We start from the raw sequence: 40,382 nt of genomic DNA on the forward strand, positions 1-40,382 counted from the left end.
GGCGCCTTCTACGAAAACCGTATTTAGCAAAGTTTAAAATCCAAGTCTGGAAGCCATCAATATAACTAAACAGTACTGGTACAACTAATAGTGTTAGCAATGTTGACGTTGTAAAACCACCTAATATTGCCACTCCCATCGGTTGACGAACTTCGGCACCTGCTCCTATTCCTAATGCCAGTGGAATGGTGCCTGCGATACTTGCTAAAGATGTCATCATGATAGGACGTAACCGCGATACACCCGCTTCGATTAGTGCTGCACGCTGTGATTTTCCTTCGGACATGTTGATAATTGTGTAGTCAACAAGCAAGATTGAGTTTTTAGTCACGATACCTAGCAGCAATACTATTCCAATTAGCGCGTATATCCCTAATGCTTTTTGCGATATCAATAACCCAACTAAGGCGCCTCCCAAACAAAAGGGTAACGCTGCCATGATGGTGATAGGATGCAGGAAGTTGTTGTATAGTAACACCAAGATTGCGTATATACACGTAACTGCTAACAATACAGCTAGACCAAAGCGGCTAAAAATATCCTGCATGATTTTAGCGTCACCTGAACTACGCTGTCTAACTTCAGGTGGTAAATTTTTTAGCGCTGGTAGCTGGGAAACTTTATCCAAAGCATCACCTAATGAAATTCCTGTTAGGTTAGCTTCTACCGAGACTTGACGCAAACGGTCAAAACGGTTAATTGTTGAAGGTCCACTGCCAAAACGAATATCAGCAACAGAAAGTAGTGGTACTGTTCCCCCATTTTGAGATGGTACACGCAGGTTTCTAAAAGTGTTAATATCTGTCCTGGCTAATGGATCAATTTGTACACGTATCGGAATTTGACGGTCGGGTAGATTGAATTTTGCGAGGTTGGCATCATTATCACCGATTGTTGCTAATGATGCTGTCCGCGCGATAGATTGTACTGTTACTCCTAAATCTGCCGCACGCTGTGGGTTTGGGATAACGAGTATTTCGGGTTTAACTAAAGAAGCCGAAGATGATATCTCTACAACGCCAGGTATTGAACGCATTTGTGATTCTAAAGTACTAGCAGCGGTATTTAATGCTTGAGGATTTTCACTTTGCATTAATATCGTCAAGTCTTTACGCCCACCAACAGCACCTGCTGAAGCAAAACTAACACGGGCGCCAGGTACTTGTAGAAGTGCTGGACGTGTTTGATTTTCGTATTCAGTTTGAGAAATTTTACGTTCTTCTCTAGGTTTTAATCTAACTGTTAGTGTTGCACTATTTATCTGTTCAGTTGAAAGAACACTTTCAACCAAAGGATTTTGGCGAATAATATTAGTCGCTGTTGCGCTCGCTCTTTCAACATCTTTTAATGTCGAACCAGGTGGAAGCTCAATATTTACCGTAGAAATACCAATATCTCCACCATCCACTAATCCTTTGGGAATAAGTGGTATTAACATCAAGCTCGCAATAAAAAAACCAACCGCAACGCCAATTGTGATGACGCGATGACGCAGTGACCATTTTAATAGTGACGCATAAGGTTGAAAACGGCGCCTGTTAATACGATTTATATTCGAGACACGAATCGCATCTCTATCTTCACTACCCTTATGTTTATCTTTAAGTAAATAGGCGCCCATCATTGGAGTAACCATGCGCGCGACTAAGGTGGAAAAGATAGTCGAAACGGCAACAGTCACACCAAAAGGTTGGAAGAATTGACCAGGAACTCCACCCATAAAAGCAACGGGAAGGAATACGGCAATAATTGTGGCACTCGATGCAATAACCGCAAGTCCAACTTCATCGGAAGAGTCGAAGGCCGCTTGCATTGGTGTTTTACCCATCGACATGTGCCGTTCCATATTTTCGATTTCTACCACCGCGTCATCAACTAAGTTACCTACTGCTAGCGCAAGTCCCAATAACGTCATGTTATTGAGGGTGTAACCCAGCGCTTGCTGTACTGCGAAGGTAGGTATCATTGATAAAGGCAAAGCTACGGCAGTAATTAACGTTGCCCGCCAATCGCGAATGAATAATAAAATAACTATTATCGCCAGTACTGACGCTTGGATTAATTCGTCAATAGTACTTTGGTAAGACTGCCTAACAAAAGTTGCGCGCGTAAAGATTAATTCAAGCTTGACATCTTTGGGTAACGTTTTTTGCAAATCTATAACTGCCGCTTTTACCCCTTCTTCCACTGTCACCATCACACTGCCCGTACTTCGTAGCACCTCGAACGCTACAACAGGTTTGTTATTTAATTTCGCTGCTTGACGAACATCACCAAAACTATCGGATACAGTTCCTAAAGAAGATAAAGGGACACTCCCTCCTTCAGGCAAGACAATTTCATATTTTTGTAGTACCGAAACACTTTCAGCACTACCAAGGGTGCGAATACTTTGTTCACTACCGCCAACTTCAGCACGTCCTCCAGGTAAGTTAATATTAAACGTGCGGATTTGGTCATTTACTTGAGTAGCAGTGATATTTAAAGACTGTAATCTTTCGGGGTCAAGGTTTACACGTATTTCTCTATCAACTCCTCCAACCCGGTTTATTTGTGCGACTCCACGAACGCCCAAAAGCGAACGGCTAATTGTTTGGTCTACTAAGTTACTCAAATCTTCGACCGAACGAGATTCTGAAGTCACCGCGTAAGTCATAATTGGACCACCGGAGAATTCTAACCTTTTGACAATTGGGTCATTAACATCTTGGGGTAAGTTTTGCCGTATTTGAGCAACCGCGTTACGAACATCATTTGTCGCGCGGTCAGTATTAGTGCCCAAAACAAAATTAATTGTAGTCACACTCGACCCATCAGTGACAGTCGAGCGCAATTCGTCGATATTACCCAAAGAAGCAACCGCGTCTTCTATTTTTTTAGTGACCTGTGACTCCAGTTCGGCAGGCCCTGCACCTGGTTGTGTAACCGTTACAGATACAGTTGGCACATCAATATTCGGGTTGATATCTATCCCCAAAGTATTGAACGAATACCAACCGATTAAAGTTAGGATTATAAATAAAATTATGGTCGGAACTGGTTTTTTAATCGACCAACCTGAAATGTTAAATGACATGTAATTTAAGAGGTAGGGTGTGTGACACTACAACAATTCTTAAACGAAGCAATCATCAGGTGGTGTCACGCACCTTATGAGTCTTATGAGTCTTATGGGTCTTATGAGTTAGGAGTTAAATTACTGGCGACTCTAACTGTGTCACCATCTTTGATATATCCGGCGCCATCAATGACTACTTTGTCGCCAAGCTGTAAGCCGCTTTTAATTTCAATACGATTGTTATTGAGTATTTCTCCCACTTGTACTTTTTGGGCTTTCACTTTGTCTTCACCCATTAGCATGAATACTATTGCGCTACCGTCAGCTTGTGGTTGAACTGCTTTCTGCGGTACTGAAACTCCAACGGTAGTTGATGTTGTAATGGCGCCACTCGCGAACATTCCAGGTTTGAGTAAGTTTGTCTGTGATAAGTCTATTCTTACGGTTGCTTCACGTCGCTGCTGGTTCACTACAGGCTCAATTTCTCGAACTGTTCCAGTCAAGCGAACTTGGTTATTACTATTAGAAGTCACCTCCACTCCTGCGCCAATTCTAACTTGAGGTAATTCAACCTCTGGAACTTGCGCTTGTAATTCTAATTTGCCGTCTTGAACTATAGAAAATAACTTTTGCGAACCACCAACTACTGTACCTACTTGACTTTGAGGCGCAACTCCTGTTACATCACCTATACGTACTAACTTTTCTGCTACATATCCCGAAACAGGCGCACGTACTACTGTTTGCCCTAATTGCGTTTTGATTTGCTCTAATCTTGCATTATTACTTTTTACACTTGCTTGCGCGCTTGAAGTACCCGCTTCAGCAATGCGAACAGCTGCAGTTGCGCTACCTACGTTTGCCTGTGCAGTATTAACGTTTGCCTGGGCACTACGAATATTTGCTTGCGCTTGACGCACTGCTTCACGCGCGGTCGTTAAGTTTGTTTCGGCAGTATCCAACGTTTGACGACTGATGGCGCCTGCTTGTGATAGGTCTCGGTTGCGCTCATAATTACGTTGTGCATCAACAAGTCTTGCTTGTGCCGTCTTCATGTCTGCTTGACGCTGTTGAACTACTGCTTGCGCTGATTGTACTGCTGCAGTTGCTGCTTCGACTGCGGCTTGCTTAGATATTACATCAGCCTGTTTCGAGGAAACATCAGCTTGCTTTGATTCAACATCTGCTCTTGCCTGACGAATCTGGTCTTGCAATACTGAATTGTCAAGTACTGCCATCACTTGTCCAGCTTTTACATAGTCGCCAATATCTACTAATAGCTGTTTTACTTGTAAACCGTTACTTTGTGGCAATACTGGAGTTAAGTTCCGCGCGGCAATACTTCCTGTCACTGGTAGCGTGCGAGATATGCGGGTTGTTTCTGCTTGTGCAACAGTAACAGTCATGCTTGGCGCCGCACTTTTTGATGCTGCTACTTGCTTGACCTGACTAGGCACACCTGAACTATGACTAAATAATCGTATTCCACCTAGGGCAATAATAATCCCCATTCCTAAACCAAGCATCAGCGGAGTTAACCAGCCTCGTTTCGGTTTTGGCTCCTCTTCCCAACTTTGCTCGTCAACCAACACTGGTTTTTCTTCCAGTTCGGAAAAACTTTCTTCCCCCACAATTATTACCTCCAGTAATTTGCCAAGCCTTGATTCACGCAGTTTTGCTTAAGAAAGTTTCCAAACTATTACTATATCTTAACAATGGTATACAAATTTGGCTTCTACCTGTATAGTCCGTCACTCCACACCATCGCTAAAATCAATGCTTGGATATCACGTCCGTTGCTTATTTGAATCACCGCAATCACACAAACGGATATGAAAAACTTATAAGACTCAAGCTACCAACACCCAGTATGGCTCACAAATCATAAAACTTTGCATCTACCTAAAGGCATAGCATATCCTGTGATCAGGGCGGGAAGAATTTTCTGCTTCGTGCAGTTAGTCTTTCATTATTATCGATGCTTATGGTAGCTACGGGCAAAATTTGGGAAGAATTTGTATAACCCTATCACTAAGCCATGCCTTAATGAAGAGATTTGTAAAAATTGATTAATACATAGTTATCTACAATTCGTACAAGTATGTTTAATACCACGGAAATTTTAATCGACGCATTCGTGAAGCAAATTCGCGACGGATATAGACGCACTTACGGCTGCCTAAAAACAGATTATCAGGATATTATCGCGTGGGCTGGCAATATGGCTTTAGAGAATATCGCCAACAGCGATGCACTCTATCACAACGTTGAACATTCAATCTTGGTAACTTTAGTCGGGCAAGAAATTCTTCGCGGTAAGCATATTCGTGAAGGAGGTGTTTCTAGCGAAGATTGGCTGCACTGTATCATTTCGTTATTATGTCATGATATTGGTTATGTCAAGGGAGTATGCCGTCAAGACAAAGAAACTGAGGGGTTGTACTCAACAGGCAAAGAAGGAAAAATGATTCCTTTGCCACCAGGCGCCTCCGATGCTAGTCTGACTCCATATCACGTAGACCGCGCGAAGCTATTTATCGATGAACGGTTCGGTGGTCATAAGCTTATTGATTCAGAAGTAATCAAAAGCAACATTGAGTTAACTCGCTTCCCCGTACCCGCAAAAGAAGACAGTCAAGGAACCCAGTGCTTTGCAGGGTTAGTACGTGCAGCTGATTTAATCGGACAATTGAGCGACCCTCGTTACCTGAATAAAATTACTTCCTTGTTTTACGAGTTTGAAGAAACAGGAATGAATAAGGTATTAGGATACAAAACACCTGCGGACTTAAGGAAAAACTACGCCAAGTTTTACTGGAACGGTGTATATCCTTATATTCAAGACGGTTTACGTTACTTGTCTCTAACGCAGCAAGGCAAACAAATTATCGCAAATCTGTATTCCAACGTCTTTGTCATCGAACACGAGCGCCAAATCGAAGAAAAGTTATACTTAGTTAGTTAAAAGTAGGGTGTGTGACGCAATAACAATCGCGGAATCAAACAAAAGAACTAGTAGCGTCACGCACCTTATGATTGAATGGCACTTACTTAACGATGTTTATGGTGCGTGAAAGCACTGTATTTGGCGTTACATTGCTTGATAGTAATAGCTTGAAAGCACCCTACCCAATTTATTGGCGCCTCAAAATGCGTGAAATAGCACCATTCCACCTTATGATTTAGGACTTAGGAGTAAAAAACTCAGCACTTTGTAAAGATTGACATTTTGCCTCTCAACATTGACGATTAACTATTAAGTTATAACTAATAGGTCTTGACAATTTACAACTTACAGTTAATCAACTATGAATTGGTGGCAACGTTTAAAGAAAAACCCTTTGGCAAGGTTTGGGGCAATACTATTGATAATTTTCTACGTGTTAGTAATCGGAGCGGATTTTTTTGCTCCTTACAGACCGAATGAACCACAAGCGAACGGTTCACTGCTTCCACCGACTACGATTCACTATAATACGCGCGATGGGAAATTCATTGGACCCCACGTTTACCCAACGACGCAGGGAAAAACCGATATAAATACAGGCAAGCGCGAAATCATTGTAGACGATACAAAACCTTCGCCGATTCGACTATTCACAAATGGCCCTGAATATAGACTATTTCAGGTAGCTCTTCCATTACCGCCAAAATGGGAAGAAGTCGATATTTTGCCAGGTATATCGGTCAACTTGCACTTATTTGGTGCAGACGGTGCAAAGATTAACATCTTGGGAACAGATGACCAAGGTCGTGATCAGTTTAGCCGTCTTTTACACGGTGGTCGCATCAGCTTATTTATCGGTATTGTTGGGGTTGCGATTTCCTTCCCGCTAGGTATGATAGTTGGTGGTATTTCTGGTTACTTCGCTGGTTGGACAGATAGCGTAATTATGCGAGTAGTCGAAGTACTAATGACAATTCCTAGTATTTACTTGTTAATTGCTCTTGCCGCAGTACTGCCACCCGGACTAAGCAGCACAGAACGCTTCCTGCTTATCATTGTAATTACCTCATTCATACGCTGGGCTGGTTTAGCGCGCGTAATTCGTGGACAGGTATTATCAATTAAAGAACGCGAATTTGTACAAGCCGCGCGGGCAATGGGGGGTAAACCTTTATACATTATTTTGCGGCATATTTTACCTCAAACAGCAACTTATATAATAATTGCTGCCACACTATCAATTCCAGGTTTTATCGAAGCAGAATCGGTATTAAGCTTGATTGGTTTGGGTATTCAGCAACCAGACGCATCTTGGGGTAACATGCTATCGCTAGCTACAAATGCTTCAATCTTGGTGTTACAACCTTGGTTAATTGCACCACCCGCAGCGTTAGTTATTTTGACAGTACTCGCGTTTAACTTACTTGGAGACGGTTTGCGCGATGCTCTCGATCCCCGCAGCTTACAGCGATAATTTGATGCATCACGTCGTAGCATAGGCGTCTCGCCTGTGCAATACAAACAATTAAGTTTAGGTTTGCAACGGATATAAACGCGGATAATTTATTAGTTACAAGCAAAATCTACTCACTTGATATTAACTATCCGTTACATCCGTTTATAATCCGTTGCCAATCTTTCTACTCACTAACACACGAATATTCTCTTCTTTGTTAGCTACGTGTACTTATGGTAAAAATAAGTACATACAATGCCTAGGCGAGGACGCCTATGCTACAAATAATCCTCGTCAGTAAAAAACTCTGGGTCATCATCAGAACCCGAACCACCACGACCAGAACCAGTAAGACCCCAAAGCGGTTGCAATAGTGCCATCCCAATAACCCCTACACCAGCACTAAAAGCTAAAACCAAGCCAAAAGGTATTTGAATTGTTTGATAAGACAGAAATCTTAAAGAAACAGGTTCGGCATTTTGGACAGAGATAATTGCAATTGCGATTACCCAAAACCCTATCAGTAGAGATATTACTAGGTTAGCAATAGTTTTCATTTTGTTTAGTTTCTTAGCGTTTTGTTAACGGTTGACATTACGACGGTGGAAGCTATAGGTCTACACATAACCAGCTTTACGACATACTTCAGTTGATATAGAACCAATTAAATACTACAAAATTGGTATACAAGACAGCTTTAACATTTGCCACAATAGTAAGCAGAGTGCTGCTGTGACACAAACACGTAGGTTGGGCTTAATTAGGCTTGAGTATAGCAAATAACCAAAATTAATTTGGCTTAAGTATAGGCTTTATCTAGGTAGCTGTTGAAAACACCAATCTTAACTAAAAGTAACTAGAACCAAATAACACCATACAAAAACAATCATCCGTCATAACTGAGGCGCCGTAACTTTACTTTTATCAAGTTGGTGTCTAATTGTACTTATACGTACTGTTTGATTCTTAACCTGATTTCGTATTTAACTTTTATTTTGTTCTACCAGACTCGAACAATGTCAACCAGTGATCGACCATTTATAAGTTACCATCTTTGGTCATTAGTTGTTCCAGCAGCAGGACAACAACGTTTGCACTGTCAAATGCGACGAGGGTTTATTAAAGCACGTCAACATGAACCACAAGTAAAAGTATTACTAAAGAACGCAACCGCATCACAGCGTATAGGTTTGTTAGCCCAGAAAGGAGTGTATGAGTTTCATAACAACCCGCATCTTCTAAACCGAGATGACGGTGTAGAAAAAGTGGCACAGCTACTGAAATTAGACCATACACCAATAGAAGTTAAACAACGAGTGCTGCAAATCTTAAAGAACTATCATAGTGTACCTTTACTACGGAATAAGCAAATAATTCAGTTAACGCGCGGAGATGAAGGTTTTCCAAAACCAATAGCCGTTGAAAAAGAAGATTACCGTTTTCGATTGTATGCGACAATGGACTGTGTTTTCATTGAGGGAGACATAAATGTTCAACCTCAAGCAACATCACGTTTACGCACTTTACATATTCTTGATTTTAAAACGGGAAAATCTCCATTTGACCGTCGGCAAGCTTTAGTATATTTAGTTGCAGCAAGATATTTATATCCAGAGTATCGAGCAATCGCATCGTTTTATAATTTAGAAATTGGTAAAAAATCAGAGTTGATTGTAATTTCTGACTCGGAATTGGATGAAATTGAGCAAGAAATGGCAAATATTGCAAAAAAGCACCAGCAAGACATATACAGATATCAACAAAAATCACAATTTTTTAATATTATATTTCCGCCAAATCCAGGTTATCATTGTCGTTTTTGCCCATTTAATTCTATTTGCCAATTTTCTACCTTTAAAAGTGAAAAATAAGAAACCCGGTTTCTATTTGAAATAAGACAAGTCTACTTGTCCAAAGTGAATACTATAGGCAATATTTAACTGTTCGAGCGTTTCAACTAACCAAATAATACTGCTCATCGTTGACGACTCATAATGATTAAACAAAATTGCAAGTCTCTTCGTGAGATAAGGCTTAACTTTACGGCAAATCAAAACAATCTTTAATAGCAATCCGGTAGTAATTAGTGTACCTTGGTTAGCGATTAAATCGATAAAGGTAAAATGATGTGGTATTCTTGCACTCTCAACGACTAAAAAATTTAGTAACTGACTACAAGTACGTACTAATAAGAATTCATTGAGTTTTTGGTCGGATGCATCAACCAGAGTATTTTGCAATTGCTTGTATAAACGCTGATTGAATTGTAATTTACCATATTCTTCGTCAATTCCAGAAATTAAGTATTCATATAAGTCATCTTTGAAGGCGCCGAAACGAGATGTTTGAGTATAGCTTAAAAAGCTGCGTGCCAATTCATGATAAGTGTAATCACCTTCGACTTTGCCAATAAATTGTTTGAGAGCAGCATTTAAATTTGCTTCGCTTAACAAAGTTGGATTATTAACTGGTAAAATGAGTCTACTGGCTAGTCTACAGGGACTGCTTGCGTTATCAATCTGCTTTTCAGTAGTTGCACGAACTTTCCAAGTAACATAGCGTGATAAATCAAGCTCAAAACTTTTTTGTACTTCCGTTTTAATTTTATTAACAGTCCACTGATGTTCAACCGTAGAATCTTCTGTTAACAAACAATGCTCGTATAAATATGGATAGCGTCGCATTAATGTTGATAACGGTTGATGAATGTTTCGCTGTGATGTTGGTTGCGACATTACCTGTGTTAAGCGACGCAAAGTTACATATTGGTCACTTTGCGTAAAATTTCTTACCAACTGATGTAGGCGCCGAACAGCTTTTTCGCGAATACTAATAATTCTGTGTCGGGAAGGTGGAGATTGAAATAAAGCTATTAATTCGGGAATAAAACTATGTATTTGTGGTTGCATGTGCCAACGGTTAATCAAAATATGGCAGCAGCGGTTAAGAAAAAACTTAAATTCTTGTTCAGCGCGTTCAGATGCGGTAATTTCATCTAAAGCCAGTAAAATTTCTGATTCTGGATAATCAAAACCATTGATAAAAATAGCTCGAAACCGTACAAGCATTTGACTCGGAGCTTCAACTTGTACGAAATAAAGCAAATGTTGATATATCTTATGCTCTTCGGGAAGAAGGTTTGTATAGTAAGGGTTTATCAAATTGTTCACTTGCTTTCACCGCTTATATATAGTGCTGAGTGCGTAGAGACGCGATTAATCGCGTCTCTACCGAGTGTTTAATAGTAGGTATGAAGTAAGATTTCGTATTTATATTTTTATATCTACTTTTTGGCTTTTAGCCAATGTCAATTACCGCTATTATAAGAAACAATATTCATATAATTTAAATATATTTACTGAATTTCCTTTACTCAGAGTATTTACTAACTATTGATATTATTACTTGATTATGATTAAAGAGTTTTTACTTAATCATCTTTCTGTTGCCGTATAAGTTATATAAAATTTAGCGTTTAATAACTTATAAGTTAATCTATGGATATACTCAAATTCATCAAGCTGGAATAAAGCTTTGCTATCAAACCATGAATTATTTGTAAAAATAATTGTAGAGATGCAATTTTCTTACATCTCTACTCAGCACTCAGCACTCAGCACTCAGCACTCATCACTCATTACTCTATAGGCACCAGTTCATCAAGAATTGTAAAGCGAATATGATTAATCGCTAGCTCACCAATTGAGATGTCTTCTTTTGTAAGCCGCGCGCCCTTACTAACTAAACTTTCAAATGGGATACCTTTGCCGATTTCGATATGATACCAGCACAAACCCATGAAAAAGCGTGTTGGGTGAGCGCTGTAATAACCTAAATCATCAGGGTTGGACTCCATTGGCAACCAACCAAAACCAGGAATGTAAAATTCTAACCAAACATGATTAAAGTCTGGTTGTAAGGGAACGTTTTGGTGTTCTGCAAACGGAGGACATTTATAGCGTCCAACTGTACGGCAAGCTATTCCGTTTAAACGACATAGTGCCAACAAAACCCCAACATACTCACCACACGAACCAACACCGCGTTCTAAGACAACATCAGGTGGGTCAATATAAGGTTTAATACCGTATGAAAGTTGGTCGTACACATAATTACGGATGTTATACATTTTCCGTAAAATATTTGTCTCAGTACCAACAGCATCTTGTGCCGCGCGGATAACTATACCCTTATCCATCGATAAGTCATCATTATCTACGAGATAGCGCGTTTTGAATTCTTCGGGTAGTTCGGGAATATTTTCGACATCGCGCGGGGTAATGCGGTATTTAATTCCACGCACCTCCACAATAGCTTTCCAACCCAAAACATGACGTTCACCTGGGGTGAGAGCATCAAATTTAAAGACTGCAACTCGCTGTCCTTCAATAATTTCTTCGCGAAAAGGTAGTCCAATAGGTTCAACACTAACGACTTTTTGACGGTCGGTGTCACTAGGTAAAGCGATGTGCCATTCTAAATCAGGCAAATAAATTTCTTCAAGGGGAGCTATTTCCTCAGCATAAGACATTTCGATACGATACCCGTTCGATAAAGCAAGACGCTTTTGAGGGTCGTAGTGATATTGTAGGGGATGGATAAAAGTCCGGTCTCGGTACGCCACCTCATAGTTTGGGTCGGCGTTTGGATTATCGCGCACGTAAGGTTCATCTGATGCATAGGCAACATAGATGTTTACTTTGCCGTTGTCTGAATTATGAATAGCGATGCCTGTGGGAGAATCAAACGGGGTGAGGACATTAAATTGAATTTCCCCCGTCGCACGGTCGAGAGCATACACTGTTTGTTCAGTACGGTCGCAAACCCATAGCGTTTCTTCGCATACGGCTAAATTTTCTACCCCTACACCTGGCGCATAGAAATGTGTAATTTGTTTACGTGTATTACGGTCAAAAATAAGGATTCCACCAAGCTTTTGACAGCTTACATAAACCGTTGACTCCCATACAGCTACACCATCAGCAGGGTAAGGTAACGTTACAAAATGCTCTAAACCCAACGAGTTGAGTTTGCATAAATAAATACTATTATCGCGCGCTACCCATAGCGAATCTTCCCATATAGCTATGCCGGTTACACCAGTAAACTCACGCACCTGGTGAGGGTTGAGTACCTTAGTGTTATCTGTGAGCGGGTCAATTTCCAGTAAAAATCCCTTTCTTTGGTCAATCGCAATAAGTGTATCCTTGATAAAGGCGATTCCATAAATCGAGGCTGTACACAGCGGTCTAATTGTTCGTTGCCCTAGCATCTTACTTTTTGCCAAACTTTCAACTGCGTAACTCATACTAAATTGATTCATCCAATGCTTTGATTTGTCTGAAAATGCTCTCGTAGTATCTCAATCTATGACACAATTTCAGACTGTAGTTGCTCTAATGGTTATAACTTATGTACTACAAATTACTTTTGTTTTGTCAATATTACCTAGGGATGAGAAAAAATAGCTTAAAAATAGCTTGGGAGATGTTAATTACATCTATATAGTATTACTTATATAGATGTTTATCTATGACAACTCCAATGTAAGCTTAGTCAATGGTTTCCCAACCATATCTAAATTATTATTGAATTTTGTAACTAAATCCCTAGTAACTTATAAAATGTCTGCTCATTCTCTGCCTGATAATGCCGTTTGGCATAGTTTAGAACCAAATAAAGCACTACAACAACTGTCTACTAGCGCAGACAAGGGCTTAAACCCGGAGGAAGTTCAACAACGGTTACAAAAATATGGACCGAATGAACTAGAAGAGTCTGGTGGCCGCAGTTCCTGGGAAATCTTGGTAGACCAGTTCAAAAACATCATGCTGCTGATGTTAATTGCAGTGGCTTTCATTTCTGGGATTTTAGATTTTTTGTCTTGGCGGGCGGGAGAGCTAAAACCTGGTGAATTACCCTTCAAGGATACAATAGCCATTCTAGCAATCGTAATTTTGAACGGTATTTTAGGCTACGTGCAAGAAAGCCGTGCTGAACAAGCGTTAGCAGCTTTGAAAAAACTATCCTCCCCCAATGTTCGAGTTATTCGTAATGGCAAACAAATAGAGATTGCAGGAAAGGATTTAGTACCTGGTGACCTAATGTTAGTCGAAGCGGGGGTACAGGTAGCAGCAGACGGACGAATAATCGAACAGTCTAACCTGCAAATTCGCGAGTCGGCGCTAACGGGAGAAGCTGAAGCTGTTAATAAGCGGTCAGATTTAGCCTTGCCAGAAGAAACAGCTTTAGGGGATAGAATCAATCTAGTTTTCCAAGGAACTGAAGTAGTACAAGGACGCGGCAAAATTCTCGTTACCAATACGGGGATGAAAACCGAGTTGGGTAAAATTGCCGAAATGTTGCAGTCCGTTCAAAGCGAACCAACTCCACTGCAACAACGGATGACTCAATTGGGTAACGTACTCGTAACTGGTTCTTTGGTACTAGTAGCTATAGTCATTGCAGCGGGAATGTTTCAAGCTATAAGCGCTGGTGTGACTGGAAATAAACTTTTAGACACGTTTAGAGAACTTGTAGAGGTATCACTATCGATGGCTGTGGCTGTGGTACCAGAAGGTTTGCCTGCTGTTATTACCGTCACCTTAGCGTTGGGAACTCAGCGCATGGTTAAGCAAAAAGCTTTAATTCGCAAGTTACCAGCAGTAGAAACTTTGGGTTCTGTGACAACGATTTGCTCGGACAAAACTGGCACCTTAACCCAAAATAAAATGGTGGTGCAGCAAATCTTTACCAACAACCAGTTATTTGGGGTGACAGGAAATGGGTATGCTCCTACAGGTGAGTTTAGTCTTAGTGGTAAAACTGTGACGAGCGAACAAAATCCAGAAATTTCCGCTTTGTTAGTTGCTTGTGCTGCTTGTAACGACTCAGACTTACAAAACGACAAAGGTGACTGGAAAATTTTAGGCGACCCAACTGAAGGCGCCTTGCTGACATTAGCTGCAAAAGGTGGTATTGAAAAAGACCAATGGGACAGCAAATTGCCTCGTGTCGGTGAGTTTCCTTTCTCGTCCGAACGAAAGCGGATGAGTGTTATTACTAAAGTAGAACCAATTGATACAGGGTCACTATCAAGTAATCTTGACCCAATACTTCGCGACCGGGTACGTCAAGAACAGTATTTGATGTTCACCAAAGGTTCCCCAGAACTGATACTCGTGCGCTGTACGCAAATAGACAATGGTACAAAAACACTTGCTCTCACCGAAGATATACGTAAAGTAATTCTTGCTCAAAACGATAATATGGCGAGTAATGGTTTACGTGTATTAGGGTTTGCGTATAAACCATTAGTAGAAAAACCACCCGAAGGTTCTGACGAAACCTCAGAAAAAGACTTAATATGGCTAGGTTTGGTGGGGATGCTCGACGCACCTCGTCCAGAAGTTCGTGCCGCCGTCCAAGAATCTCGTGAAGCTGGTATCCGTCCCGTTATGATTACGGGTGACCATCAATTAACAGCACGCGCAATAGCGAAAGATTTAGGTATTGCTGACGGTAGTAACGACCGAGTTCTTATCGGTCAAGAACTGCAAAAAATGAGCGACCAGGAGCTTGAGCAACAAGTTGACTTAGTAAGTATTTACGCACGGGTGGCGCCAGAACACAAATTGCGAATCGTGCAAGCGCTGCAACGGCGTGGTCGTTTCGTAGCAATGACCGGAGATGGCGTTAACGACGCTCCTGCTCTCAAGCAAGCAGATATCGGTATTGCAATGGGTATAACTGGAACCGACGTCAGTAAAGAAGCCAGTGACATGGTTTTGCTTGATGACAACTTTGCGACTATTGTCGCTGCCACAAAAGAAGGTCGCGTAGTTTACACAAATATTCGTAGATTTATCAAGTACATATTAGGTAGTAACATCGGCGAAGTTATAACCGTAGCAGCAGCGCCGTTGCTTGGTTTAGGGGGTGTACCTTTATCACCGCTACAAATTTTATGGATGAACTTAGTTACAGACGGTTTACCCGCTTTAGCACTAGCAGTTGAACCCCCGGAACCAGATGTTATGAAGCGTCCACCGTTCAGCCCGCGCGAGAGTATATTCGCACGTGGTTTAGGGGCTTACATGATTCGGATTGGAATAGTATTTGCGATTATTACTATTACAATGATGGTATGGGCGTATCGCCATACTCATGCACCTGGATACCAAGGCGACCGAAATTCATGGAAAACAATGGTATTTACAACATTGTGTCTTGCTCAAATGGGTCACGCAATTGCCATTCGTTCTAACAATCGCCTAACTATTGAAGTAAATCCACTTTCAAATCCTTACGTGTTAGCAGCCGTAGTTGTAACCTCAATCTTACAGCTAATGCTAGTTTACGTTGCACCACTACGCGCGTTCTTTGGTACTCACGTTCTAGACCAACTAGAATTGCTAATATGTATAGGATTTAGTGCGCTTATGTTCGTTTGGATCGAAGCGGAGAAAATTTTCTTCCGTCTCGTTGGTAAGAAAAACGTTTAAGTTTGATTTATGTTTCTCCAATCTCTCCAACTTCGGGCATTTCGTAATTACAGGGAGCAGTTTATTGAATTTACTGCTCCTAAAACTATTTTATTAGGTAATAATGCTCAGGGAAAATCAAATTTGTTGGAGGCAGTGGAGTTACTAGCAACTTTACGAAGTCACCGGATGGCACGCGATAAAGAATTAGTGTGCGATGGAAAAGAAATTGCTCAAATTCAGGCTAGTTTAAAGCGGCAAGCTGGTGTTAGCGACCTGACATTAACTTTACGTCGTAACGGGCGCCGCACCGTTAACCTCAACGGAGAAAATATGCGGCGCCAAACCGATTTTCTTGGCGTTCTCAATGCTGTAGAATTTTCGAGCTTGGACTTAGACCTGGTTCGTGGTAGTCCGGAAGGTCGGCGCCATTGGCTTGATACACTATTAGTACAGCTTGAACCAGTTTACGCCCACATCTTGCAGCAATATAACCAAGTATTACGCCAACGTAACGCTTTTCTAAAAAACATAGTCGCAAATACTCGCAAAGACTCAACCACTCAGCACTCAGCACTCAGCACTCAACACTCAGCACTCAGCACTCAATACTCAGAGCAATTGAGTGTTTGGGATGCACAACTTGTCACAACAGGAACTAGAGTAATTAGAAGACGCGAGCGAGCAATACATCGTCTTGCTCCTATTGCTGCGAAATGGCACGCTAGTATTAGCGGTAGTACAGAAGTCTTAGAAATTAAATACGCTCCGAATGTAATGACGCTTGATAATCAATCTGAACAAGTTCAAGAAGCTTTTTTGGATAAAATTCAGCAGCGCGCGATAGCAGAACTACATCAAGCAACTACCCTTGTAGGACCTCATCGTGACGAAGTAGAATTGACGATAAATCAAACACCTGCTCGTCAGTACGGTTCACAAGGTCAACAGCGGACGCTAGTGTTAGCGCTAAAGTTGGCAGAGTTACAATTAATCGAAGAAGTTGTTGGAGAACCACCTCTATTACTACTCGATGATGTTTTAGCAGAACTTGACCCCTATAGGCAAAATCAGTTGCTTGATACAATTCAAGACCGTTTCCAGACCTTAATAACTAGTACTCACTTAGGGTCTTTTGATTCGCAGTGGTTGAAGTCCTCGCAAATTCTCTCAGTTAATGCCGGTGAAATTTCCACCCAATACTCTATTTGAGTTTTGATGAAATTGAACTAAGTATTAATAATTGATCTGAAAAATAGAATAAATAACCTGAAAGTAAGTTATAGCTAAGTTTTAGTATATTACCATTCGTTATTTTTCAAAATACTACTCACTAGGAAAATAGAAAATGCAAAACAGTAATCAAGTATTAAGTCGAAATGAAATAGATTCTCTAGGAGCATCATTACATAAAATTGAACAAAAGCTTCTCAAAAAACAAAGTCAAGATGGTAGAGAGCGGGTTTGGTATCAGGGAGAGGAGCCTTATTTTGATGTTTTCTTTGAGCTTCAAGACTCCGAAATAGTTTGGTTTCAGTTTACACTACGCGCCAAGTCACTTTCTTGGGACAATAAACGTCGAGAGTTACAAACTGGTGTAACTAACGAGTTGAAGGTTGATGATGTCAGCTTTTATGCTGCGACTAAAACAATCGAAGCAGATGAAAAAATGGACAATCTTTTTATAGAACTAGTCAAATCAATTCTCCAAACTCGTACTGACGAAGAAATATTTACAAAAGCACTTTCATTATTTGACTTAAATTCAAGCAGCTAAAGATGCTAACCAACAACAAACTAATTACCTGAGTGGAAAGACTTTATTGGCTAAATCAAATAGAACAGCAAGACCGTCCCCAGGTTGGTGATCAAGCGTTTAACTTGAGTCGCTTACAGCAACTTAGTTACCCAGTGGCACCTGGTTTCGTTGTTTCTGCGGACGTAACACGCGATTTTCTCTCAAATCTTAATACAGAAACTTTGATTTCTGACTTGCCGTATTCAGAGTTACATCTCGATATTTCTAATTGGCGCCAGTTACAGCACGTCGCAACTAGTTTGCGTCAAGAAATCATAATTGCAGCTGTTCCCGAAGCATGGGTAAAAAAAGTATTTGACGCTGCAAGTCAGTGGCAAGCGACTTGTTTAATTTTTCGCCCGACTATTAGCTTACCCTCCACTACGCTCACAGAAGATTTATCAGGACTTTTAGAATCGCAAATTTGCTGGTGTGATGTTAAAGATATTGCTAATGCACTCAAACGTTCATGGAGCCAATTATTTCGCGCGCGTAGCTTATTGTATTGGCAGCGAGTTGGAGTTGACCTGCGGCAAATTAATTTTGGAATATTAGTACAGCCACTATGGGACGCAGTAAAAAGTGGGTTATTCGTTGTAAATTCCCAATCGTTAGAAGTACAAGCAAATTGGGGATTAGAAATAGCAATAGCTTTAGGAGAAGTTACTCCTGACTATTATAAGATTAAGCATGACGGTACAATTACTGAGCAGCTCTTAGGGGATAAGATGTTGGCGTATCAGGTTAAGGATAGTCAGCAGGTATCACTAATTCAAGCAAATACCATAATTGCACCCGAATCAAGTTGTTTAATTGCTGGTTTACTAGACCAAGCGCAACAGCAACAATTTGCACTTTGTCAAGACGAATTGCAACGACTCATCGAACTTACTCGGCAACTAACAAATCAATTAGGCACGAATTTTAGTTACAAGTGGACTATACCGAAAAACACCGAAACGCTATATCTTACACAAGTTACACTTCCTCGTATTTCTAACTCAGTGCTATTTATTAAAGGACTTGGCGCCTCTTCAGGTCAAGTAACAGGAATAGCGCACGTCATTACGAACTCTCAGAGCTTACCCCAAGAATTACCATTAGGCACCATATTAGTTGCTTCAGAAATAACTCTTAATTGGTTGCCATTAATACGAAAATGTACAGGTATTATTACTGAACATGGTGGTTTAACATCCCACGCGGCAATTTTAGCTCGTGAACTAGGAATCGCTTCTGTAGTCAATGCGAATAAAGCTACAGAATTAATCAAAAATGGCGATAATTTAAGTATCAATGGAAACAATGGCGAAATCAAAAATATAAATTCCAGTAGAACTATTAATAAGACTTTACATACACAGGATAATCTGAGACATGAAGCAAAAACCTTTGGAACTTCAGCAAAAATGGAAACGCTATTTGCAACTGCAACCGAACTAATGGTTAATTTAAGCCAAACAAACTCAATCAAGCAAGTGCAAAGCTTACCCATTGATGGAGTCGGATTGTTACGTTCCGAACTTATGGGTGTTTCTTTGGATACACTTTCATTTGATAGGCAAAACCAGGAACAACGTGCCGAGCTTTATACGCAATGGTGCGAGCAAATATTGCAGTTTGCCCAAGCATTTGCACCAAAACCAATTTTTTATCGGTCACTTGATTTAGGCTTTGGTCAGACGCAGCTTAGTGAAAAAAGTCAACAAAGAAGTTCGGTGTCACGGTCTTTGGGAAAGCGAGGAACATTGAGTTATGTACAAAATTCCTCTTTATTTGAGTTTGAGCTAGCAGCTTTAGCGCAAGTTCAACAAACTGGATTTGATAATATTCGTTTGATTCTACCGTTTGTTCGTAGCGTCGAGGAATTTATCTTTTGTCGTCAAAAAGTTGAAATAGCTGGACTCACCCGTATTCCTCAATTTCAGCTTTGGATAATGGCAGAAGTTCCCAGTGTATTATTTATGCTGCCAGAGTACATTAAAGCGGGAGTACAAGGAATAGCAATTGGTACAAATGACCTAACACAGTTACTACTGGGAGTTGATAGAGAGCTTCAACAGTTAAGGCATACTTTAGATGAACGTAACCCTGCTGTGATGCGCGCGATTCGTCAGCTAATTGAAACTGCCCGTTCACATAAAATACCATGTTCCATATGCGGTCAGGCGCCGACATTGTACCCAGAAATAATCGACCAGTTAGTACAATGGGGAATTACATCAATATCCGTCGAACCCGAAGCAATATCAAGAACTTATCATGCAATTGTACGTGCGGAGCAACGAATAATTTTAGAGGCTGCCAGAAAGATCACGGATTGATCCGGATTACACGGATTACACGGATTAATTTTTTTGTACTACAAGAGTTGTAGGTTAGGTGTCTAAATTTGTTTGTAACCAGTAAATCATCCGTTACATCCGTTGTATCCGTTGCCGAATATTCATTCTACGGCTTGATTGCCTGACAAAGCCCAAAGTTACCCGTTTCATTAACCAGTATAAGCCAGTCAAAATTGCGAAAGTGACAGCGATGATTACTAAAGGCTGTTTGCCAAGCAGTTCCTCAACACCGCGCGTTAGTAAGTAATCGGGTTGGGTGATAAAATCCCAACTGTTGAAGCGTAGAAATCTTCCCCAGTATATACCTACAGCGGATACGGCGTGGGTTGCAATTTCAACACCTAAAATCCACTGGCTTTTACCAACTCGGTGTAAGTGAGAACCTAAGTTAATTAGAGAAACTACGTAAGCTTGAAATCCTGCAAAAATGACGAATATGTAAAGGGGAATTATGACTAAAGTAATCATCCATACTGATTGAATTGTCCGAATATCGTCTATAAGATGGATTACATCAGTTAATAAATAAGGCGCGTTTGGCAAAAATGCATAGAATACTACAAAACCAAGCCACCATAGTGCCGAACGTCCGTACTTACTCTTGAATAACCAGGCAGCAAGTGGTACTAACCCAAAGGTTGCAAATAAAGCTAATTTCAGCGTGGAAATGTTTGTGATGTATTGCTTCAGAAAAATTAGAAATGTCTTAATATAATCCTTGTTTGGAGGTATACAGGCAAACAATACAAGAAGTCCAAGCGACCAAGTTCCAATATTGTTACGTCTGTCACGAAACAGCCAAATACTGAGAACTAAGGGTATAAAAGCCAGAAAAAGATTCCAAATCATCCACTGACTATTGATTTGTAAAACCTGCGTGACTCTAGCAGTTAATTCGATTAGTTCTGCTTTCATAAATGATTCCTAAAATATATTAGTAATGCAATTGACTAATGGCACCGTAAGGAAGTATGAGGGCGTTATATTTAAGCCTCAAGCCTAGTATAACTGCAACATTACTGTTGACAATGTGACAAAAGTATGAATATTTGATGACTTTTGCGGGTTTACAGCTTTTATTCTCACTATCTTAATCAACTACACATGGCTTTACTCTAATTCCTGAATCGCAAATGGGAACCAATGGTTCCCATTTTTCGCGCGTTCCCAAAAAACCCAGTCAGTTAACTACCTACTAGTACACGACTGCGAGGACCAATTTTTAATTGATTTGGTTTAGGTTTAACACGGCAGTTTACACTATCGCGCGAGCATACAGCATCTATACGAACTGCACTATCCGAATTTAATGCTACACTACTCCCATTGCTAAATTCAATATTGGGTTGAGTCAAAGGTGATACCGTTGAATTCGTATTTATTGTACTACTAGCAGTATTTCCAGCAGTGCTAGTACCATTTACAGTACCATTTACAGTACCACTTACAGTACCAGTAGAAACAGTTCCTGTACCACTAGCTGTACCGCCCATTGTACTAATCTGAGAAGTCCCTCCATCAACAGGTATATTCACTGGTGTACTAATAGGAGTAGTAGTCACACCACCTGTTGTACCAGGTGTTGTACTGGGTGTTGTACCGATTGTTGTACCAGGTGTTGTACCGGGTGTTGTACCGGATGTTGTACCATTGTTCGGATTTATGGGTTGCATTCCAGATGGTACTACAATTGTTAGTCGTACCAATGGAACGTTGGTCATTTTATAGGAACTTAGAGCTGGTGTAGGTCTGACACCAGATTTCGGGTCGTAGTCTGTTTTAAAATCGAAGACCGTAGGACTATCACCACCATTTCTATCGCTGTAGCGAAGTCCTTGTCCGTTAACTTCAAAGACTCCTTGATACTGCTGTCCGGTTTTGGGGTCAGTAACAATACCTTCATAAAAAGCTTTTTGTAAACCAAGTTCGTCTTGAACAGCCGCTTGAAAATTAACTAGAAATCTTGGGTCTGGTCTACCTTGGTATTTGTAAGGTTGAAGTTTACCTCCTGAAAGTACTGGTGAAGTAATTGACCCATCAGGTGAAATAAATTGCAAACCGAGAAAGTCTACAAAAGATTTTTTGATTGAACCATCTGGATTTGTTTGAATTTGAACGAATTTAGAAGAGTATACGGGAACTAAATTTGGATTATTCTTAGTACCAATATTACGGAAGTAAGTGCCATTTGTATCTGTATCGATACGAGTCACGCGACCGTTGGTTGTTGGACCAAATGGAAATTGTAAAGTTCCGGATATCGTTCCAGTACTTTGAATTGTTAGTTGAGCTGCAGCATGTGAAGCTCCTAATCCTAGAAGTAATAGAGCTAATCCACTACTACTTAAGACAGATAATCCAAACTTGTACAAGTTTGGATTTGTTGGTATTAATTGGGAATTTAAGCTTATATGTGAGTTTGAAAGGCGCATTTATTATCTCCTAAACCGCACACTTAGTCAGTTTAATTACATTTTCATACCTAAAAAATTAAAACCGGAATGTCGCGCGTAAGGCGCCGACAATCAAAGCGTTATTATCAGCGTTATGGTTAGGGTTAAAAATTACAAATAAGCCTGGGGTTAAAGAAATATTGTCACTGAGTTGTGTACGGTAAAACATTTCTAGATGTAATGAAGTGCCATCGCGCCCTCCTTTACCACCACCTGTTTCAAAGTCGGGTACAGCAAAGTTGGGTAGGTTATAACCATCTGGCAGAGTGCTTGATGTGATTTTAGGTGGTTGTCCAAATAAAATACCGCCTAAGTTGCCGGGAGATAGAAGGTTAGGAAGCGCTGCAAATACTGCCCAATTTGTGCTTTCAACGTTCCCTTCAAGATCGACTGGCTTAGAAGTTGTCCAACCACCCCATCCACCTAAGTGCAAATTTTGATTAACACGCCATGCGACAGTGGCGCCGACAGCATGAGTATTAAAGGCTGTTTCTGGTACTAAAGGTGAAGTCAATTGTGTATCACCAATACCAGTGCGAAGATTACCGTTGGGTGAGTGGTTAAAAAGATAATGAATTCCTATATCTATATTATTGCTGGGTGCAAGTGTTAGCTGGGCGCCTGCGGTGTAGTTGCCACCAAATAGACCACCAATATTTATATCACCTGAAAAGCTGGGTATTTGGGAACTATATACACCCTGCAAACTTACCCGGTCACTAATTTGCCAGTCAAAGCCAATACCACTAGTACCACTACCAATTGCCAAAATTGGATTACGTTGAGCAAACAAAGAAATGGCGCCATCACCTGCACCTTCTAACGGGTTGATACCGCGAAAAGTATTGACTGGATTAACTCCTGCTGTACCAACGACAATTCCTAACTTGTCAGATACAGGAAATCGATATGACAACTCGTTGAGATATAAGTTTTCACCTGTATCTGATTCAAAAGCCAACCTGCCCATATTTGTGAATACGGACTCTGTAGAAGGTTTCAAGTTTCCAGCTGATAGTCCAGTTAAAAGTAAATCACGTCCAGTAAACGAAGTCGCGAGGGTGAGTTGACTATTAGCTGCTAAAGTCGTGTTTGTTTTGGCTTTGCGGGGTTGTTGTTCACCACGATACAAAAACATATCGGTTTCGTTCGTTCCCTGGATACTAAAAATAGCTTGTCCATAGAGTTTAGTCGTTGCAGAAAATTGATTTGCTTCTACTTGGGCAGCATGTTGTTCTAAATTGTCTACGCGCGCGGTAACATCTTTAAGTTCAGCTTGAAACTCACTTTGTAAACGTTGCAGTGTCACTAAATCTTCTTTCACAGCAAGGTTTTCTTTACCTGCTGCAATTAACTCGCTGACTTTATCCATACATGAACTTAATCCTGCTGCAAATTCGTAACGAGTTAGCGCGCGATTACCTTTAAAATTCCCATCTGGATATCCTGCAATACAACCGTACCGTTCCACTAAAGATTGCAAAGCTGTAAAAGCCCAATCCGAAGGTTGCACATCATTCAATTGCGATACAGATGTAACTTGCGACATACTCGAAGTTGGTTCTGCATCGAGAGTAGAGACGCGATTAATCGCGTCTCTACGGAGTGGTTTACCCTTCTCCCTAATCTTATTAAGTATGTTTTTTTGCTGTATAGTTAGCTCCGAAGCTGTTTGCTCAGAACTTTCTTCTAGAAAGCTGAATTCGGGTGGAGCAATTGTATCTGAGGAAGAAATTTGCTTATCGTTTTCTTGGTTTTGTTGTTCAGCTTCTTTGTTAGCGTTTTGCTGAGTTACTGGTTCCTCTTGTAACGCTGGTAATGATGGTTGTCCTGTCGTTAATATGCCCGCCATCAGCAGACTGATATCGCTCATTATATTCCTGTTTACTATAATCAACAATCAACTTAACAATCGAAGTCAGTTATACACAGGAATTTTTAAGTATTATTGCGTTATATAAATTACTAATATATGGTATAATAAGTAATATTACGTATATAATTGGAACAATTATCATTTTTTGACTGAGAGAGGAGGCGCCAGGGAAAAACATTTAATGTTACTCGTTTGGTAAATTTTGTATGCTAGTTAATAACAAAGGCAGCAAAAGCAACAACACATGAACGCTGGAAATTTAATCAACAATCGCTATCTCATTGAGAGACTTCTTGGGCAGGGTGGCTTTGGGCGAACGTATCTAGTATATGATACCCAACGTTTCGGTGAAAGTTGTGTTTTGAAGGAGTTTGTACCTGCGAACACAGGAGAAGAAGTTCTTCATAAATCGCGCGAATTATTTGAGCGAGAAGCAAGAATTTTATATAATATAGACCATCCGCAAATTCCGAAGTTTATTGCTTGGTTTACAGATAAACAAAAGTTGTTTATTGTACAAGAATATATTGAGGGTGAAACTTATTCTCAAGTTTTGCGAGAGCGCCTTTCTCAAACAGGCGAGCCATTTTCTGAAGCTGAGGTAATTCAGTGGTTGTGGGATATGTTACCAGTTTTAGACTATATCCACAAGCGTAATTTAATACATCGAGATATTTCTTTAGACAATGTGATGCTTCCAGCAAATCAATCGAAACCAGTACTGATTGATTTTGGCTTGGTTAAAGAAAAAATAAGCCAGATTTGGTCTGTGAATCAGACTGGACTGAGTTCCTTTGGTTCTATTGTTGGTAAATTTGGCTATGCTCCTTTAGAGCAAATTCGTAGAGGTGTGTGTTATCCTTGTAGTGATATTTACACATTAGGTGTTTGTGCTGTTGTGCTTTTAACAGGGAAAACACCAGATATATTGTTGAACAAAAATTTAGATTGGCAATGGCATTCTTTCGTTAAAGCAAGTGATAATTTAATTCGTATACTTGATAAAATGCTTGCTGAAAAACCAAGTGATCGCTATCAGTCTGTGAGTGAAATAATAAATGTATTAGAACTACCAACTTTTCCTGAAGAAGTAACTGCTATTCACTCAACGAAAAAAATAGAAATTAATATTGACCAAGCCAAGAGAGAACTTGAAGTCGCTGAAATTCTAGAATCAGATGAATTTCAACTGTTACAGGAGCGAGTTAATAAGTTAAAGAATCAGACTGAAACATCTACAAATACTCCTTCAAATGTACAAAATTCTATCAATATAGCTGTTAGTCAAAAACTTCCTAATTTTTCTACCTCATCTGAGGGTACTTTCTTTCAAAAACCAATATCTCAGCCACTTAACCCGGAATTTATAAATTATTGTCAGCAGGAACTAAATAGTTTAATTGGCCCTTTTGCTAATTTTGTAGTGAAAGATATTTTGGCTGAAAACCCGAGTATAACGCGCGAAGAATTTGTTGAAGCTCTAGCTGCGGCAATTTCTGATTCCAAAAACGCAGAAGATTTTAAAAAGCGTATCGAGACAGTTGGAAAATCTCAGACTAAGAATCAGAATAATGGTCAAACACAAAGAAATGCTGCTCTTTTGAATACAGAATTTATTGAGCATTGTCGCCATGAATTATTGCTTTGTCTTGGACCTATAGCTAATTTTGTTCTTGATGATATACTGACGGACTCTCCAGGGATTAGTGTTGAGCAGCTTGTAGAAGCTTTGATAACGGCAATTGGTGAACCGAAGCAAATAGAAAAGTTTAAAAAACGGCTACAGCTTCCCAAATAATAATTTAATTTATGAGTTGAATTTATGAGTTGAATCGATTACATATAATCTGAAGTTATTTAGTATGTATCTCACTGCGACAAAAAACCATTACTTTTTCATGCTAAAGATATTACTTTTTCTGCCATTATCTAATGCACGATATACGTAAATTATGTGAAACTACCATTATTAGGATATTGGAACAGTAGTATTCACTACTCAACCCAAAGTCTAATCTCCCCTGGTCTTGATAATACAGAAGAGCGAATCGGGGTTGATAGCCCCTCGTTTTCTACAAATTGGTGGTAGAGACGCGGTCTGCAATGACGCATTCATTACGGCAAGTAAATCGTTGTAGTGAGGGGTGATACCCCGTTTGGGATCAGCAGTATCTTTGAGAAGCAGGGAAAAGAGCGTTTTTAAACTCCTTCCACGCGGGAGTTTAGGGGAATTTCAGGAGGTTAAGCATCCTTTTATAATCTTAAATTCAAACGCGCGTGCATAAATTAGCAAAGTGCAACCCAATTATAGTTTAGACCTTTATAGGAGGCTTGGGCTATTTTTTACCCAGCACCCACCATTTACAAATATTTCAATCAAGTAAATACCAGAGGTAGGGGATTCTATGAATGCGGAAGAAGTACTTAAATTTACTGATGCCTTAGTTTTCGCCAAGGTTGGCGTACATTTAAACGACTTGCAGAGACTTCTAATTGAATCTGCTTGGTCTGGTTCGCGTCAGTGTTACGAACAGATTGCTAAAGCTAGTGGTTATTCACCAAATTACCTGAAGCAAGATGCAGGTCCAAAATTATGGCAGCTACTTTCTGGTGTTTTTGGGGAAAAAGTCAAAAAGAATACTTTTAAAGCTGCGGTTGAAAGACAAGCTGGGCTTGTGTATTGCTTCGCTTCTTCTGGTTCTGGCCTAGCGTTTACTAACACTACAGAAGACAAAGAGGTTTCAACACAACCAACGCTTGCGAGTTTACCAAATCTAACTGTATTACCGCCAAGTATTCATCAACACTCTGTAACTAATCAGTACCATGATTGGTGCGAAGCTCCTGACATCTCTATATTTTATGGACGTAACAAGGAGCAAGCGATTCTTGAAGAATGGATAAAAACCGATAACTGTCGAATTGTCGGGATTCTCGGAATGGGGGGAATTGGAAAAACCTATTTATCTGTAAAGTTAGCTGAAGGGATGCAGAATCAATTTGATTTCCTCATTTGGCGTTCCCTAGAAAATGAGCTTTCCTTAGAAAATTTGTTAAATAGCTTACTGCAATCTTTTGGTAAACAAGAGGAAGTCATACCTGAAAGCGTAGATATCAAAATTTCTCTTTTACTTGATTGCTTACGTAAGTATCGTTGTTTGTTGATATTGGATAATCTCGAAACAATTCTCTGTAACGGAGAAAATATTGGTTGCTACAAATTAGGTTTTGAAGGTTATGCTAACTTCTTCAAACGTTTAGGAGAATGCCGTCATCGTAGTTGCTTGATAATAACTAGTCGCGAAAAACCGAAAGAAGTTGCTTTAATGGAAGGGGAAAGCTTACCAGTGCGCTGTATGCATTTGAGAGGTTTAAGTGCTTCAGCAGGACAACAGCTACTGCAACTTAAAGGTTGCTATTGTCCTAGTGAGCGTGAATATAAATATCTAGTGGAGCAATATTCAGGGAATCCTTTAGCGCTTAAAATAGCAGCGGTCGCAATTAAAGAATTATTTCAAGGAGAGACAAGAGAATTTATTCACCATAAGACCTTAGTACTTGATGAAATTAGCAACCTTTTAGAACAGCAGTTTAACAGATTACCTAATTTAGCAAAAGCAATTTTATACTGGTTAGCAATTCATCGCGAACCAGTCTCTATAGCTGAATTATTATCAGAGATTTATCCCCCAGTTGCACAACAAAAAGTAATGGAGATACTGAAATATTTAATTCAATCTTCGTTGGTAGAGAATAAAGAGAATAAATTTACATTAAAACGAATTCTCATGGATTATATCACAAATTTATTAATTGAAGAAGTTTGTGAAGAAATTGTCACAGGCAAAATCGATTTACTTAACAGCCATGCTTTGCTGAAAATTGAAATTCAAGGTTCGATGAGGAAAACTCAGATTAACTTCATTGTTAAACCAGTAATAGAGAAGCTAGTTGCTATCTTTAAAAATCAAAGTGATTTAGGAATCCATCTGAAAAATATTCACTCAAAAATTGAGGAATATCATGAGGATGAATCTGGATATGCGGCTGAAAATATTTTCAATTTGATTTGTCAAATTCCCAACAATTTAATTGGGTATTCACTGTACACTTACAAATTTTTACAACCACAAAAGACCTAGTACAGATGCCGTATATCGCGTCTCTACAACTTTTACCAAGCCCTGTGTCCTCGTAAAATATTACCAATTAACTGTCCAGGTGTTGGCCAATTGTGTAACCCACCTGCAACAGATTCCAATTCCTCATCGCTTAGTGGTTCATTATTTTGGCTATATTTAAATCTGTTTTGAAGGGTTTCAACTTGTTGCCAAAGTTCATCAGCTGTAAAATCAAAGCCATATTTCGCAGCTAACTCAGTTACTGCTAATCGGTCATTTTCATTAAAATCCATGACTTTAATTAATTCTTGCTGAAGTTTTTCGTCTTGGCTGACTTTTTGCAGAAACTGATTTACTGCTTCTATACTCATGGGCTAAATATTGTTATAGCAGTTTGAATGCAAGAGCGATGATAATGGCTCAAATTTATCATCGCTCTGGACTACCTAATTTGATTTTTGGTACTCAGAAAATTTTGCTATTTACCACTTTTGTTGCTTCGCAATAAAACCAGTAACAGCACCTGTAACACCTATAACTGCTGGACTAGTACCACCTGCAACAGTTTCTAACTCGTCTTCGTTAAGCTCTCCACTATTTTGCTTAGTCTCAAATTCGCTTTGGCGATTTTGAATTTCTTGCCAAAGCTCATCTGGCGAAAATTGGTATCCATGTTTTGCCGCTAATGCTGTTGCTGCTTCTTTTCCCTCTTGCTCAGATTGTAAAGCTTGTGCTAACTCTTGTTGAAGTATTTCATCTTCGCTAACTTTTTGCAAGAATTGGTTTACTGATTGTGAACTCATGATTAGAACCTCTTAATTTTTGTTGTATAATCAACTGTTTTGAAAATACTGAATTTTTTTGGATAAATCCATTAATAAAAACTCATTTTTACTCAGTAAATACTCAGCTATTAGTGATTTTGAGTATATTTAAATTGATTTTGAAGTTTCTCAACATTTTGCCAAAGCTGATAGACTGTAAAATCAAAGCTATATTTTGTAGCTAACTTAGTTACTGGGACTCGGTCGTTTTTATTAAAACCTATGACTTGAATTAATTATTACTGAAGTTTTTTGCCTTGGCTGACTTTTTGCAAAAACTGATTTACTGCGTTTTATACTCATGGGCAAAATATTTTGATAGGAGTTTGAATGCAAGAGCGATGATAAATTTAAGCCATTATCATCGCTCTGGACTAGCTAATTTGATTTTTGGTATTCAGAAAATTTGCTATTTACCATTTACTTCTACCCGCAAGACCACCACCAATAGCGCCTGCAGCACCTATACCTGCTGCAATAAGTGGGCTAGTACCACCTGCAACAGATTCTAACTCTTCTTCGTTAAGTTCTCCACTGCTTTGCTTAGTCTCGAATTCGCTTTGACGATTTTGAATTTCTTGCCAAAGCTCATCTGGCGAAAATTGGTATCCATGTTTTGCTGCTAATTCTGTTGCTGCTACTTTTCCTTCTTCATCTGATTGTAAAGTTTGTGCTAACTCTTGTTGAAGTTTTTCGTCTTCACTAACTTTTTGTAAGAATTGATTTACTGCTTGAACACTCATGTTTAAAACCTCTAAATTTGTCATGTGGAATCAACTGTTTTCAATATACTAAGTCATTGTAGATAAATCCATTAATAAAAACTCAGTTTTACTCAGTAAATACTCAGCTATTAGTGATTTTACTAGAATAATGTGCTGAGATATTTACTATAAAGTATTAGTATCAAACTGGATTTCTCTACATATGTCTTCTATTTTGGCTATAACAAAGGACTTAGCATTAATTGCCGCCAAAGCTACTACCCTAGCTGAACGTCTAAATAATTCTTTGCTGACCAATTCTATTTCCAACGATGATCCACAAGTTCAAACTCGCTTGGAGCAATGGTGTCAAGTTGTGGCTAAGGGTAATTCTGCAAAATTTCACGAACGTCTAGCTTGGGATGGGTTAGACGTAAAAACTCTTATGCCTATATTGACTGATGTTGTCTTGGTGGATGACCAATTTCTACCCTCTTGGGTAAATACATTAGAACAAATACTCCAAACTAGCCAAAAAATTTCACACAAACAACTTTTTTCTCAAGAGCGTTACCTCAGCTCTGAAAATCCTGTTCCTTTTGAGCATTTTTATGTAAGTTGTATACAAACAGCTCGCCAAAAGCTTTGTGCAATAGTCGGTTCTAAAAGCCAATTGTTGAGCGAAACCGCACTTATCACCTTAGAACGTAGTCTTTTAGAGCGTCTTGCGAATATTTGTACGCCCACCTTGTTTAAGGAATTTTCTGATTTTCGCTCACCGTTCAATCCTTTAAAGGTATTTCTATTGCTTCCCATTCAATGGCGTAACAGCCAAGATAAGTACCGCGCGTTTATTTTGAAGTTATATGAAGATGGCTTACTCTCATTTTTTCAAGAATATAGTGTCTTAGCCAGACTGGTTTCGACTGTAGTAGATTTTTGGGTAGAAACAACTGCTGAGTTTATTGATAGGTTAGCAACAGACTGGTATGATATTGAGCAGCGCTTTAATAGGAATGCACCCTTAAAGCAAGTTGAGGATATTAAAGCAAGCCTATCGGACACTCATAATCAGGGAAGGTCGGTCATTGCTTTGAAATTTGACACGGGGTTGAAATTAGTATACAAGCCAAAAGAGCTTGCTTTAGATTTTGCTTTTTATAACTTTCTTTCTTGGTATAACCAGCACAGCACTCAACCTACTGCGAAGGTTGGCGAGGAAATTGATAAAAATGATCTAAATGATAAATTAACCTTCAAGATTATTCAAGTCCTCAACCGTTCCACTCACGGTTGGGTGGAATTTGTGGAGCATCAATCGTGTGAAGATGAAGCAGCAGTTAAACGCTTTTACAAACGGTCAGGGATGTTAATCTGTTTAGTTTATGTTTTAGGAGGAACAGATTGTCACTATGAGAACCTAATTGCTAGTGGAGAACACTTAGTTTTGGTGGATTTAGAAACGCTATTAAATCATCACGTATACACACTGGATTTATTACAAAAAGACGCTTCTGGGTTAACGGAAAAACTAATAGCACAATCTGTTTTATCAACCGCGATGCTACCGCAGAAGGGTTTGTTTTTAAACGATAACTACAATGTAGACATCACAGGTTTGGGGGGAGTTGGGGAGCAATCTTTGTCTGTTCAGAAATTGGACAATATTAATACAGATGCAATGGACTTAGGCTATGAGAAAGTAAGTGTTAAGCAAACTAACGGAGCAACCCTTAACGGAATTTCTCTTTCCCCCAAAGATTATTTACAAGATATTGTGGAGGGATTTGAGCAAATGTATTATTTCTTCATTTCTCATCGGGAGCCTCTTTTAGCTGCGGACTCTCCCCTAATAAGCTTTGCTAATCAAAAAGTTCGGCATGTATTTCGTAACACAAATACCTATGCTCTTATTTTGCAACACTCTTGCGCTCCGCATTTGTTGCGTCACGGTATTGACCGTAGTATAGGTCTTGATGTTTTAAGTAGAGCGTATTTAACAACTGAAGAGAAACCTGTCTTTTGGCAGATGCTATCGGAAGAGTTGCAGGCGATGGAACAGTTAGATATTCCCCTATTAGTTGCAAACTCTTCGAGCGACAGTTTGGCTCTATCTACAGGAGTAGTATCAAAAGTTTTTATTGAACCCAGCTTCAACCTGGTAATAAAACGGATTCAAAATTTAAGTGTAGCCGACTTAACTCAGCAAGTAGATATAATTCTTGGTTGTTTTTATTCACGTTTTGTCGAAGAACCAAAGGCTGTTGTATTTCCTCAGATGAGTAGCTCTACAAAGACACAATTAAGCTTAGATGCAGAGTTGTTGGTGCAAAAAGCAATTAGTATCGCTGAAGAACTACAACAACGCGCGATATATCATGCTAATGACGGTGCTGCATGGCTAGGTACAGTATACAACCTGAATACCCAAAGCTTTAAGTTTTCAGAAGTAAGCTATAGTCTATATGAAGGTGCATCTGGCATTGCCTTATTTTTGGCTGCTTTAGCAAAAATTACAGGCGAAGAGCAATGGCGTAAGTTAGCTTTAAGTGCCTTACAGCCTTTGCGTGATACCCTTCTAAATTCTAGTCCTGAAGATACAACAAGGCTAATTGGAAAGTTAGGAATAAGTGGTAGTAAAGGTTTGAGTTCTATTGTCTATTCTTTAGTACGCATCAGTCAATTACTAGAACCAACGCTTTTACAAGATGCTCAAAAAATTGCTTCTTTTATTACCCCAGAGTTAATTGCAACTGATAACCGCTTTGATGTTATAGGAGGAAGTGCAGGTGTTTTACTTAGTCTTTTAGCGCTATATGATTGTGATACAACAAATAAACAGCAGGCACCAGCACCCTTAGAGTTAGCAATTGCTTGCGGCAAACATCTCCTCAAAAATCGAATTAGTATAAACGATAACCCTAGAGCTTGGAAAACCTGGGAAGGCAAACAGCTTACTGGGTTCTCTCAAGGCGCCGCAGGAATAGCCTATGCATTATTACGGTTATTTAATGTCAGCCAAGACACTCGATTTTTAGATGCTGCAATCGAAGCGATTTCTTACGAACAAAGCGTTTTTTGTACGAACGCTCAAAATTGGTTGGATATAAGGTCAGAAGAACCGATATCTAGAGTAACTTGGGCACATGGTGCCGCAGGTATTGGGTTAGGGCGTTTAGGAGGTTTATCAGTTTTGGATACCCCAGAGATTCATCAACAAATTGCTATTGCTTTGGAAACTACTCAAAAATTCTTAATTTCAGATGTAGATAATCTCTGTTGGGGTAATTTAGGTCGAGTTGAAACGTTGCTAGTAGCAACTCGTAAGTTAGAGCGTCCAGAATTATTAACAGTTGTGCATCAAGCTGTTAGTAAAGTAATTAGCCAAGCCCAAACTCAGGGTACGTTTAACCTATTTCCTAATTTACCTCCTAAAGTTTATAACCCCGGCTTTTTCCACGGTACTGCTGGTATTGGCTATCAATTACTGCGGATTGCTTATCCTGATGTTTTGCCTTCAGTTTTATTATGGGAGTAATACCAATACTACTTGGTTAAGAACTAAAATCCCCCCTAGCCCCCTTAATAAGGGCTACGGTGTACACACATCTTTAAATAAACTGCCTTTTTCCCTATGCAGTGCCCTTTGTGTCTACCCTGCGGGAAATCCTTCGGATTATGTGGTTTATCTCTTTATGGAACCACAAAGGCACAAAGGACACTAAGAAAGATAAGAAAGATAAGAAAAAGAGACTTGTGTGTACACGGTAGCTTAATAAGGGGGGAAAAAGAGGGTTTAAAGCCCCCCTTATCAAGGCTACCGTGTACACATAACTTTTTGGCATCGGGAGCAGGGAGGTATTGGATGCCTTCTGTAATCCCAACTTCTGACAACTGAGACACTAGGTTAAGCGCTTCTTGGGTTGAAAGTTCATTTACGCGAGCATGACCCGCGCGAGAACCACAATGGCTACAAGCTAGATTGCATTTGAGCGTCAATTCCCAAACTGCGTGGCTTATTCGATGATATTGATTGGACATAACTTGAAAGTGGGGAAGTAGGAATAAAGAGTATCAATGACGCTTACCTCAACACACATTAGACTTACCATTTTTGACCACCCCCAACCTTAGTCCAAGGAGATACCCCATAAGCAGCTGTTGCGGTTAATATTGCTGGAATTACACCACCAGCGACAGCATCTAATTCCTCCTCATCAAGTTCATCGCTAGTTTCTGGCTTTGTTGGTAGCACTATGTATAGAGTATTTGGCGGTTCCTGAATAATCTCTACATTTATACCTTCTGGTAGCTTTTCACCCAGTTCTTGTTCCAATATTGCCTTGGGGTTACTTAGTAGCTGCTGCCTAAATGCTTCATCTGTCCAAGCTTTGGCAACTAACTGAACTTCAAAATCTTTGCGAGTCATTTCAGAGTTATTTTCTTGAGGATTTTGTCCAGCCATTCTTTTTACCTCTCTATTTGTGTTCCTATCTGCAAAAAAGTAATTAAATATTGCAGTATGCTTATGCTAACTTTTTTAAAGAGTTAAATACCTACGCAAATCTAGATTCCTGAATAAATACTGAACAAAACTGAGTTTTTATCAATGGACTATTTTGATTAAGAAAACTATCCTGAAGTTATTAGTACTGTTATGTTAATCAAAAAGCGCTCATTGCTATGAATCTTCTAATTAGCTCCTTGTAAATCACCACACGTTACCATTGACCCGGAGAATATTTAACCTGTGTCTGCGGGTCATTTTTAAAATTGAGAATGAGAAAATTTAACTAGGGAAAATAACGACTATGAATAGTACAATTGCCTTTGTCCCCGGAGCGCAAATAAAACCTGTAAGTGCTGCTGACAATATATGCCTTGTAATTCAACCCTTCATCGAAGAAATTATTAAATCGTTTTTAGAAACAAACGATTTCGGTAAGGCAATTATGCAAGCAGCTAAAAAACATGAAAAAATCGCTGAAAAATTCTTTGATGTTGAAACAAATAAAGGTCAGGAAAGTTTTTCATTAAAAAATCAATTTCTTCTCTTAAATAAAAACCCTCTTTTAGCATTAACTTATACAAACGCTCGAATTCCAAGTTTCTTAGGTCAAATTGGTACAGAATTAATTGAAGATAATGCGATTTTACCACAAATTCAATATCTGCTTTATCTTTGTGGTAGCTCGAACTTTACATACGAGCAAATTTGTCAAAAGGTAAGCGAACCAATGGTACAACTCTTAGACAAATTTATCAAATTTAATGTTGTCAAAGAGCTACCATGTCACAATAGAAGTAAAATTCCGCAAATACCAGGAATTTTTCGTCTTCAACATGCGGCGTTACTATATAGAAGCCAGACTACAGGAATTCTTGTAGACCCTCAATTACATTCTAATTATGGCATCCCTAGTTTAAAAAATGATATAACTCGTGCTAACTTAGAAGGAAGCGTAGATGCAATTTTAATTTCCCATGCTCACTACGACCATTGGCATTATCCTACATTAATGATGTTTCCTCCCGAAATTCCTATAATTGTTCCCAAAGTTCTTAGAGGAACAATTATGTGTGAAGATATGGAAGCTAAACTAAAAAGTTTGGGTTTTAAAAATGTAATTGCTGTTGATTGGTATGCAGCACCAATTATTGTTGGAGATATTGAAATTAATGTTTTGCCTTTTTACGGCGAACAACCTTTAATCCCAGAATATAACGAACCGATACATCCTGATTTACGAAATTGGGGTAATACTTATTTATTACGTACACCCTATTACACGTCTTGGTTCTTAATTGACTCTGGTACAGACCCAATGGGTTCAATGATTGAAGTAGCAGAATATGTTAAACAGAAGTTTGGCACTGTAGACTATGTTCTGAGCAATTTCCAACCTTTATCTTTTAATTCTATTAGTACAGATATAGAAGTTTGGGGTGTGGATATTGCCGCAAACCTACTTAGTAATCCCAAAATATTTTCAGTCACAGATAAAACAGAAGGAGGGCATTTAGCTACTCTGGGTCCAAAAGGAGTAGCAGAAATTTGTGCCATTGTCGGAGCAAAGTCTTGCTTATCTTACGCTGATGAATGGGCAGGTATAGGGGAACCAAGCGAACATGACGAGGTACTTATTAAAGAAGTTAAAAACGAATTAAAGAATTTAGGGTCTTCAACAAATGTGATTCCTTGGAAAATTGGTGATGGTTATTTAATAAATGACGCTACTACGCCAAAAGAGTTCCTATTAAATGTATTTGTGAATAATAAAAATTAATTCACGCACTTATTGTAGCTCTCACTGATATCTTGCACCACTTCCTCGCAAGCGAAAATTACAGCTGAAAAAGCTTATGATTTCGTAGTAGGTGGGCAGTGCCCACCTTACTATTACTGAGAAGGTACATTCTTGTCAGCTTCACTCATGTTATGCATTAAACTCTTATGAAAACCTTAACACAGAATTGTTTGAAAGAAAATTCTCTCGTTGAATATCTAAGCAACATCAAACCAAATGTTTCTCCTAAGCTCATTTCTCCAGAAACATGGTCAAATATAGACACTGTAGCCAAGGTATTACCCCAAGCTATTACTTCTTTCTTTGGTTTTGAGTGTCACTTAGGAACTAACAAACCGAATGCTGACTTTTTAATTTGTGCTGATGCAACTGAAGCTGGGCGCCAAATTTTAGCTAGTGATAATAATTATTTGATAAATTTACCAGATTCGCTCATCAAACAACCTGTTTGGAGTAATATTAGAGAATTTTCTCATCATTGGAGTAAAGAAAATTCTCCTTTGTATGAAAAGATACGTAATATCTGGCTAGAGTTTGATATTGATGAGTCTTTAAGTAGTGTCCCTGTCCCAAGTTGCTTTTTTGGTCCAGAGAATATTTATTCGGCTCAATCTGATAATTTCGATTCTTATGAGTGGGTTACTCAATCAGCTTTAAAGCTTTTACTAGGCAAAACTATTTCATCAAGCGTAGAGAAGCAACTATTTAATTGCTTTGATTTGTTACCGAAAGAAGCATACGTATTTCAAGTTGGCGTAATGCTAGCAAGAAAATCGGAGCTAGTAAGAATTTGTATTCGCAATATTTCCCCAGAAAATATTTTAGATTACCTCTCTCAGATAAATTGGTCTGGTAATGTTAATGAACTCAAAAATATTCTAAATGACTTATCTCCTTTAGTAGATAGAATTGACTTGGATATTGATATCGGTGAGGTTGTTTACCCGAAAATTGGTCTCGAATGTTATTTAATTAAACAACCTAAATTGGAACCACGTTGGAATTTATTTTTAGACTATCTACTAAAAAATGGATTGTGCGTTCACGAAAAGCAGGATGCGTTGCTAGCTTATCCTGGGTATATTCGAGAAAAATCACATCCGGAATTATTACCCAGCAGTTTACTCAAAATATCAAAATTCTTAGGGTCAGAATACGAAAGAGTCTTTTTCCGAGGATTACACCATATTAAAGTAGTTTACCAACCACAAAAATATTTAGAAGCAAAAGCCTATCTTTCGGTTAGCCATACTTTAACAAGTCCCCAATTTATCACTCAGTGGAGAGAGCTTCAAAATGCTAGTGTCTGAAATTTTACGCACGCTTCCCGATGTCTTAGAATGGATGGTAATGTTTAATTTATCTGCTATTAGCGAGCTAGCTGATGATATAACAATTAGAAAAATGTACCATTTGCCTGAAGGGATAGATTTACAACCCTACAGTCATGCAGTGCTAACGAGTCATGGTAGATTTTTAGCATTAAAAAACGACTCTAAGCTTGTTGAACCATTTTCGCAAACAACTTTATCGCGCGAACAAATAAAAACTTCGCTCTATGAAAGATTTTCAAATGAGCTAGAAATTTTCCCTGTAGATGAAGCTGATTGTCTTGGTTTGGGAGAGCAGTCTCCTTATTCTCCCGTTGTACTTCACTTGCAAATTAAATCTGGATATGGTGAAGCACAAGCAATCTTTGAACATGAACCGACAAAAGAGCATTATGAATTATTGCGAGCAGTGGGAGTTAAATTTTTAGGTGGAGAAGCAAAAAACTCTTACTACTTAGCTAAGTTCCAAAATCGCTTACCCGTTCATATTCACGCAGGAATTCTTTCTCATTTTAGCCGTACAGCACATTGCAATGTATTTTTCTTACAGCACGGTTATATTGACCCTAATTTAGAAGCTGGTTTAATTCAAGCATCGCAAGATAGAGTTAGCTTTGGTAAAAATCGCAGCCTCAAAGCTTTAGCAAAACTAGCACAAGCAGCTTGCGAAAAGCCAATGTCGATGACTTGTCAACCTCCTTTACCTAGTAACCCCTTTGACTATGGAGATTTGGTTCCCCTAGGCTTTGTTTTGAAAGCATTAAACAAAACAGAAGTTGTAGAAGCTAGTCAAACATTAAGCGAATTTTTATTGAGTAAGTGTGAAGGAAATCTTTGGGCTTTTGATACAAACAGGTTAATTACTTCTACCGACTCAGCATTAGTGCTACAAGGGTTTAAAAATCCCCAAGCAGTAGAAGACTTGGAAATTTTTGCTGATGGAAAAGGTGGTTACTATCCTCAACTTTGGGATGATGGCGAACAACCAGGAAAAATGGTTTTTGATGAAAGTGTTCGCCACTGGTGTCAGTCTGATTATGCTACCACCTGTTTGATTAAGACGCTACGGCAAGAAGCAGGACTTGAAGCAAAAACTTCAACGCAATATTTAGCTGATGCTTTTGAATATCGCAGTGGTTTGTATTTCGCCAATCCCTACCTAGTTGATTGGGTTTTAGCTTGTGCAATTAGTAAAGATGAATCAGCAGAACAATTGCGGCAAACACTTTTGGCGGAAATACTTGCTAGTATAAACGATGATTACTCCTTTGGTGTTTATGATGTCCCAATGTCCACAGCCTTAGCAATTTTGAGTATGGCTGCCCTTGGATTTAGAGGTCGGACAATGCGAGTGGCGCAATTGCGACTGTTAGAATTTATGGATGCTGATGGATTGTTTACTGCTGCAATACCTTTTTATTCTACCTTACGCATTGACCCAGAGGCGCCTCCTCAAGCTTTATTAAATTTATTAGCACTGAATGCTTTTGCTGCAAACAGACAACAACAAATTAGACAAATACACGGTCAACATCATAGCATTTCTCTATATATTGACTGCCATAAAATGATTACAACAGCATTAGCGGCTTTAGCGCTATCCGAAGAATGTTCGCCAACTCAACAAGATTTAGATTTAAGCAAATACCAACAAGAAATTCATCCTCGCTATAAATGCAAAAATCATTCTGAATATATCACTAAGTACGCACTTCCTCGTTATATTTGATTTTTAACGTCATGTGGAAAAATTAACCTAAAACTTAACCCCCTTCCCTTCAAGGGAAGGGGGAGTATATTTACTCCCCTCATGTAGCTATTGATTCTGTATTTAGAGGAAATCAGGTGACAGAATTTTTTGAAAGGACTTATAACGCAAAGGATAGGTTTGGAAAAGTTGTTTATAAGTATGAATAGCGTGCGTGCTATTTCTCACCCATAGAATTTATCTAAAAAGAGGTAATTAATTATGAAGATTCACATGATTGGACATGCTTCTATTTTTGTGGAAACAGAGGATTGTAAAATTCTCATGGATCCAGTTCTTCAAGACCCTTTTTGCGAAGGATTAAATGAATCTTGCCCAAAGCGAGAGGTATTTACTAGCAAAATTCCTGAATATGATTTTCTTGTTATATCCCACAAACATTTAGACCATTTTGATGTTCGCTCTCTAGCTTCTCTTCCTAAAAAAGTTGATGTGCTTATTCCTAAAGATAGCTTAATAGAAGATTGTTTGCGAAAATTAGGATATTCTCGCATCTATCCATTTAGTGATTTTAGTAAAATTAAAGTGGGTTCAACAACATTAATGACAACGCGCTCTGAAATACGTGTACCTGAATTTGGTATGGTGTTTGCTGATACATCAGGTGTATTTTGGAACGCTGTAGATACTTTATTTTCTCCAGAAACAACTAAAGTTGTCCGCAAATCTTATCCCATTATTGACTTTTTGTTAACTCCTTGGAATGTGAGTATGGAAGGAAAATATCAAACAAATAAGAGCTTATCTTTTCCATTCTCTCTCTACGGCTATTTATTTAATTTAATTAGAGCAGTTGACGCAAAAGCTATAGCACCGGGAGCGCAAGGTTGGAAGTACATAAAAGAATCTGCTTGGCAAAATCAGCTAGTTTTTCCAGTAACCAGAGAAAGATTTTGTCACGATATCAAAA

General features: G+C 39.1%; 26 protein-coding genes and 1 pseudogene. 14 read left to right on the forward strand and 13 right to left on the reverse strand.

The features are described from left to right. Together AC2JBO_RS16475 and AC2JBO_RS16480 are read right to left on the reverse strand one after the other, a co-directional pair. On the reverse strand, nt 1–3,076 hold a 3,076-nt coding region (locus tag AC2JBO_RS16475), incomplete at its 3' end, for an efflux RND transporter permease subunit (RefSeq protein WP_496954735.1). Between the two features lie 101 nt (nt 3,077–3,177). Beyond that, a complete protein-coding gene (locus tag AC2JBO_RS16480) occupies nt 3,178–4,689 on the reverse strand; it encodes an efflux RND transporter periplasmic adaptor subunit (RefSeq protein ID WP_496954736.1) in 1,512 nt (503 codons plus the stop codon). 470 nt (nt 4,690–5,159) lie between these two features. Here AC2JBO_RS16480 and AC2JBO_RS16485 point away from each other — a divergent pair, with 470 nt between their 5' ends. Beyond that, complete coding sequence (locus tag AC2JBO_RS16485; protein WP_496954737.1) at nt 5,160–6,023, forward strand: Npun_R2479 family HD domain-containing metalloprotein; 864 nt, start codon at nt 5,160–5,162, stop codon at nt 6,021–6,023. A gap of 343 nt (nt 6,024–6,366) precedes the next feature. After that, complete coding sequence (locus AC2JBO_RS16490; RefSeq protein WP_496954738.1) at nt 6,367–7,479, forward strand: ABC transporter permease; 1,113 nt, start codon at nt 6,367–6,369, stop codon at nt 7,477–7,479. 260 nt (nt 7,480–7,739) lie between these two features. On the opposite strand, the gene AC2JBO_RS16495 is transcribed toward AC2JBO_RS16490, so the two are convergent. After that, nucleotides 7,740–8,018 (reverse strand): lipopolysaccharide assembly protein LapA domain-containing protein, encoded by a 279-nt coding sequence (locus AC2JBO_RS16495; protein WP_496954739.1) that lies wholly within the window; start codon nt 8,016–8,018, stop codon nt 7,740–7,742. Nucleotides 8,019–8,477: 459 nt separating this feature from the next. Between AC2JBO_RS16495 and AC2JBO_RS16500 the strand changes: the two genes are divergently transcribed. Next, entirely contained in the window at nt 8,478–9,332 is an 855-nt protein-coding gene (locus AC2JBO_RS16500) for a PD-(D/E)XK nuclease family protein (protein WP_496954740.1), read from the forward strand. A 12-nt stretch (nt 9,333–9,344) separates the two neighbouring features. Here AC2JBO_RS16500 and AC2JBO_RS16505 read toward each other — a convergent pair whose 3' ends face one another. Then, nucleotides 9,345–10,631: a Sll1247 family protein gene (locus tag AC2JBO_RS16505; RefSeq protein WP_496954741.1), complete on the reverse strand. Its 1,287-nt coding sequence runs from the start codon at nt 10,629–10,631 to the stop codon at nt 9,345–9,347. A 467-nt stretch (nt 10,632–11,098) separates the two neighbouring features. Further along, a complete protein-coding gene (locus tag AC2JBO_RS16510; protein WP_496954742.1) occupies nt 11,099–12,769 on the reverse strand; it encodes a transglutaminase domain-containing protein in 1,671 nt (556 codons plus the stop codon). Between the two features lie 316 nt (nt 12,770–13,085). Between AC2JBO_RS16510 and AC2JBO_RS16515 the strand changes: the two genes are divergently transcribed. The 4 genes from AC2JBO_RS16515 to AC2JBO_RS16530 all read left to right on the forward strand — a co-directional run bounded on the left by AC2JBO_RS16515 (nt 13,086) and on the right by AC2JBO_RS16530 (nt 20,066). Then, on the forward strand, nt 13,086–15,965 hold the full coding sequence (locus AC2JBO_RS16515; RefSeq protein ID WP_496954743.1) for a cation-translocating P-type ATPase: 2,880 nt from the start codon (nt 13,086–13,088) through the stop codon (nt 15,963–15,965). Nucleotides 15,966–15,974: 9 nt separating this feature from the next. Continuing rightward, nucleotides 15,975–17,156: a DNA replication/repair protein RecF gene (gene recF, locus AC2JBO_RS16520; protein WP_496954744.1), complete on the forward strand. Its 1,182-nt coding sequence runs from the start codon at nt 15,975–15,977 to the stop codon at nt 17,154–17,156. Between the two features lie 136 nt (nt 17,157–17,292). Beyond that, on the forward strand, nt 17,293–17,721 hold the full coding sequence (locus AC2JBO_RS16525) for a hypothetical protein (RefSeq protein ID WP_496954745.1): 429 nt from the start codon (nt 17,293–17,295) through the stop codon (nt 17,719–17,721). A 32-nt stretch (nt 17,722–17,753) separates the two neighbouring features. Continuing rightward, the gene (locus AC2JBO_RS16530; RefSeq protein WP_496954746.1) at nt 17,754–20,066 is read left to right on the forward strand and encodes a putative PEP-binding protein; all 2,313 of its coding nucleotides are present in this window, start codon (nt 17,754–17,756) and stop codon (nt 20,064–20,066) included. 93 nt (nt 20,067–20,159) lie between these two features. Here AC2JBO_RS16530 and AC2JBO_RS16535 read toward each other — a convergent pair whose 3' ends face one another. The 3 genes from AC2JBO_RS16535 to AC2JBO_RS16545 form a co-directional block, all read right to left on the reverse strand. Further along, nucleotides 20,160–21,002, reverse strand: a complete 843-nt coding sequence (locus AC2JBO_RS16535; protein WP_496954747.1) for a DUF1361 domain-containing protein — start codon at nt 21,000–21,002, stop codon at nt 20,160–20,162. A gap of 269 nt (nt 21,003–21,271) precedes the next feature. After that, the gene (locus AC2JBO_RS16540; protein WP_496954748.1) at nt 21,272–22,519 is read right to left on the reverse strand and encodes a hypothetical protein; all 1,248 of its coding nucleotides are present in this window, start codon (nt 22,517–22,519) and stop codon (nt 21,272–21,274) included. 58 nt (nt 22,520–22,577) lie between these two features. Next, entirely contained in the window at nt 22,578–24,413 is a 1,836-nt protein-coding gene (locus AC2JBO_RS16545) for an iron uptake porin (RefSeq protein ID WP_496954749.1), read from the reverse strand. Nucleotides 24,414–24,660: 247 nt separating this feature from the next. Between AC2JBO_RS16545 and AC2JBO_RS16550 the strand changes: the two genes are divergently transcribed. After that, a complete protein-coding gene (locus tag AC2JBO_RS16550; protein ID WP_496954750.1) occupies nt 24,661–26,214 on the forward strand; it encodes a serine/threonine protein kinase in 1,554 nt (517 codons plus the stop codon). A 607-nt stretch (nt 26,215–26,821) separates the two neighbouring features. Continuing rightward, nucleotides 26,822–28,558, forward strand: a complete 1,737-nt coding sequence (locus tag AC2JBO_RS16555; protein ID WP_496954751.1) for a helix-turn-helix domain-containing protein — start codon at nt 26,822–26,824, stop codon at nt 28,556–28,558. Between the two features lie 32 nt (nt 28,559–28,590). On the opposite strand, the gene AC2JBO_RS16560 is transcribed toward AC2JBO_RS16555, so the two are convergent. The 3 genes from AC2JBO_RS16560 to AC2JBO_RS16570 all read right to left on the reverse strand — a co-directional run bounded on the left by AC2JBO_RS16560 (nt 28,591) and on the right by AC2JBO_RS16570 (nt 30,104). After that, nucleotides 28,591–28,908, reverse strand: coding sequence for a Nif11-like leader peptide family RiPP precursor (locus AC2JBO_RS16560; RefSeq protein WP_496954752.1), 318 nt, complete (start codon nt 28,906–28,908; stop codon nt 28,591–28,593). A gap of 111 nt (nt 28,909–29,019) precedes the next feature. Beyond that, nucleotides 29,020–29,340 carry a Nif11-like leader peptide family natural product precursor gene (locus AC2JBO_RS16565; protein WP_496954753.1) on the reverse strand — a complete coding sequence of 107 codons (321 nt, stop codon included), beginning with the start codon at nt 29,338–29,340 and terminating at the stop codon, nt 29,020–29,022. Between the two features lie 434 nt (nt 29,341–29,774). Beyond that, nucleotides 29,775–30,104, reverse strand: a complete 330-nt coding sequence (locus tag AC2JBO_RS16570) for a Nif11-like leader peptide family natural product precursor (protein WP_496954754.1) — start codon at nt 30,102–30,104, stop codon at nt 29,775–29,777. A gap of 184 nt (nt 30,105–30,288) precedes the next feature. Here AC2JBO_RS16570 and AC2JBO_RS16575 point away from each other — a divergent pair, with 184 nt between their 5' ends. Further along, on the forward strand, nt 30,289–33,603 hold the full coding sequence (locus tag AC2JBO_RS16575) for a type 2 lanthipeptide synthetase LanM family protein (protein WP_496954755.1): 3,315 nt from the start codon (nt 30,289–30,291) through the stop codon (nt 33,601–33,603). A 332-nt stretch (nt 33,604–33,935) separates the two neighbouring features. On the opposite strand, the pseudogene AC2JBO_RS16580 reads toward AC2JBO_RS16575, so the two are convergent. Then, a pseudogene (locus AC2JBO_RS16580) lies at nt 33,936–34,106 on the reverse strand (heme biosynthesis protein); the annotation flags it as partial. Between the two features lie 64 nt (nt 34,107–34,170). Then, the gene (locus tag AC2JBO_RS16585) at nt 34,171–34,530 is read right to left on the reverse strand and encodes a class IIb bacteriocin, lactobin A/cerein 7B family (RefSeq protein ID WP_496954756.1); all 360 of its coding nucleotides are present in this window, start codon (nt 34,528–34,530) and stop codon (nt 34,171–34,173) included. Between the two features lie 346 nt (nt 34,531–34,876). On the opposite strand from AC2JBO_RS16585, the gene AC2JBO_RS16590 reads away from it, so the two are divergent. The 4 genes from AC2JBO_RS16590 to AC2JBO_RS16605 form a co-directional block, all read left to right on the forward strand. Then, nucleotides 34,877–36,352 carry an MBL fold metallo-hydrolase gene (locus tag AC2JBO_RS16590; RefSeq protein ID WP_496954757.1) on the forward strand — a complete coding sequence of 492 codons (1,476 nt, stop codon included), beginning with the start codon at nt 34,877–34,879 and terminating at the stop codon, nt 36,350–36,352. A gap of 167 nt (nt 36,353–36,519) precedes the next feature. Next, nucleotides 36,520–37,683, forward strand: coding sequence for a hypothetical protein (locus AC2JBO_RS16595; RefSeq protein WP_496954758.1), 1,164 nt, complete (start codon nt 36,520–36,522; stop codon nt 37,681–37,683). Beyond that, nucleotides 37,670–39,433, forward strand: coding sequence for a hypothetical protein (locus AC2JBO_RS16600; protein ID WP_496954759.1), 1,764 nt, complete (start codon nt 37,670–37,672; stop codon nt 39,431–39,433). Before AC2JBO_RS16595 ends, AC2JBO_RS16600 begins: the two co-directional genes overlap by 14 nt. Before the next feature lie 240 nt (nt 39,434–39,673). Continuing rightward, nucleotides 39,674–40,382: MBL fold metallo-hydrolase (locus AC2JBO_RS16605; protein ID WP_496954760.1), on the forward strand; the 709-nt coding region annotated here is incomplete at its 3' end.

The organism is Calothrix sp. CBUCES-K 9914 (assembly GCF_059640475.1).

Coding starts and splice junctions, on each gene's coding strand:
- AC2JBO_RS16485 (WP_496954737.1), top strand. CDS start 5,160: ATGTTTAATACCACGGAAATTTTAATCGACGCATTCGTGAAGCAAATT.
- AC2JBO_RS16490 (WP_496954738.1), top strand. CDS start 6,367: ATGAATTGGTGGCAACGTTTAAAGAAAAACCCTTTGGCAAGGTTTGGG.
- AC2JBO_RS16495 (WP_496954739.1), bottom strand. CDS start 8,018: ATGAAAACTATTGCTAACCTAGTAATATCTCTACTGATAGGGTTTTGG.
- AC2JBO_RS16500 (WP_496954740.1), top strand. CDS start 8,478: ATGTCAACCAGTGATCGACCATTTATAAGTTACCATCTTTGGTCATTA.
- AC2JBO_RS16510 (WP_496954742.1), bottom strand. CDS start 12,769: ATGAGTTACGCAGTTGAAAGTTTGGCAAAAAGTAAGATGCTAGGGCAA.
- AC2JBO_RS16515 (WP_496954743.1), top strand. CDS start 13,086: ATGTCTGCTCATTCTCTGCCTGATAATGCCGTTTGGCATAGTTTAGAA.
- recF (WP_496954744.1), top strand. CDS start 15,975: ATGTTTCTCCAATCTCTCCAACTTCGGGCATTTCGTAATTACAGGGAG.
- AC2JBO_RS16525 (WP_496954745.1), top strand. CDS start 17,293: ATGCAAAACAGTAATCAAGTATTAAGTCGAAATGAAATAGATTCTCTA.
- AC2JBO_RS16535 (WP_496954747.1), bottom strand. CDS start 21,002: ATGAAAGCAGAACTAATCGAATTAACTGCTAGAGTCACGCAGGTTTTA.
- AC2JBO_RS16540 (WP_496954748.1), bottom strand. CDS start 22,519: ATGCGCCTTTCAAACTCACATATAAGCTTAAATTCCCAATTAATACCA.
- AC2JBO_RS16545 (WP_496954749.1), bottom strand. CDS start 24,413: ATGAGCGATATCAGTCTGCTGATGGCGGGCATATTAACGACAGGACAA.
- AC2JBO_RS16550 (WP_496954750.1), top strand. CDS start 24,661: ATGAACGCTGGAAATTTAATCAACAATCGCTATCTCATTGAGAGACTT.
- AC2JBO_RS16555 (WP_496954751.1), top strand. CDS start 26,822: ATGAATGCGGAAGAAGTACTTAAATTTACTGATGCCTTAGTTTTCGCC.
- AC2JBO_RS16560 (WP_496954752.1), bottom strand. CDS start 28,908: ATGAGTATAGAAGCAGTAAATCAGTTTCTGCAAAAAGTCAGCCAAGAC.
- AC2JBO_RS16565 (WP_496954753.1), bottom strand. CDS start 29,340: ATGAGTTCACAATCAGTAAACCAATTCTTGCAAAAAGTTAGCGAAGAT.
- AC2JBO_RS16570 (WP_496954754.1), bottom strand. CDS start 30,104: ATGAGTGTTCAAGCAGTAAATCAATTCTTACAAAAAGTTAGTGAAGAC.
- AC2JBO_RS16575 (WP_496954755.1), top strand. CDS start 30,289: ATGTCTTCTATTTTGGCTATAACAAAGGACTTAGCATTAATTGCCGCC.
- AC2JBO_RS16585 (WP_496954756.1), bottom strand. CDS start 34,530: ATGGCTGGACAAAATCCTCAAGAAAATAACTCTGAAATGACTCGCAAA.
- AC2JBO_RS16590 (WP_496954757.1), top strand. CDS start 34,877: ATGAATAGTACAATTGCCTTTGTCCCCGGAGCGCAAATAAAACCTGTA.
- AC2JBO_RS16595 (WP_496954758.1), top strand. CDS start 36,520: ATGAAAACCTTAACACAGAATTGTTTGAAAGAAAATTCTCTCGTTGAA.
- AC2JBO_RS16600 (WP_496954759.1), top strand. CDS start 37,670: ATGCTAGTGTCTGAAATTTTACGCACGCTTCCCGATGTCTTAGAATGG.